Origin of the sequence: Bradyrhizobium sacchari, from assembly GCF_002068095.1 — a bacterium.
GTDB lineage: Bacteria > Pseudomonadota > Alphaproteobacteria > Rhizobiales > Xanthobacteraceae > Bradyrhizobium > Bradyrhizobium sacchari.
On sequence record NZ_LWIG01000007.1, the window covers coordinates 262596 to 320266 of the forward strand.

Annotated in this window: 44 protein-coding genes and 2 pseudogenes (2 of these 46 cut by a window edge); 21 read left to right on the forward strand and 25 right to left on the reverse strand. The window is 61.5% G+C overall.

Going from position 1 to position 57671, the window contains the following annotated elements; all coding sequences use genetic code 11:
• From A5906_RS07655 to A5906_RS07670, 4 genes are all read left to right on the forward strand, one after another.
• Positions 1-1281, forward strand: partial view of a TAXI family TRAP transporter solute-binding subunit gene (locus A5906_RS07655; protein ID WP_080134633.1) — the 3' portion only. It extends 165 nt beyond the left edge of the window; the window shows 1281 of its 1446 coding nt (coding positions 166-1446); the start codon falls outside the window, past its left edge; its stop codon occupies positions 1279-1281.
• A gap of 296 nt (positions 1282-1577) precedes the next feature.
• Positions 1578-1796: a hypothetical protein gene (locus A5906_RS07660; RefSeq protein ID WP_080134634.1), complete on the forward strand. Its 219-nt coding sequence runs from the start codon at positions 1578-1580 to the stop codon at positions 1794-1796.
• Between the two features lie 141 nt (positions 1797-1937).
• Positions 1938-3047, forward strand: coding sequence for a cyclic nucleotide-gated ion channel (locus tag A5906_RS07665; protein WP_080134635.1), 1110 nt, complete (start codon positions 1938-1940; stop codon positions 3045-3047).
• Positions 3048-3059: 12 nt separating this feature from the next.
• The gene (locus A5906_RS07670; RefSeq protein WP_080134636.1) at positions 3060-3845 is read left to right on the forward strand and encodes an enoyl-CoA hydratase/isomerase family protein; all 786 of its coding nucleotides are present in this window, start codon (positions 3060-3062) and stop codon (positions 3843-3845) included.
• 166 nt (positions 3846-4011) lie between these two features.
• Here A5906_RS07670 and A5906_RS07675 read toward each other — a convergent pair whose 3' ends face one another.
• Positions 4012-4656, reverse strand: coding sequence for a glutathione S-transferase family protein (locus tag A5906_RS07675; protein ID WP_080134637.1), 645 nt, complete (start codon positions 4654-4656; stop codon positions 4012-4014).
• 84 nt (positions 4657-4740) lie between these two features.
• Between A5906_RS07675 and A5906_RS07680 the strand changes: the two genes are divergently transcribed.
• Positions 4741-5721, forward strand: a complete 981-nt coding sequence (locus A5906_RS07680; protein ID WP_080134638.1) for a helix-turn-helix transcriptional regulator — start codon at positions 4741-4743, stop codon at positions 5719-5721.
• Between the two features lie 137 nt (positions 5722-5858).
• Positions 5859-6101 (forward strand): hypothetical protein, encoded by a 243-nt coding sequence (locus tag A5906_RS07685; protein WP_080135214.1) that lies wholly within the window; start codon positions 5859-5861, stop codon positions 6099-6101.
• Between the two features lie 67 nt (positions 6102-6168).
• On the opposite strand, the gene A5906_RS07690 is transcribed toward A5906_RS07685, so the two are convergent.
• From A5906_RS07690 to A5906_RS07700, 3 genes are all read right to left on the reverse strand, one after another.
• Complete coding sequence (locus A5906_RS07690; protein ID WP_080134639.1) at positions 6169-7116, reverse strand: fatty acid desaturase; 948 nt, start codon at positions 7114-7116, stop codon at positions 6169-6171.
• 16 nt (positions 7117-7132) lie between these two features.
• Entirely contained in the window at positions 7133-8146 is a 1014-nt protein-coding gene (locus A5906_RS07695) for an alpha/beta fold hydrolase (RefSeq protein ID WP_080134640.1), read from the reverse strand.
• Between the two features lie 159 nt (positions 8147-8305).
• A complete protein-coding gene (locus tag A5906_RS07700) occupies positions 8306-9109 on the reverse strand; it encodes an MBL fold metallo-hydrolase (RefSeq protein WP_080135215.1) in 804 nt (267 codons plus the stop codon).
• 156 nt (positions 9110-9265) lie between these two features.
• Between A5906_RS07700 and A5906_RS07705 the strand changes: the two genes are divergently transcribed.
• Positions 9266-10465 (forward strand): MFS transporter, encoded by a 1200-nt coding sequence (locus tag A5906_RS07705; protein WP_080135216.1) that lies wholly within the window; start codon positions 9266-9268, stop codon positions 10463-10465.
• A gap of 252 nt (positions 10466-10717) precedes the next feature.
• Here the strand turns inward: A5906_RS07705 and A5906_RS07710 are convergent, their stop codons facing one another.
• Positions 10718-12331 carry an acyl-CoA synthetase gene (locus A5906_RS07710; protein WP_080135217.1) on the reverse strand — a complete coding sequence of 538 codons (1614 nt, stop codon included), beginning with the start codon at positions 12329-12331 and terminating at the stop codon, positions 10718-10720.
• 209 nt (positions 12332-12540) lie between these two features.
• Here A5906_RS07710 and A5906_RS07715 point away from each other — a divergent pair, with 209 nt between their 5' ends.
• The 4 genes from A5906_RS07715 (at position 12541) to A5906_RS07730 (ending at position 18935) form a co-directional block, all read left to right on the forward strand.
• Positions 12541-13746 (forward strand): ABC transporter substrate-binding protein, encoded by a 1206-nt coding sequence (locus A5906_RS07715; RefSeq protein ID WP_080134641.1) that lies wholly within the window; start codon positions 12541-12543, stop codon positions 13744-13746.
• Positions 13747-13984: 238 nt separating this feature from the next.
• The gene (locus tag A5906_RS07720; RefSeq protein WP_080135218.1) at positions 13985-15052 is read left to right on the forward strand and encodes an HlyD family secretion protein; all 1068 of its coding nucleotides are present in this window, start codon (positions 13985-13987) and stop codon (positions 15050-15052) included.
• Positions 15049-17820, forward strand: a complete 2772-nt coding sequence (gene rbbA, locus A5906_RS07725) for a ribosome-associated ATPase/putative transporter RbbA (protein WP_080134642.1) — start codon at positions 15049-15051, stop codon at positions 17818-17820. Before A5906_RS07720 ends, rbbA begins: the two co-directional genes overlap by 4 nt.
• A gap of 2 nt (positions 17821-17822) precedes the next feature.
• Complete coding sequence (locus A5906_RS07730; RefSeq protein ID WP_080134643.1) at positions 17823-18935, forward strand: ABC transporter permease; 1113 nt, start codon at positions 17823-17825, stop codon at positions 18933-18935.
• A gap of 113 nt (positions 18936-19048) precedes the next feature.
• On the opposite strand, the gene A5906_RS07735 is transcribed toward A5906_RS07730, so the two are convergent.
• The 3 genes from A5906_RS07735 to A5906_RS07745 form a co-directional block, all read right to left on the reverse strand.
• Positions 19049-19537 (reverse strand): DUF2059 domain-containing protein, encoded by a 489-nt coding sequence (locus A5906_RS07735; protein WP_080134644.1) that lies wholly within the window; start codon positions 19535-19537, stop codon positions 19049-19051.
• 46 nt (positions 19538-19583) lie between these two features.
• Complete coding sequence (locus A5906_RS07740) at positions 19584-20795, reverse strand: OpgC domain-containing protein (RefSeq protein WP_080134645.1); 1212 nt, start codon at positions 20793-20795, stop codon at positions 19584-19586.
• 332 nt (positions 20796-21127) lie between these two features.
• Positions 21128-24181 carry an ATP-binding protein gene (locus tag A5906_RS07745; protein ID WP_080134646.1) on the reverse strand — a complete coding sequence of 1018 codons (3054 nt, stop codon included), beginning with the start codon at positions 24179-24181 and terminating at the stop codon, positions 21128-21130.
• Positions 24182-24428: 247 nt separating this feature from the next.
• Between A5906_RS07745 and A5906_RS07750 the strand changes: the two genes are divergently transcribed.
• Entirely contained in the window at positions 24429-24920 is a 492-nt protein-coding gene (locus A5906_RS07750) for a hypothetical protein (RefSeq protein WP_080134647.1), read from the forward strand.
• A gap of 141 nt (positions 24921-25061) precedes the next feature.
• On the opposite strand, the gene A5906_RS07755 is transcribed toward A5906_RS07750, so the two are convergent.
• A complete protein-coding gene (locus A5906_RS07755) occupies positions 25062-25943 on the reverse strand; it encodes a PhzF family phenazine biosynthesis protein (protein WP_080134648.1) in 882 nt (293 codons plus the stop codon).
• Positions 25944-26223: 280 nt separating this feature from the next.
• Between A5906_RS07755 and istA the strand changes: the two are divergent.
• Positions 26224-26930: pseudogene (istA, locus tag A5906_RS07760) on the forward strand (IS21 family transposase); the annotation flags it as partial.
• A 744-nt stretch (positions 26931-27674) separates the two neighbouring features.
• On the opposite strand, the gene A5906_RS07765 reads toward istA, so the two are convergent.
• From A5906_RS07765 to A5906_RS07810, 10 genes are all read right to left on the reverse strand, one after another.
• The gene (locus tag A5906_RS07765; protein WP_186465156.1) at positions 27675-29405 is read right to left on the reverse strand and encodes a dipeptide ABC transporter ATP-binding protein; all 1731 of its coding nucleotides are present in this window, start codon (positions 29403-29405) and stop codon (positions 27675-27677) included.
• Positions 29402-30283: an ABC transporter permease gene (locus A5906_RS07770; RefSeq protein ID WP_080134649.1), complete on the reverse strand. Its 882-nt coding sequence runs from the start codon at positions 30281-30283 to the stop codon at positions 29402-29404. The genes A5906_RS07765 and A5906_RS07770 overlap by 4 nt, the downstream gene beginning before the upstream one ends.
• The gene (locus tag A5906_RS07775) at positions 30280-31242 is read right to left on the reverse strand and encodes an ABC transporter permease (protein WP_080134650.1); all 963 of its coding nucleotides are present in this window, start codon (positions 31240-31242) and stop codon (positions 30280-30282) included. Before A5906_RS07775 ends, A5906_RS07770 begins: the two co-directional genes overlap by 4 nt.
• On the reverse strand, positions 31239-32927 hold the full coding sequence (locus A5906_RS07780; RefSeq protein WP_080134651.1) for an ABC transporter substrate-binding protein: 1689 nt from the start codon (positions 32925-32927) through the stop codon (positions 31239-31241). The genes A5906_RS07775 and A5906_RS07780 overlap by 4 nt, the downstream gene beginning before the upstream one ends.
• Positions 32928-32957: 30 nt before the next feature.
• The gene (locus tag A5906_RS07785; RefSeq protein ID WP_080134652.1) at positions 32958-34292 is read right to left on the reverse strand and encodes an NtaA/DmoA family FMN-dependent monooxygenase; all 1335 of its coding nucleotides are present in this window, start codon (positions 34290-34292) and stop codon (positions 32958-32960) included.
• Between the two features lie 1053 nt (positions 34293-35345).
• The gene (locus A5906_RS07790) at positions 35346-36815 is read right to left on the reverse strand and encodes a dsDNA nuclease domain-containing protein (protein WP_080134653.1); all 1470 of its coding nucleotides are present in this window, start codon (positions 36813-36815) and stop codon (positions 35346-35348) included.
• Positions 36816-36905: 90 nt separating this feature from the next.
• A complete protein-coding gene (locus A5906_RS07795; RefSeq protein ID WP_080134654.1) occupies positions 36906-37805 on the reverse strand; it encodes a CBASS oligonucleotide cyclase in 900 nt (299 codons plus the stop codon).
• Positions 37805-38311 carry an HORMA domain containing protein gene (locus tag A5906_RS07800; protein ID WP_080134655.1) on the reverse strand — a complete coding sequence of 169 codons (507 nt, stop codon included), beginning with the start codon at positions 38309-38311 and terminating at the stop codon, positions 37805-37807. Before A5906_RS07800 ends, A5906_RS07795 begins: the two co-directional genes overlap by 1 nt.
• Positions 38308-38790, reverse strand: a complete 483-nt coding sequence (locus A5906_RS07805; protein ID WP_080134656.1) for a hypothetical protein — start codon at positions 38788-38790, stop codon at positions 38308-38310. The genes A5906_RS07800 and A5906_RS07805 overlap by 4 nt, the downstream gene beginning before the upstream one ends.
• Before the next feature lie 3 nt (positions 38791-38793).
• A complete protein-coding gene (locus A5906_RS07810; protein ID WP_245326628.1) occupies positions 38794-39711 on the reverse strand; it encodes an AAA family ATPase in 918 nt (305 codons plus the stop codon).
• A 256-nt stretch (positions 39712-39967) separates the two neighbouring features.
• Here A5906_RS07810 and A5906_RS07815 point away from each other — a divergent pair, with 256 nt between their 5' ends.
• The gene (locus A5906_RS07815) at positions 39968-43111 is read left to right on the forward strand and encodes a tetratricopeptide repeat protein (protein ID WP_080134658.1); all 3144 of its coding nucleotides are present in this window, start codon (positions 39968-39970) and stop codon (positions 43109-43111) included.
• Positions 43112-43219: 108 nt separating this feature from the next.
• Here A5906_RS07815 and A5906_RS07820 read toward each other — a convergent pair whose 3' ends face one another.
• Complete coding sequence (locus A5906_RS07820) at positions 43220-47032, reverse strand: hypothetical protein (RefSeq protein ID WP_136615043.1); 3813 nt, start codon at positions 47030-47032, stop codon at positions 43220-43222.
• A 353-nt stretch (positions 47033-47385) separates the two neighbouring features.
• On the opposite strand from A5906_RS07820, the gene A5906_RS07825 reads away from it, so the two are divergent.
• Positions 47386-48399, forward strand: a complete 1014-nt coding sequence (locus A5906_RS07825) for a hypothetical protein (protein ID WP_136615044.1) — start codon at positions 47386-47388, stop codon at positions 48397-48399.
• A 233-nt stretch (positions 48400-48632) separates the two neighbouring features.
• Positions 48633-49433 carry a hypothetical protein gene (locus A5906_RS07830; RefSeq protein ID WP_080134661.1) on the forward strand — a complete coding sequence of 267 codons (801 nt, stop codon included), beginning with the start codon at positions 48633-48635 and terminating at the stop codon, positions 49431-49433.
• A gap of 17 nt (positions 49434-49450) precedes the next feature.
• On the opposite strand, the pseudogene A5906_RS07835 reads toward A5906_RS07830, so the two are convergent.
• The 3 genes and pseudogenes from A5906_RS07835 to A5906_RS07845 all read right to left on the reverse strand — a co-directional run.
• Positions 49451-49600, reverse strand: a pseudogene (locus A5906_RS07835) (thiaminase II/PqqC family protein); the annotation flags it as partial.
• Between the two features lie 205 nt (positions 49601-49805).
• Positions 49806-50930 carry a recombinase family protein gene (locus tag A5906_RS07840; protein WP_347337598.1) on the reverse strand — a complete coding sequence of 375 codons (1125 nt, stop codon included), beginning with the start codon at positions 50928-50930 and terminating at the stop codon, positions 49806-49808.
• Positions 50821-51441 (reverse strand): recombinase family protein, encoded by a 621-nt coding sequence (locus tag A5906_RS07845; protein WP_080134663.1) that lies wholly within the window; start codon positions 51439-51441, stop codon positions 50821-50823. Before A5906_RS07845 ends, A5906_RS07840 begins: the two co-directional genes overlap by 110 nt.
• Positions 51442-51548: 107 nt before the next feature.
• Between A5906_RS07845 and A5906_RS07850 the strand changes: the two genes are divergently transcribed.
• Positions 51549-51980 carry a hypothetical protein gene (locus A5906_RS07850; protein WP_136615045.1) on the forward strand — a complete coding sequence of 144 codons (432 nt, stop codon included), beginning with the start codon at positions 51549-51551 and terminating at the stop codon, positions 51978-51980.
• A 407-nt stretch (positions 51981-52387) separates the two neighbouring features.
• Here A5906_RS07850 and A5906_RS07855 read toward each other — a convergent pair whose 3' ends face one another.
• Complete coding sequence (locus A5906_RS07855) at positions 52388-53173, reverse strand: hypothetical protein (RefSeq protein ID WP_080134665.1); 786 nt, start codon at positions 53171-53173, stop codon at positions 52388-52390.
• Between the two features lie 296 nt (positions 53174-53469).
• On the opposite strand from A5906_RS07855, the gene A5906_RS07860 reads away from it, so the two are divergent.
• The 4 genes from A5906_RS07860 (at position 53470) to A5906_RS07880 (ending at position 57180) form a co-directional block, all read left to right on the forward strand.
• Positions 53470-54627, forward strand: coding sequence for an AlbA family DNA-binding domain-containing protein (locus tag A5906_RS07860; protein ID WP_080134666.1), 1158 nt, complete (start codon positions 53470-53472; stop codon positions 54625-54627).
• A gap of 526 nt (positions 54628-55153) precedes the next feature.
• Entirely contained in the window at positions 55154-56059 is a 906-nt protein-coding gene (locus A5906_RS07870) for a hypothetical protein (RefSeq protein WP_080134668.1), read from the forward strand.
• 48 nt (positions 56060-56107) lie between these two features.
• Positions 56108-56749 (forward strand): nucleotidyltransferase domain-containing protein, encoded by a 642-nt coding sequence (locus tag A5906_RS07875; protein WP_245326629.1) that lies wholly within the window; start codon positions 56108-56110, stop codon positions 56747-56749.
• Complete coding sequence (locus tag A5906_RS07880; RefSeq protein WP_080134670.1) at positions 56746-57180, forward strand: hypothetical protein; 435 nt, start codon at positions 56746-56748, stop codon at positions 57178-57180. The genes A5906_RS07875 and A5906_RS07880 overlap by 4 nt, the downstream gene beginning before the upstream one ends.
• 41 nt (positions 57181-57221) lie before the next feature.
• Here the strand turns inward: A5906_RS07880 and A5906_RS07885 are convergent, their stop codons facing one another.
• Positions 57222-57671, reverse strand: partial view of a TIR domain-containing protein gene (locus tag A5906_RS07885; protein ID WP_245326630.1) — the 3' portion only. It continues 6 nt past the right edge of the window; the window shows 450 of its 456 coding nt (coding positions 7-456); the start codon falls outside the window, past its right edge; its stop codon occupies positions 57222-57224.

Sequence of the window (57671 nt, forward strand, 5' to 3'; positions counted from 1 at the left end):
CTGACCTTTGCCGTCGGCACCCCCAACAGCGACGAGGCGCTGTTCGCCGCCAAGCTGGCGACGTTGTTGAAGAACAATGCCTCGCGCTTCCGGATCAGGATCGTCAACAATCCCGACAACGCCAAGGCGATCGCACAATTCGACCGCAAGCAGGCCGACCTCGCCGTCTTGCGGACCGACGCCAAGGTGCCGCTGCGGGCGCGCACGCTCGCGATCCTCGAGCACGACCTCGTGCTCCTGCTCGGTCCCGGCAACAAGAAGATCAAATCGCTCGCCGAGCTGAAGAAGAAGAAAGTCGCGGTCCTTGCCGAGAACGAATCCTCGCTCGCCTTCGTCCGCGGCATCCTCGACATTCCCGAGGGACCCGATGCCGCGAAGATCCAGATGGCGCCGCAGGGCACAACGCTCGACAAGCTGTTTGCGCCGGCAAACGGCTTCGGTGCGGTGATCGCCATCGTGCACGCCTCCAGAGCCGTGCGCGACAAGGCCTACGAGCAGGTCGCCAAGCGAGGCGGCTTCACGCTCAACGCGATCGACGAGGCCAAGGCGCTGGCCCGCAAATTCCCCGGCATTTCCGACGAGACGCTGACGGCCGGCATGCTGTCCGCCTCGCCTGAAGTTCCCGACGACGATCTCGAGACGATCGGGCTCGAATGGCTGCTGGTCGCGCAATCCAGGATGTCGGCGACCACGGCAGGCGAGCTGGCGCGTACCATCTACGAGAACAAGTCCGCGCTCGGACTCGACAACGGCTTCGCCAGCAGGATAGAGCCGGCCTCGGTCGAGAAGGACGCCTTCGTGATGGCGCATCAGGGCGCGGCCGACTACATCAACGACGACACCAAGTCGTTCATGGATAAGTACAGCGACATGATGTATCTGAGCGCCGCCGCGCTCAGCGTCATCGGCTCGATCTTCGCCGCGATCTACGCCAAGATCACGAGGATCGCACCGGAGAAGGCCAGTGAGCTCTCCACCGCCATCCTCGACATCGGCGAGCGCATCGAGCACGCCCACTCGCTCGACCAGCTCGAATGTCTCCAGGACGAGCTCGAAGGCATCTTGCGCGGAGCGGTCATTGGCCTCAGGGACGGCACGATCAGTACCGACGGGCTCGACACCTTCAAGCTCGGCTACGAATTCGTCCGCGACGAGATCGGCATGCGGCGCGACTATCTGAAACGTCATGCCGCCGAGATCGAAAAAGCAGCCCGCGAGGCCGGCCCTGCCCAGCACGACGACAGCAAAGTCGTGGTAGTGAAGACCGCGCAAAGCGCCTGATCCGCCCTCTCGTGTCCCGGACAAGCTGCAATGCCGAAGGCGTTGCAGCGCTGAGCCGGGACCAGGAAGCTGCAATGTGTGCTGCTGCGTGGGCCCCGGCTCTGCAGCGCATCACTGCGTGCTGCGCTGCGTCCGGGGCACGGGGCTGAAGTGGCAACATCAACTCGAGGAACGAGGGGCGCGCCGCCTACCGCCGAGTCCGGGATGGCGAACGCGGCCTCGCTTAACGGCCGGCTCCCTGGGAACCGTCCCCATCCGCAACCGTTGGTTTCCGGATACAACCGGAGAAACGCACCATGCGTATACTCCTGATGGTCTTCCTCCTGGGAATGCTGGCAGCAGTGGGCTATTTCGCTTATTCAGCGATGGCGGTCGAAGGCGACCCGCTTCCGACGGAAGGCTATGTAGCCCTGGTGCTGGGGGCCGGATTTTCCATCGTGGTCGGCCTCGGCCTGATGATCCTGCTGTTCTTCAGCAGCCGCCGCGGCTATGACGAGCCGCCCCATTTCCGATAGCGGCTCGGCACNCCGCCGGTCCCCATGATTCGACGACGCTGCAGTGCGCACAGCCGTCGTTGACGGCCCTGGCGCCGGCGGGCACTTTGGCGCCGCCGTCCCAGCCGGGACCGCAAAAGAAAGACCGAGCCGCCTTCCCGCATGTCCAAGCCGCTGATCTCCGCTCTGGCCCAGTTCGCGGCCGCCACGGCCGGCCGCAACATGACCAAGGCGGCCTATGTGGCGGTCGCCGTCGGCGTCCTCAGCATGATGCTGCTGACGGTGAACCCGGCCTATGAGGAGTCGCACCGCTGGGTCGATGCCCTGCTGTGGGTCTGCCTCCTCTACTTCGTATTCGAGTGGCTGGTCCGGCTGCGCCACATGGCACGAACGGGGCGTCTGGCGCTCTACATATCCTCCTCGGCCGGCATCGTCGACGCGGTCGGCGCATTGGCCGTACCAATCGCGCTGATTCTCGGCGTCGAGTCGAAGACGGCCTGGCTGCTCAGCGTGCTCTGGGTGCTGAAGGTGGTGCCGGGCATTCCGGGCCTGCGGCAGCTTCGCCGCGTGCTGGTGCTGGAATCGGGGCCGCTGGTCAGTGTTCTCGTGATCTTCCTGATGGTCGTCTTCCTCGCCTCTGTTGCCGAATACTTCCTGGAGCGGGATGTACAGCCTCAAACCTTCGGCAGCGTGCCGGCCGCGCTGTGGTGGGCGGTGGTGACGCTGACGACGACGGGCTATGGCGACGTCGTGCCGGTGACGCCGCTCGGGCGCATGGTGGCGGCGCTGGTCATGATCTCCGGCCTCGGCGTGTTCGGCCTCTGGACCGGTATTTTGGCGACCGGCTTTGCCGCGGAGACCCGGCGCGACAATTTCCTCAAGACCTGGGAATCCGTCAGCAAGGTGCCGTTCTTCGCCGCGCTGGGACCGGCGGCCATCGCCGACGTCACCCATATGCTGCGCACCATGGAGCTGCCGGCGCGCACCATGATCATCCGCAAGGGCGCACAGGGCGACTGCATGTACTTCATCGCCGCCGGCGAGGTCGAGGTCGACCTTCCGGGCAAGAAGGTGCAGCTCGGCGAAGGCGCCTTCTTCGGCGAGATGGCGCTGCTCGGCAACAATTTGCGCGGCGCCAACGTCTCGACCACGAAGGTGTCGCGGCTGCTGGTGCTCGACCTCGTCGATTTCCGCGTGCTGATGGCGCGGCATCCCGATCTCGCCGAGACCATCGACGCCGAGGCCAGGCGCCGGGCGCTCGAAAACAAGTAAATGGAGACAAGAATGTCGGATACAGCCGACGCGGCTTCCAGCCCCGTCCTCGAGATCAGTGGCGCACGCGCCACCATCCGCCTCAACCGGCCAAAACATCTCAACCGGCTCCAGGCCGAGGACCTCGACCATCTGGTCAAACTGTTCGATGCCGTCGAGGCCGATCCCGCCATCCGCGTGCTGGTGCTGACAGGCACGGGCCGCGCCTTCTCCGCCGGCTACGATCTCAATTCGGTCGCCGAGCGCGCGGCGAGCGCGAACGAGCAGCAGAGTGCGGGCTCCGCCTTCGAGGTGGTCGTCAACCGGCTGGAGGATCTGGGCGTGCCGACCATCTGCCGGCTCAACGGCGGCGTCTATGGCGGCTCGACCGACCTCGCGCTCGCCTGCGATTTCCGCATCGGCGTCGACACCTCCGAGATGTTCATGCCGGCGGCGCGGCTCGGGCTGCACTATTACCGGAGCGGCATCAAACGCTACGTGACGCGGCTCGGCGTCGACAACGCCAAGAAGCTATTCCTGACCGCTCAGAAGATCACCGCGCCGGAGATGCTGCGCATCGGCTATCTCACCGCCATGGTGCCGGAAGAGATGCTCGACGAGGAAGTCGACAGGCTCGCCGGAATCCTCGCCGGCAATGCGCCGCAGGCGATGCGCGGCATGAAGCGCGCCATCAACGAATTCGCCCGCGGTGAGCTCGACGATGCTGCCGCCGACCGGCGTCACCGCGACAGCATGCGCGGCGACGAGATCAAGGAAGGCATCAAGGCGTTCGCGGAGAAGCGGGCGCCGCGGTTTTGAGCCGGAGCGCGCTACACCCCCAGTGGGGTCCGGCGAACGCCGGGACCCATAGCCACAGGGAGTGGATACGGAGGAAAGCTGTGTAGCTCCGAGTCTTCGCGAAACTATTGCTGCGGCGTATGGGTCCCGGCCTTCGCCGGGACGACACCGTATGTGACGTGCGGGTTTACACGCCCACTGCCCTGGCATGCTGCGCGGCCATCTCCTCATCCGCCGCAGTGATGCGCTGGAATGCCGGGCGCGCGGTCATGCGCTCGGCATAGCGGACGAAGGCGTCCTTCTTCGGCACGATGCCGAACATCATGGTCCAGCTGAACGCGACGCCCCACAAAACATCCGCGGCCGTCATGCGCTCGCCGAGCAGATATGGCCCCTTCGACAGTTGCGCCTCGAGCGCCCCTAACATGGTATCGTAATCGGCATAGGGCGATTGCGTGATCGGGGCCGGCTCACGCTGCATGAACTTGTCGATCAAGGCCGGCTCGAAGGATGAGCCGTAATAGGCGATCCAGCGCAAATAAGGGCCGCGCAGCGGATCGTTCAGGGCGGGCGTCAGCCCGGCCTGCGGAAAGAGATCGGCGAGATAGATGGTGGCGGCGACCTGCTCGGTCACGAGCTCCCCGCGGTGACGGACCGCCGGCACCTTGCCAAGCGGGTTGATGGCGAGATAGTCGGGCTTGCGCTGCTCGCCGGCCTTCATGTTGAGGACGTGGAGATCGTAGGGCGCCCCCAACTCTTCCAGCAGCACCCGCGTGCCGGTGGCGCGCGTCTGGGGCGAATAATACAGCGTGATGCGGTTCGGATCGGTCATGGGGTCTCCTCGGTGCCGTCTGGCGAGACGAATCTTGTAGCGGCCCATACCTGACATCCTGTGTCAGGTATGGTTTAAGGGATCATGCGCGCAAGCCGGATGCTGTCGATCCTCACCACCCTCCAGGCTCGAGGGCAGGTCACCGCGCCCGAGCTCGCGGAGAGCTGCGAGGTGTCGGTGCGCACGATCTATCGCGACATCGACGCGCTCGCCGCCTCCGGCGTTCCTGTCTATGCCGATCGCGGCGCGGAGGGCGGCTATCGCCTGCTCGACGGCTACCGCGTCCGGCTGAACGGCCTGTCGCAGAACGAGGCGGAAGCTCTGTTCCTGGCGGGCCTCCCGGGACCTGCGGCGGCGCTCGGGCTGGATGCGGCGATGATCGCCGCGCAAAACAAGCTGATGGCCGCGCTGCCCGCCAATTTGCGCGAAGACGCCGGGCGGATGCAGGAGCGTTTTCACCTGGACGCGCCGGGCTGGTTCGGCGAGGCGGAAGAGCCGAAGCATCTGCGCACCATTGCGGGCGCGGTCCTGCGCGGCACGCTGATCAAGATCCGCTACCGGAGCTGGCGCGCGGAAAAACAGCGCCGTGTCGCGCCGCTCGGCCTCGTGCTGAAGGGCGGCAGCTGGTATCTCGCAGGTCAAGTGGAGGGCAGCGTGCGGACCTATCGCGTCGCCCGCGTGCTCGACTGCACCGCGCTCGACGATCGCTTCGAGCGTCCCGTCGATTTCGATCTCGCCGCCTATTGGCAGGCCGCGACACTTCGCCTCGAGGCCGAGATGCATCCCAATGTCGCGGTCGTGCGGCTGTCGCCGTTCGGCGTCAAGCTGCTCGACGCGTTGAGCCAGCCTTACGTCAAGGCGCGCACTGAGATCGAGGATGCCGCCGATGCGGATGGCTGGCGCATCGCGCGGGTGCCGACCGGCAAGACGTCCTGGCACGCCGCAGCCGAATTGCTGCGGCTCGGCCCTGAGGCCGAAGTGCTGGAGCCTGCGGATCTCCGCGAGAAGATGGCCGAGATGACCCAGGCCATGGCCACGCGCTATGGCGCGGCGCGGAAAGCCTGACCGCGGCGCACCTCGCCGCAGCCGACGAAACAATCCTGAAACACGATTCTCAAGGACCGCCGTGAACGCATTCTCGCTTCGAACCGACGGAGATGCAGGGACACAACAACGGCCCCGCGCCAAACTGGAGAATGAAGATGTTTCGTAAGCTTGCTCTTGGTCTGATCGCTGCCGGCTCGCTCGGCGCTGCCGCTCTCGCGCCCACCGCCGCTTCGGCTCACGGCTTCCATCACTGGGGTCATGGCTGGGGCCCGGGCTGGGGTTACGGCGGCATCTACGTCAACACCGGTGTCAGCAACTGCTACCAGGAGCGCGTCGTCCAGACCCGTCACGGCCTGCGCGTCCGCGTCGTGAACGTCTGCGCCTACGGGATCTACTGATATCCCCGCCTCACGACAAAGCTCCGGCCGCATCGCGGCCGGAGTTTTACGTTTGGCCAGCTACTCGTCAGCCGATTTGCCGCTGCCGGCGAAACCACGCCCAGGTCTCGCGCGTCGTTTGGATGTAGCCGCGCCCGCGATGGACGATCTCGCCGTCGACGATCTCGTTCAGCTTCGGCAGGGCGTGAAAGGGAATCGACGGATAGGCGTGATGCTCGACATGATAGGGCATGTTCCACGCGAACCATTTGACGATGGCGCCGGTATAGGTGGTGCGGGTGTTCTGAAAGGCGCTGCGGGTGCGATCACAGCCGGTGTGCTCGGCATAGAGATAGGGCCGCAGGAAGAACTGCCCGATGGCAAGCGGCGCGATCCAGACCCAGAGCAGCAGCGCCGACGAGAACCACAGCGAGAGCGCAAGCAGCAGGGCGTAGAGCGCGACATAGGCGCGCGCCTCAGCCACGATAATGGCTCGCTTGTTCTCGGGAATCCAGGGCACGACGACCTTGCCGGTGACGGCATGGCCGAGCATCAGCCGCAGGCGCCCGGCGACCTGGAGCAGGCCGCTATAGGCAATCGCGAGCTGGGTGTCCGAGGCCGGTTTCACGCCGACGATCAGCTCGGGATCCTTCTCCGGGTCCTGGGTGTAGCGGTGGTGGTCCCAGTGAAACAGGCAGTAATATTCGTGGGGCAATCCGATGATGAAGGCCGAGAGATAACCGACCGCAAGATTGAGGCCGCGGCTTTTGAACGCGGTCTTGTGCGCGGTCTCGTGCACCGCCATGAACAGGAAGGCGACGACATAGCCCTGCACCGCCATCAGCGGCAGCGCCCAAAGCACGCCGTAGCGTGAGGTCACCAACCAGATCAGCGCGCCGACCAGTGCGATGACGCCGTAATGGCCGAGGCTCTGCGCAGAGCCCCTGAGGTTCGAGCGCACCGACAACTCCCGCAGCATGGCCGGGCTCAATGGCTTCAGGCGATGGCCGGACTCTGAAAAGGTCGCTTCGGTCATGATCGAGACCCCTGCACTACTTGCTGAGAAGCTCCGCGATCTCGGCCTTGATGAAGGCCTGGTCGCGGGGATTGTTGACGGGGTTGCCAGCGCGATGGCCGTGCAGCGACGGGATCGGATGCAGCACCGCCGATTTTGCATTGACCAGCTTGCCGAGCTCGTCCTCGTTGTCGCGGACGTCGAAATAGCGATCGGTCGCGCCCGGCATCAGCAGCATGTGCGCATCTATCGCGGCCAGCGCGCGATCGAGATCGCCGCCGAAATCGGCACAGCGGCTGATGTCGCCGCGCTGCCAGATGCCGATCTGCGCCAGGAGATCATTGGCATCGCGCCGCGCGAAGGTCGCATCCCATGCGCGGACGAGATAATCCTCCAGCGACGTGAAGCCGCCCTCCCGCCAGAGCTCGTCGCGATAGAAGCCGTGCGACATCGCCCAGCCGGCATAGACCCGCCCCATCGCGCGGTAGCCGGCGACGGGCCTTTCGGTGAAGCGGCCATCGCGGAAGGCAGGATCGGTCGTGAGCGCCGCCTTCACGCTGTCCAGGAAGACGCGATTATAGGGCGCGCAGCGCGCGCTCCCGCAGACCACGGCAGCACGCTCGACCATGTCGGGATGCAGCGCTGCCCAGTGATAGGCCTGCATGCCGCCCATCGACCAGCCATAGACCAGCGCGAGCTTTGTGATGCCGAAGCGCTCGGTGAGAAGGCGGCGCTGAACGGCGATCGCATCGTGGTAAGTCAGCTCCGGGAACGGCGCGGCGGAATTCGACGGCGAGGACGACAGGCCGTTGCCGAACAGGTTCGGGATGACGATGAAATAGCGCGTGGGATCGAGCACGCCGTCGGGCCCGATCAGCCACTCGGTATCGAAGTGCTGTGCGCTGAACGAGGTCGGATAGAGAATGACGTTGTCCCTGGCCGGGCTCAGCGTGCCGTAGGTCTTGTAGGCAAGCTTCAATTTGGAGAAGACGGCGCCGGACTGGAGCGCGACGTCGTCCTCGAAAATCTCGTAGTCGCGCTCACCCACCATGCGTCAGCCCCTCACTCACGCGGCCCCACGAGCCGCCGCAGACACGGCGATGCACCGATCATGCCGGCCACAGACGCGCCATTGCGCCACGTTTAATAAGTGTACGTTTAGTACATTTATTCAACGCCTGCAAGATAGATCCGATCAGCGGGCCGGGTCTCAGGCGATGGCTGCGATATATCGCGCCACCGACGCTGCGAACGCGGCCTTGGCACCGCTGGCGATGTTGCGGCCCCACCAGGCGCCATAGATGCGATCGAAGGCGAGCGGCTCAACGGCGGCAGCGATCCGCCGCACCGCGGCTGCATTGAGCGGCATGTAGTTCGGATAGGAATACATGAAGCTGACAAAGCGGCGGTCCATCGTCACCTGCGCGATATCACCGGTGAGCAGCACGCCCTTGCCAGCCGCGCCGCGCGCCCAGTGCAGCATGGCGGCGCCTGCGAAATGGCCGCCGGTCCGCAGCAGCAGCACGTCGTCGGAGATGCGATGCTGATCGCCGGTCCAGTGCATGATCGACGGATGCGAACGCGTCACCCATTGGCCATCGTCTGCGTGCAGATAGACCGGCACACCGCCGAACGCCTCGCTCCAGTCGGCAAGCGCGCCATAATAATGCGGGTGCGAGATCGCGATCGCTTTCAATCCGCCGAGCACGCGCACATGCGCGATCGCCTCCGGCGTCGCCAGCGGCACGCAGTCCCACATCATGCATCCCTCGCTGAGCGGCACCAGCAGTGCGCGCTGGCCGATGGCAAAGCTCGGCTCGAGCCCGAGACCGGTGAGGCCGAGATCGTCGCGCCAAGTCACACGGTGACGTTCCGCCAGCGCCTCCCGCGTCAGGAAGGTCTGCCCCTCCCAGTTCACGAATTGCCGTTCGTCCTCGCAGATCGGACAGGAGGCCGGCGGCCGTCCGCTGTCCGGGAATTGCGCGCCGCAGGTTTCACAAGTCCAGAGAGGCATGACCAGCATCCGATAGCGGCCGCGACGCGGCCGCAGATGGGGAGGAACCAACGCTGTCAGCGCAGGTTAGGTTCTCATCAGCACCGGCACAATGGGCCAGCCATCTCCGTGTCACGCGAGACACACTCGACGGGCAGGAACATCTTCAGCGTCTCGATGACATCGCGTCCCTCACCATCCCGCATCTGGCCGCTGTTTGCAGTCAATTTCTTCATGGCCGACATGCAGTCCGGCATCGGCCCCTTCGTCGGCGTGTTCCTGCAGGAACGTGGCTGGGCGAGCGGGCTGATCGGCACCGCCATGACGATCGGCAACATCGCGGGCATGCTGATCACGACGCCGATCGGCGGCTTCATCGATGCGAGCCGCAACAAGCGCATGTGGGTCGTCATCCCCGGCATCTGCGTGGTCGCGGCATCCGCGATCATCCTGGTCTCGCAAAACTTCTGGGCCGTCACTTTCTCGCAAATCGCCCAATCGCTCGCGAGCGCCGCCATCGTGCCGGCAGTCACCGGAATCACGCTGGGCATTGCCAGGCAGAAGGGCTTCAACGCCTTGAACGGCCGCAATCAGGCCTTCAACCACGCCGGCAACATGGTCGGCGCGGCATTGTCGGGCTACCTCGGCTACAAATACGGTTACGTCGCCGTGTTCGTCCTGGCGGCGGTGTTCGGCGCCATCGCGATCGCCTGCGTGCTGATGATTCCGGCGAAATCGATCGACGATCGCGCAGCACGCGGCAGTCGCGAGGACGACAGCAAGGCTCCGCCGGACGGGATGTCCGTCCTCTTCAAGCACAAGCCGCTCCTGGTGCTGGCGTTGGCGCTCGCCCTGTTCCATCTCGGCAATGCGGCGATCGTGCCGCTCTACGGACTTGCGGCCGTAGCCGAGGGACAGGCCAACGGACCGAGCTTCGTCGCGACCACGGTCGTGATCGCGCAAGGTGTGATGATCGTGACTTCGCTGATCGCAATGCAGGTCGCAGGCAAGCGCAACTACTGGCCGGTGATCCTGATCTCCTTCATGTTCTTACCAATCCGCGGTGTGCTCGCCTTCTTCGTCACGGGATGGTGGGGCGTCGTGCCGATGCAGGTGCTCGACGGCATCGGCACCGGACTGCAAACGGTCGCCGTCCCCGGCATGATCGCGCGTTCGCTCAACGGCACCGGCCGCATCAATCTCGGCCAGGGTGCAGTGATCACGGTGCAGGGTATCGGTGCCAGCCTCAGCCCCGCGCTCGGCGGCTGGATCGCACAATGGATCGGCTACGGCCCGACCTTCCTGCTGCTCGGCGGCTTTGGCCTTGCTTCGATCGCGCTGTGGCTGGCGTTCGGGGTTGCGGTGAAGAAGTATTGAGACCAATCGTCGCGGTCGGGCATCCTGCCGGATTTCACGACGTCTCCTACTTCCATCGCGCGTTTCGCCGCCGTTTCGGAGCGACGCCCGACGGTGCCAGGAAGCTGGCCGGCGAAGCCGAATAAATCATGATCCGGAAAAGTGCGACGCGGTTTTCCGGAAAGATCATGCGACAACAACAACCTGAAGCGCGATGACGATTCATCCAATGTCATTGCGCTTGAGGCGGGACCTCCGCCGCGACGGCGCCGGCTATGTCCCAAAACTCTTCTGGACCGCCCTGTCGAGAGTCTCGCCGCCGACGAAGCGCTGGCGCAGCTCGCGCTTGAGCAGCTTGCCGCTCGGATTCTTCGGCAGGGCATCCACGAAGATCACGCGCTTGGGCACCTTGAAATGAGCCATCCGGCCGGCGCAATGTTTGATGACGGTTTCTTCGTCGAGCTTTTCCCCGGTCTTGACCACGACGATGGCGGTGACCGCCTCGATCCAGCGCGGATCAGGCAGGCCGACCACGGCGACCTCGGAGACCTCCGGAATACGATAGACCATCTCCTCGACCTCGCGGCTCGCGACATTCTCGCCGCCGGTCTTGATCATGTCCTTGACGCGATCGACCACGGTGATGTGGCCCTCGTCATCGATCGTCGCGAGATCGCCGGAATGAAACCAGCCGCCGCTGAACGCCGCAGCCGTCTTCACCGGGTCGTTGTAATAGCCGGAAAGCAGATGCGGCGAGCGATGCACGATCTCGCCGACTTCGCCGACCTTGACGTCTTCCATCGCCGTGTTGACGACGCGCGTCTCGACATTGAGCACCGGCTTGCCGGCCGAGCCGGCCTTGCGCAGCTGGTCCTCCGGCCGCAGTACGGTCGCGAGCGGCGCGATCTCGGTCTGGCCGTAGAAATTCCAGAATTTGACGGCGGGCAGGCGCCGCTGGAGTTCGAGCAGGACTTCCACCGGCATGATCGAGGCGCCGTAATAGCCCTTCTGCAAGGTCGACAGGTCGGTCTTGTCGAAGTTCGGCGAGCGCAGCATTGCGATCCAGATCGTCGGCGGCGCGAAGAAGGACGTGATCTTGTGCGCCTGGATCAGCGCCAGGATGTTGTCGGCGGTCGGCTTGCCCGTGATGACGCCGGAGGCGCCCAGATAGATCTGCGGGCCCAGGAACACGTCGAGCTGGGCGCAGTGATAGAGCGGCAGCGCGTGCAGGAACTTGTCCTCCACGCTCATGCCGCCGTCGATGACACAGCTGACATATTGCCACATCACGGCCTCGTGGGTCAGCATCGCGCCCTTGGGCAGCGACTCCGTGCCGCTGGTGTAGACGATCTGCGCGAGATCGCGGCTGTCCACCGACGCTTCCAGGAACGAGCCGTCGGGATCAAGAAGGTCGTCGAAGGTGATGAGGCCCGCAGGCGCGGATGCCGGGTCCTCGCCCGGCAGCCATATCATCTTCTCGACGGCGCAGTCCTTCGCGCTTGCCGCCTTCGCGGGCTCGACGAAATCGGGGCCGGCCGCGAGCAGCTTTGCGCCGGAACTCTTCAGGATGAAATTGACCTCGTCCGGATTGAGCATGAAGTTGATCGGCACCAGCACCGCGCCGATCCGCGCCACCGCGAAGCGCAACGCCGCGAAGGCGTGCGAGTTGCGCGAGAGCACGGCGAGGCGGTCGCCCTTCTTCACGCCGAGGCCCAGCAGGCCGCGGCCGAGCCGGTTGCAGACCGCATCCATCTCGGCAAAGGTCCAGCTGACATTGCCGCAACTCACCGCGCGCTTGTTCGGCTCGCGGCCTGCGGAGCGGCGCAAGAGATCGCCAATGGAGTGCTCGCGCGCTTTCGCGATTGTAGCTGCGGTGTCACTCGACATTTCCATTCCCCCAAAGATTTGCAATTCGCGCGTCGCTCGGCCTCGACCTTGGTGAGGGGCTTTGCATCCATGCGTTCGTATTTGCACGAAGGGTAGTCGGCGCTGCCGGCCGCGTCAAATCGGCTGCGCGCTGGCGTCATGACGCAAGAATTGCCGCTTCGCTGCGGCAAATTTGCGCCGGTGCACCAACAATAATAACGGGGGAAATCATGTATCGGATCGCGCGCGCTGCCTTTGCGGCCGGGCTGCTATCAGCGTTTTTCGTCGACCCTTCGTCCGCCCAGCAGGCCTCACTCAAGATCGGCGTGCTCTCCGACTTCTCCTCGGTCTATTCCGACATCGGCGGCATGGGGAATGTCGAGGCCACAAAAATGGCCATCGAGGATTTCGGCGGGCAGATGTTCGGCAAGCCGATCGACATGGTCTCGGCCGACGTGCTCAATAAGCCCGACATCGCCTCGACGATCGCCCGCAAATGGTGGGAGACCGAAGGCGTCGACATGATCATCGACCTGCCGACCTCGGCCACCGCGCTCGCGGTGATGGAGCTGTCGAAACAGTACGAGAAGATCATGATCGTGACGGACGCGGCGAGCTCCGACATCACCGGAAAGTCCTGCTCGCCCTACACCGCACACTGGACCTACGACACCTATGCCAACGCCCACACAGTGGGCAGCGCCATCGTCAAGAACGGCGGCGACACCTGGTTCTTCCTCACCGCCGATTACGTGTTCGGTCATTCGGTCGAGCGCGACACCGGCGACGTCGTGAAGGCCGCCGGCGGCAAGGTGGTCGGCAGCGTCAAGCATCCGCTCAACACGGCGGACTTCTCGTCCTTCCTGCTGCAGGCCCAGGCCTCCAAGGCCAAGATCATCGGCCTCGCCAATGGCGGCGGCGACACCATCAACGCGATCAAGCAGGCCGGCGAGTTCGGCATCGTCGCTGGCGGCCAGAACCTGGCCGCGATCGTGATGTTCATATCCGACGTGCACAGCCTGGGGCTGAAGCTCGCGCAGGGACTGATCATCACCGAGGCTTACTACTGGGACCTCAACGACAAGACCCGCGCCTTCGGCAAGCGCTTCCTCGAGCGCGTCAAGCGCATGCCGACGATGAACCAGGCCGCGACCTACAGCGCCACGCTGCATTACCTCAAGGCGGTGCAGGCGGCCGGCACCAGGGACACCAAGACGGTGATGGCCAAGATGCGCGAGCTGCCGGTGCAGGACGCCTTCACCGATAACGGCGTGCTGCGCGAAGACGGCCGCATGGTGCACAGCATGTTTCTGTTCCAGGTGAAGAAGCCCGAGGAATCGAAGGGGCCGTGGGATTACTACAAATTGCTCGCCGAGGTTCCTGCGGACCAGGCGTTCCGGCCGCTGAAGGACGGCGGCTGCCCGCTGGTGAAGTGAGCACGGATCAACGAGGACCCGCTCAACAAGGCTTGCCGTCCGCCTGATCGACCGAGGCGGACGGCGTCGTCGCGGCGAGCTGCCTAAGATAGAGACAGGCACACCTCGCGCCGCCGTCTGATCTGCATCAAGTTGCGATGCAAAAATCGCTGCAATGGTGAGACCGCTCGTTCGCGCAAATGGCGGCTGGGCACTCGTGTCTCAACATGTGGGCGCCGCCGCACGGCGTTATGAACAGATGAACTTCACTCCGGGGCGCATCGTCGCCGCGATCGCCGTCCTGCTCGCAGGCGGCGCCTATTACTACTGGCAGCACCGCGATTCCAACGCGCTTCCGGCGGGCTTCGCCCGCGGCAACGGTCGCATCGAAGCGGTCGAGATCGACATCGCCACCAAGACGCCGGGCCGGATTCGCGAGATTCTGGTCAACGAAGGCGACTTCGTACGCGCAGGCCAGGTTCTGGCGCGCATGGACACCGAGCAATTGCAGGCGCAGCGCCGCCAGGCCGAAGCGCAACTGCAGCGCGCGTCCATCAACGTCGAGACCGCCAAGAGCCTGGTGAACCAGCGCGAGGCCGAGCGCAGGGCTGCGGAAGCCGTGGTCGACCAGCGCAGCGCGCAACTCGATACGACAAGCCGCAAGCTCGATCGTTCCGAGCAATTGATCAGGACGAATGCCGTGTCGCAGCAGGTGCTGGACGACGACCGCTCCGCCAACGCCACGGCGAAAGCGGCGCTGGCCGCGGCCCAGGCGCAGGTCGCGGCCTCGGAGGCCGCGATCAGTTCCTCGCGCGCCATGGTGATCGATGCCGGCGCCTCGGTGGACGCCGCCAAGGCCGCGATCGAAAGCATCGCCGCCGATCTCAACGACAGCGTGCTGAAGGCGCCGCGCGAAGGCCGCGTGCAGTATCGCGTGTCGCAGCCGGGCGAGGTGCTCGCGGCCGGCGGCCGCGTCCTCAACATGGTCGATCTCGGCGACGTCTATATGACGTTCTTCCTGCCGACGGCGGATGCCGGCCGCGTCGCGATCGGCTCCGAGGTCCACCTCGTGCTCGACGCCATCCCGCAATATGTGATCCCGGCCAAGGCCACCTTCGTCGCCGACGTCGCGCAATTCACGCCCAAGACCGTCGAGACCGAGGAGGAGCGCCAGAAGCTGATGTTCCGCATCAAGGCGCATATCGCACCCGAACTCCTGCGCCAGCACATCGAGCAGGTGAAGACCGGCCTGCCCGGCATGGCCTATGTGCAGCTCGATCCGGCCGCGCAGTGGCCCGACAATCTCAAGACCAAGCTGACCCGATGAGCACGACTGCCGCAGCCGATGCACCGGGCCGGGCCGGCAGCGTGGTGCATCTGGAGGGCGTGGGCCTCAGCTACGGCAAGACCCGGGCGCTGGACGGCATCACCCTCGACCTGCCGTCCGGTTGCATGATCGGGTTGATCGGCCCCGACGGCGTCGGCAAGTCGAGCCTGCTCTCGCTGATCGCCGGCGCGCGCGCGATCCAGCAGGGGCGCATTCACGTGCTCAGCGGCGACATGGCGAGCTCGCGCCATCGCCGCAACGTGTGCCCCGACATCGCCTATATGCCACAGGGGCTCGGCAAGAACCTGTATCCGACGCTGTCGGTGTTCGAGAACATCGACTTCTTCGGCCGCCTGTTCGGACACGACAAGGCGGAACGAAGCCGGCGGATCGCCAGCCTCATGCGCGACACCGGGCTCACCCCTTTCGCCGACCGGCCGGCGGCTAAGCTGTCCGGCGGCATGAAGCAGAAGGTCGGCCTGTGCTGCGCTTTGATCCACGATCCCGAGCTCCTGATCCTGGACGAGCCGACCACCGGCGTCGATCCGTTGTCCCGCCGCCAGTTCTGGGAGCTGATCGCCTCGATCCGGAGGAGCCGGCCCGGCATGAGCGTGATCGTCTCCACCGCCTATATGGAAGAGGCCGCGCAATTCGATTTCCTCATTGCGATGAACGCCGGCCGCGTGCTGGCGACGGGGGCGCCAGCCGCCCTCCTGCAGCAGACCGGTGCCGCTACGCTCGACGACGCCTTCATCCGCCTCCTGCCCGAGGAAGACCGCAGCAGCCATACCGGCGTCGTGATCCCGCCGCGCAGCACGGACCATGACGAGATCGCGATCGAGGCCGACCACCTGACCCGGCGGTTCAACGACTTCATCGCCGTCGACGACGTCAGCTTCCGCATCAACAAGGGCGAGATCTTCGGCTTCCTCGGCTCGAACGGCTGCGGCAAGACCACAACCATGAAGATGCTCACGGGCCTGCTGCCGGTAAGCGAAGGCACTGCGCGGCTGTTCGGCAAGACGATCGATGCCGGCGACATGTCCGTGCGCCGCCGCATCGGCTACATGTCGCAGGGCTTCTCGCTCTATTCGGAGCTGACGGTCGCCCAGAATCTCGATCTGCATGCGCGGCTGTTCGAGCTGCCGGCGGAGACCATTGCCGGGCGTATCGACGAGATGATCGCCCGATTCGACCTTGCCGAGGTGGCCGATGCCCTGCCCGATGCGCTGCCGCTAGGCCTGCGGCAGCGGCTGTCGCTGGCGGTCGCGATGATCCACGCACCCGACATCCTCATCCTCGACGAGCCGACCTCGGGCGTCGATCCCGTCGCACGCGATCGCTTCTGGCAGATTCTCGCCGAGCTCTCGCGCAAGGACAACGTCACGATCTTCGTCTCGACCCATTTCATGAACGAGGCCGAGCGCTGCGACCGGATCTCGCTGATGCATGCGGGCAAGGTGCTGACGTCGGACACGCCTGCCGCCATCGTGGCCGCGCGCGGCGCCGCCACGCTCGAGCAGGCCTTCATCGCCTGCCTGGAAGAAGCAATCGCCGACACCTCGGATGCAGCCGGCCAACCTGCAGCCGCGGTGCCCGAACCGGCCGAGGCCACAGCGCCTCCGCGCAAGCGCAGCGGCACGTTCAATCCGACCCGCATGCTGGCCTATTCCAAGCGCGAGGCGCTCGAACTGCGGCGCGATCCGATCCGCGCCACGCTCGCGATCCTCGGCAGCGTGCTGCTGCTGTTCGTGCTCGGCTACGGCATCAGCATGGACGTCGAGAACCTGACCTTCGCCGTGCTCGACCGCGACGACACCGCCATCAGTCGCGACTACAGCCTCCAGATCGCGGGATCGCGCTACTTCACCCAGAAATCCCCGATCACCGATTATGCCGACCTCGACCGCCGCATGCGCGCCGGCGAGATCGGCCTTGCCATCGAATTGCCGCCCGGCTTCGGCCGCGACGTCAGCCGCGGCCGCCATGTCGAGATCGGCGCCTGGGTCGACGGCGCCAACCCGACGCGCGCCGAGACGCTGCGCTCCTACGCCCAGGCGATCCACGCCACCTGGCTCGCGCAGAAGGGCCGCGAGCTCTATGGCGAGGCGGCGATCGCCGGCTCCTACCAGCTCCAGCTGCGTTACCGCTACAATCCCGACGTCAGGAGCGTCGTCGCCATGGCGCCCGGAATCATCCCGCTGCTGCTGGTCATGATCCCGGCGGTGCTCGCCGCGCTCGCGGTGGTGCGCGAGAAGGAGCTCGGCTCGATCGTCAATTTCTACGTGACGCCGGTGACGCGGCTAGAATTCCTGCTCGGCACGCAACTGCCCTATGTCGTGCTCGCATTCGGAAACTTCCTCCTCCTTGTCGGCTTCGCGCTTCTCGTCTTCGGCGTGCCCTTCACCGGCAGCTTTCCGACCTATGCGCTCGCCGCCCTGCTCTACGTCACCGCCACGACCGGCATGGGGATGGTGATCTCGGCTTTCATGAACAGCCAGATCGCGGCACTGTTCGGCACGGTGCTGCTCACGCTGATCCCGGCCATCCAGTATTCCGGGCTGATCGATCCGGTGTCGTCGCTTCAGGGGTTAGGCGCGGCTATCGGGCGCCTCTATCCCACCACCTATTTCGTCACGATCTCGCGCGGCACCTTCTCCAAGGGCCTCGGTTTCGAGACGCTCCACAACGACCTGATGGCGCTCGCGATCACGATCCCGGTGCTGGTGACAGCCGGCGCCATGCTGCTGAAGAAACAGGCCCGCTGACCATGCGCATCGACAACGTGCTCCAGCTCGGCATCAAGGAATTGCGCGGCCTCGTGCGCGACCCGATGCTGCTCGTGCTGATCGTCTATTCCTTCACGATGGCGGTCTATGCCGGGGCAAGGGCGATGCCGGAGACGCTGAACCGCGCTGCGATCGCCATCGTGGACGAGGACCATTCGCCGGTCTCGTCCCGCATCGGGATGGCGTTCACGGCGCCCTATTTCTCCGAGCCACGCCTGATCTCGCAATACGAGATGGACCGGAGGATGGACGCCGGCCTCGACACTTTCGCGCTCGACATCCCGCCGGACTTCCAGCGCGACCTGCTGGCGCGGAAGTCGCCGGCGATCCAGCTCAACGTCGACGCAACGCGGATCTCGCAGGCCTTCAACGGCGGCGGCTATGTCGAGCAGATCGTCAACGCGGAGATCTCCGAGTTCCTGGCCCATACGCGCGAGGCGCAGGCCGCGCCGATCGAGCTGGCGCTGCGGGCGCGGTTCAACCCGGAACTGAAGAAATCCTGGTTCGGCGCCATCGACCACGTTATCACCTCGATCACCATGCTCTCGATCATCCTGACCGGCGCGGCCCTGATCCGCGAGCGCGAGCACGGCACGATCGAGCATCTCCTGGTGATGCCGGTCACGCCGCTGGAGATCATGGTCAGCAAGGTCTGGTCAATGGGCGCGGTGGTGCTGGTCGCCTCCGCCCTGTCGATCCTGTTCGTGGTCAAGGGATGGCTGGCGGTGACGATCGACGGATCGGTTGCGCTGTTTCTCCTCGGCGCGGCGCTGCAGCTGTTCGCCACCACCAGCATGGGCATCTTCCTCGCCACCATCGCCGGCTCGATGCCGCAATTCGGGTTGCTGCTGATCATGATCCTGCTGCCGCTGCAGACCCTGTCGGGCAGCATGACGCCGCGCGAGAGCATGCCGCAATTCGTCCAGGATATCATGCTGGCCGCGCCCAACACGCATTTCGTGATGCTGGCCCAGGCGATCCTGTTCCGCGGCGCAGGGCTCGAGGCAGTCTGGCCGCAACTCGGCGCGCTGACGCTGATCGGCGTCGTCTTCTTCCTGATCGCGCTGCGCCGGTTTCGCGCTTTTCTGGCCTGACGCGCGATGAGATTGGGACGAATCGTCGTCACGCTTTAGGTTGTCGTTTACGCATGATCTTTCCGGAAAACCGCTTCGCACTTTTCCGGATCATGCTTTAAGCGCGCGCTAGCTCAGAGCTTGTGCCCCTTCTGGCGCAGCGCCTCGATGAGGCGCTGCTTCAGTTCGTCGGCGGCCTTCTGGCTCACGTCCTGGCTGATCTGCGCGCTCGCCTGGGCCAGCGCGTCCGACTTCTCCAGGAACTTTTGGCCCGCCGGCGCTGCGTAGAAGGTGTCGATCTGGCGCAGCTCGTCCACCGTGAAAGTCTGGGCATAGAGCGCCGCGATCTGGTCGGTCATGGACGCAACGAACGGCGCATAGATCTCGGAGCCGGGTGCCGTGACCGCATCGTAGTCACGCTCGATCTCCGGCCTGTCCTGGGCGACCACGGGCCGCAGCTTGAGCAGGAGCTGCGGCAGCAATGCGCGGTACTGATCGGCGATCTTCAAGGTGACGACAAGCTTGCGCGCCGCGCTCATCGCCTCCGGCGACGGCGCCTGTGCCGATGCGCCGCAGACGAGAAGCAGGAGAGCGCCGGCGATCGTCAGCAAACGTCTGGACATTGAGCTCTCCGTTGGACCTCTCCGTGAGAGCGGTCGGTGCGAAGTTTCAGCGGCTCGCAGGGGCGACAGTGGCGGTTGCGGTGCTCTCGGCCGCCATCTCCGGCTCCTCGATCTCCGTCACCTTCACGAACAGATTCGGCACGCGCTCGGCCCGGCTGAGCAGCCAGGCGGCGCCGACCATGATGACGATGCCGACGATGGAGACGGCGAGCTGCTCCCAGATCCCCTTGCTGTACTGTGTCAGGATCCAGTGCGCCGAGAACGACAGGAACACGCCGAGGCAGAAGATCGGCAGCGAATGCTGGCCGCAGAGGATCACGGGGCGCAGCCAGGGTGCTTGCAGCGCCCGCCATTTGCGCGAGATGAAATGCGTCACCCAGATCGCCAGCGCCAGGAAGTGCGTGAAGCGCAGCATGTCGAGGTCGGTCTTGTCGATCGGGTAGATCAGCTTGATCATCCATTTCGGGACCAGGGCCTCGAGCGCATGGACGTGCCAGGTCATCACGATCAGCAGCGCGAACACCAGCCACGCCGCCGCGAGCGCCATCGCCGTCCTGGACCAGACCCATTTCGCGATCTTTTCGACCTGGCCTATGCCGCACCAGGCCGCGAACACGAACATCAACTGCCAGCAGAACGGGTTGAAGTACCAGTGGCTGCCGGGCGGATAGGACGCCACGTTCCAGTCGAACCAGCGCGACAGCATATAGAGCACGACAGAGCCGGCGAGCGTCAGGTTCGGCCGGCGCACCAGGCACCACACGATGAAGGGCGAGGCGAACACCAGCGTGATGTAGAGCGGCAGCACGTCGAGATTGACCGGCTTGTACTTCAGGACGATCGCCTGCCCGATCAACTCGTCCGGATGCGACAGGAAATTGAACACGTTGAACTCGTGCTCGTACATCGGATTGTCGAAGCGGCGCGCAGTGCGGGCGATCTGCGCGGTGAACAGGAGGAACAGCATGATGTGGGCGACATACATCTCGGCCGCTCGCCGCCACAGCCGCTTGAGCGCGGCGAGAAACCAGCCGCCCGCGACGATCGGTCCGTAGATCCAGCCGACCAGATAGCCGGAGATGAAGACGAAGAACTCGGCGGCGTCGCTGAAGCCGTAATTGCGCAGCGTCAGCCAGGCCACGACGTCGTGCGGGATGTGATCGAGGAAGATCATCCACAGCCCGATGCCGCGAAACAGATCGAGCCGCAGATCGCGCTCGATCGGTGCGAGGAGTGCAGACTGGTCTCGTGTGATCATGGCCCCCGCCTCTTCGGGTGGGCGTCGCGCCATGGCGGCGCCGGCAAAATGGAATGCTAAAAAATGCAAATCAAAAGGTCACCTGACCCTGTGGCCAGCTGCCCGCCCACGGTAGCCGACCCCTGTGTCCGCGCAAGGGACTTCGTCAGTGCGACGCGGCGACCACTGCCGAGCCGCACCCGATTCAAAAAACATCGAAAACAACCCCATGCACAGTAGAACGGCCGCGACAAACCCTTGATATCATTACGAAATAAAAGAGCCATCCTGGGCAGGAAAAACGGTGTGGCGGTACGATCGCACGCCAAAACCGTTGAACGCCAAAGATCAGGTCAGCTCGTCGCCCCTGGGGCGAGCATCTCGTTCAGCATCGCCTCGGCCTTCTGCTTGAGCGGCAGCGCGCCGTTGTCGGAGGCGATCGCGATCGCCGCGCGCAAGGCGGCCAGGACCGCGACCCTGTTCGCCTCGTCCGAGGCCGGGGTCACCATGGCCTCGCCGACCAGCGCCTCGGCCTCGAGGCCGGAAAAGCCCTGCTGGCGGGCGGTGTTGCGGGCCTCGCGCAACATGTTCTGCGCGGCCTGGACATCGCCGAGGCGGTGGGTGGCGAGCGCAAGATAGATCGAGCTGCGCAGCACCGCCGAGGTGTAGCCGACCGCCTTCGCCTCCTCGCGCGCCTCGGCCAGCATGCCGCGCGCCCGGTCGAACAATCCCTGCTCCAGATAGGCGATGCCGAGGTGGCAGGCGAGCACCGGCACGAACAGCCGGATGCCGTGCTTCTGCGCCAGCACGAAGCCGTCTTCGAGGATGGCAGCGGCCGCCGCCGGATCGCCCTGGCCGAGCTTCAGCCAGCCGCCGCTGTAGGCGGCACCGACCCGGTCGTAGGGACGCCCGGTCTCCTCGGCGATCGCGGCCGCTTCGCGCTCGAGCTGCTCGGCGGTATCGAGTTCGCCCATGACGGTGTGGGTGAAGCTCTTCATCATGCAGCAGAGGAGGAGCGTATGTTTCGGGGGTGTGCCAATGGGTGGGCTGGAATCCGGTCCCTTCAACTGAATTCGGACACGCGCGAAAGCTTGCTCGGCCGCCTGATAGCGCCCCGCGAGAAAATAGGCCTGCCCGAGGCCATATTCGGCGGCATTCAGCCAGCCGAGATTGCCCCACTTCTTTGCAAGGACGATCACATCCTCGCTGATCGCAACTGCCTCGGCAGGCGTGCCATAGAAGTTTTGGGCCGCAGCCGAGACTGTCATCGCAGCAACCTTACGCTCGATATCATCGATCGCGTCGGCGCGCCGCTCGGCTTCCTTTCCGTGATCCAGCCACTCGGATACCTGACCGGATGCCATGAATGCCAAACGCGCCTCCAGCCGGAGATCGATCGCATTTGCCTCCCGCGAACGAGTCAGGTCCGTCTTGTCGAGAGAATTCATCGCGATCACGAAATAATTGGCCGCATCGGCAAACGCCGAGCGCGCGAAACACTTTAGCGCGGCTCCTTTGCCGTGGAGAAACGCCTTCTGCCAATCCTTCGCCCGGGTCGCGTGATAGCAGAGCGTGTCTGGACCATCGGCCCATGCCTCATCGGTCTCGAGTGCCGCGAGAATACCTGCATGGATACTTTCGCGCACCTTTTCGATCATCGAATCGTAGGTCACCTGCCTGACCATCTCGTGCCGAAATTCGAGCGAGTCCTCGAGCTCGCTATCGATCCTGACGAGCAGCTCCGCCCGGTCGAGCGCCGTAAGGCAACCCTGAAAGACGTCTTCCGGTAAGGCCGCCACTTTCCGCAGCATGGCCTGGTTCGCCCGGGGTCCAAGCGCCGCGGCTATCTGGAGCAGCGATCGCTCCTGTCGTGACACGCGATCGAGCCGCGCCGCGATCACGCCCTGAATGCTGCTGGGAATGCCGAGCTCATCGATAGGACGGGCCAGAGAGAGGTCGCCCCACTGGCCGAGAAGCATACCGCTGTCCTTCAGACTGCGGCAGACCTCCTCGATGAACAACGGAACGTTGGCCGTGTGAGAGATGATCCGGTTCTTCAGGTCCGCGTTCGACGTCGCAGGTCCAAGCATCTCCGCGAGCATGGCGCGGCCCGAATCGTCGTCGAGGGGCCGGATCGCAACGATTTCGGCCTGACAGCGCGCGATCCACACTGGCATTCCATTCGGCCGGGTCGTCAGTAGCACGAGCAGATCAGGGCATTGCAGCCCAGAGAGGATGGCCACGACCGCATCGCTGGCCCGGTCGATCCAGTGCACATCCTCGATCAGCAGGACCGTACGCTGGCGACGGGCGACGGCCTCGACCAGCGCGCAGCTCGCATCTGAGATTGCGCGCCCGCGCGCGTGAGGCCCCAATTCGTCCCATTGAGGATCGGAAATCGGCAGGTCCAACACGGCATCAACGGCTCGTTGCTGTATCGCCGGCAACGCATCTCTGAGATCGTCCGCCCTTGCTGGATCTCGCGCAGCAGCGTCAAGGATTGACTGCAACACTCGCTTGAGGGCGCTGTAAGGGGCGCCCTGGAGATTCGGGCTACACTCCGCATCGATCAACCGCCAGCCGCTGGCGCGGAGGTCCTGCACAAACTCATGTGCCAGGCGGGACTTTCCAATCCCGGCATCGCCCATCAACAAAACCGTCTGACGATTTATGGCAACCCCTTCAGCAGCGCGCCGCAGCAGCACGCGCTCCGTCGCGCGATCGACAAACCGCGAGACGCTGCGTGCGCGGCGCACCCGCCAGCTTGAAAGATCACTGGCGCCCAGAAGCCGGTACACGGGAAGCGGTTCGTTGAATCCACGTAACGCCTTGCGACCGAGAAAGTCGAAACGGACGTGCCCTTCCGCAAGCTTCTGGCAGGCTTCCGACGCATAGATCTGATTGGCCTCGGCCGCCCCCTCCAACCTCGCGGCAAGATGCTGGGCAGCGCCACCGATCTCGTAAACCTTGGAGAACTCGCTCGCGACCATGTAGGCGACGACATGGCCAGAGTGGAGGCCGACCCGAACCTGCAGCCCGGCATCACCCAGGCCGACAACGCGCCGGACCAGCTCGATCGCCGCGTGGCAGGCGAGCGGAGCGTGATTGTCGTCGGCGATCGGAGCGCCGAATACGGCAGCCAGCCCGTCGCCCAGCTCCTTGCTGACGATACCGCCGAACTGGCGCACCGCGCCTCGCATGGCTGCGAGTGCAGGTTCAAGCCGCGAGACGGCCTCTTCGGGCTCCAGCTCCGCGACCAAGCCTGTCGAATCGATCACATCGGCGCGAAGAATGGTGACGAACCTGCGCTCGCTCTCTGGGTCTTCCCGCCGGTGGACCGCGGCACCGCATTTTGGGCACCGATCATCAGCTTGATCGATCGTCGACTTACACGTCAAACAGTGCATTCGAGCGCCTTCAATGTCTCGGGAAGATGGTTGGTCATCCCCGCGAGCGATGGATACCAAGATTACCAGTCGAGGACTTCTTAGCAATGAGCTCTGCTGCCTTGCTAGACGAAGCACAGCCGCCGATGGTACTTTCCGGAATCGATCAGTAACGAGGCATGAGTTTTTCGCTGCGCCAGAGCACCGCTGGGGCGGCTATTTTTGCAGAATTTTCCCGGGGCAGCGAAGTCATTACAGGAATGGGGCGATGGGCACCAAGACCTACAACGGCAAGCAGTTCAGAGACTTGATGAACAGCAACTACTACCCGCTGGCGAACATGAAGAAGAGCGTGGCGAAGCTCAAGGCATCGGACGACATCGATCTGCCGACCCTGGAATACGGCCAGTACCATCTGATTCTGACGCCGGCCTCGAAGTGGCCGGAGGGAAGCGCCAAGTACTGGCACAAGGAGAAGGGCCGGGCTCGTCTCGACCTCAGTACCCAGCCGAACACGGTCCCCCTCTCCAGGGATGAGCCGGGCGTGATCCCCCTGACGCGATGCGACCTGCTCGATGCGTGCGTGCGGAAGTGCTTCAATTCCGAGCCGCCGATCCCGATGAAGACCAACATCATCACCCACGCGGCCAGCGATGCCTTCGCCCACCGGCACGAGATCCGGCTGGAGTGGGAGTACAAGAAGGGCTCGGACAAGCCGACGCTGCTCCATCTGACGATGGTCTGCCCGCACAGGGGCTGATCAGAAACATTCTGACAATCATTGACGCCCGTGCACCAAAGACGCGCGGGCGTTTTGTTTTGCCCGCGCCGCGGCGTGGTCGCAGCTGTCGGGGCGCGCCGCCGCAGGTGACGTTTTCAACCGGCCACGGCCCTCGTCTGCTCAGAACTGCAAGACATGAGACTCTGCGCGCGCCACAGAGCCGCCGAGCAGGCAGCCAACGGGCCTGCTGCCAGCGAAGCCGAGGCGCACCCGGATCTCGGACAACGCCCCCATGGCCCGCCCCTGCATGATGGTGATCCTTTCGCTGTCGCGTTCGACCAGTCCGTTCCTGAGCAGTCCGAACGCGAGCGCCGCGGCGGCGATGCCGGTGGCGGCATCTTCCGGATAGCCCGACGATTTCGGAAACTGCCGCGCCTCGAAGCGCCGTTCGCCCTGATGGTCCACGGCGTAGGGATAAAGACCGGTGGACCCGATCCGTCCGCAACACGCTTCGATCCGCGCGGGGGCCGGCACCAGTCCGTTGAGCTCGCGGACGCCTTTCATCGGGATCAGCGTCTTCACGCGCGACGTGACGGCGTTCTGGATGGGCAGGTCGAGCAGATCGCGGCGCGACAGCTTGAGCACCGACAGAACGTCTTCCTCTTCGGCACGCGAGAGATCGACGACCTTGCCGACAGGCTGGCTGATCTCGACGGACGGCTCAGCCGAGCTGCCACGATCGACATAGCCTGTCACAGCGCCGCTGCGCGTCTCGATGCGGACCTGATCGCCGGACAACAAGCCCTTGGTCGCGAGCAGCCACAGCGCGCCGATCGTCGCGTGACCGCACATCTCCATCTCGTGGCGCGGCACCCAGAAGCGGAAGGCATAGTCGGTGTCAGGGCTCGCTGCCGGCAGGACGAAGCCCGATTCGTGACCGAAGTGTCGGGCCACCGACTGCATTGCCGTGTCCGCAAGGTTCGAGGCGTCCACGACGATCGGACACGGATTGCCGCCACGCCCCATATGCGTGAACACATTGACGAGCTCGACCTCGGTCATTGGATAGCTCACCTGACGATTGCCGCATCACTCTGAAAACAAAAACGGCCCGCATCAAGCGGGCCGTTTTCGTATCGGATCCGGTCAATCCGAATTTGGTTGCGGGGAGGCGCAACACCCGATTGTTGCGATTGGTAGAACAAGAAATTCCCTGGCCCGTGGCATGAACGATCCCGACCTGGGAGCCTAGTTTCTGTACGTCACGGAACACCCTCTAAGTTATTGATTTTTCTTGCCATCGCATATGATGCCGACACTGCTCACGACCCTTGAGGCGCTGGCGACGGTGCGGTTCGAAACACCGCCCGGCAAACAGCTGCAGATCGATTTTGGCGAGCGGCTGGTCGAGATCGGCGGCAGCAAGGTTCGTGCCTACCTGTTCGTCGCCACGTTGTGCTACTCGCGCCGGCACCATGTCAGGGCATTCCGCGACGAACGGCAAGAGAGCTGGTTCGATGGCTTGGAAAGCGCCTCGTGAAGTTTGGCGGCGTGCCCGAGGAAGTGCTGTTCGATAATGCGCGTGCGCTGGTCGTGGAACACAATGCCGCCACGCGCACCATCGTGTTCAATGACAAGCTGACCGCGTTTGCCAATCACTGGGGCTTCTGGCCACGGGCCTGCGCGCCATATCGGGCGCGCACCAAGGGCAAGACCGAGAATGGCGTCGGCTACGTCAAGCGGAACGCGGTCGCCGGCCGCAGCTTCCCGAGCTGGGAAGCCTTTGAGGCGCACCTTGAGGCTTGGACGCGGGAGATCGCCGACCTACGCCAGCATGGCACGACTGGCGAAGCACCGATGGAGCGCTTCAGGCGCGCTGAGGCGCATGCGCTGAATCCCATCGTCGGGAGGACGCTCTTCCAGGCCGCACGTGATCTGATCCGGCGCGTGCGGGCCGACTGCGCGGTCGAGATCGATGGCAACGCCTACTCTGTGCCATGGCGGCTGATCGGCGAGACGGTGAGAGCGACGATCGCCGATGGCCTGGTGCGCAAGGGCCGTACCTATCGGTATGCTTGGCGAGGTGGGCCACGGCCGCGAGGTGAACCTGGATCGCCGGAATTCATCGCTTCCTACAACGAAGCGGTGGAGCACCGGCGCACGCCTGACAAGGCCCGTTTTCGCTTCGTGGTCGGACTACAAAAGCCGCGAGTTCAAGAAGCTTTCGCCATCGACGCGAGAGGAAGGGGGAAAATGGCTCGACCGTATCCTCGATCATTTTGGCGACCTACGCATAGCTCAATTCGATCGACCGGAAAAAATCCGGCCGCTCATTCGCCGTTGGCATGACAAGTGGTCAGACACTCCGCGTACCGCCGACTATGGTCTGCAGGTGCTATCGCGAGTGCTCGCGCACGCCGTCGAAAGCATCAGTCTCCAATGATAACTATGATCCCGCGAGCTTGTTCGGTCTTGTCGATAGCTGAAAAGGCGGTTTCGATACGAAGAAGTTAAAGCTCTCGTCCGATTGGGTTAGTCTGTTCCAGCCTGAACAATTCAACGACCCGTCACTATGCGTCTGTGACGACAGGAGCAAAGAAAGCGCGGACTTCATTTTTGCGGATGCACCCAATCGTCGGGTCGTATTGGTGCATGCCAAACAGGGGACGGGTTTCCGCTAGCGCGGATGCATGCATGGGAGAGCCACGGCCCGACATAGCCGCCTTCGACAACGCTTGGCCCGCGCGCTCAGCCTCGCGCTGAGCTGATGAGGAAGCGGCTGCCTTGTGGGACTTACGCCGCCTGGAAGTGCAATTGTGGAACGGCCGCGACCAGCTTTCTCGTATAGGGTTGCCGAGGCCGTAAAAATACCTCGTCTGCTCCGCCGGCTTCAACTGCCTCGCCATGATTCATGACAAGAACACGGTCGCTCAGGTGGTGCACGACCCCGAGATCATGCGAGATGAATAGATAGCTGACGCGCAAATGAGACTTGAGGTCGCCAAGCAGATCGAGAATTTGCGCCTGAATGGATACATCAAGTGCCGCGACCGGCTCGTCACACACGATGATTCTGGGGCGCGGAGCAATCGCGCGGGCGATCGCAACCCGCTGGCGTTGACCTCCCGACAGTTCGAGTGGGCGCCTGGTCCTGAAGCTCGGCGACAGGCCCACAAGATCAAGCAGCTCGCTGACCTCGGATTGTCGACTGGTTCTGTCGAGGGGATCTCCCCGGCGTCTTGCCAAGGCATCATCAATGACGCGCTCGATGGTCCAGCGCGGATCGAATGAACTTAGAGGGTCCTGGTAGATTACTGAGATATCCGATCGCCGGTGGCGGCGCTCTTTCTCCGTCGCTGCAGTCCACGGCGCGCCTTGAAGCGTCACCTCTCCTTCATCAGGCATTTCGAGCGCGAGCGCCATGCGTGCGACAGTCGTCTTCCCAGACCCTGACTCTCCGACTATACCGAGCGTCTCGCCATGGCCGAGGCTGAACGAGACATCATTGACAACGGTACGTAGCTTGCCATCTGGTCCACGAAAGCGCTTGACGACCCGTTCCGCCTCAAGCAGCGGCCTACTACGCTGTGCGATATCCGATTGGGTCAGCTCTCTGACCTCTTCGCCTTCAGCCGAGATGAAGCGCGGCGCCTTAGAGGACGAAAGACGGCTCCCGCGCGACCGGACGGATGGGATCGCCTTCAGAAGGCCTCGGGTATAATCATGTCTCGGATCACCAAAAATCTGTTCTGCCGAGCCATGCTCGACGATTTCGCCGTGTCGCATCACGATGACTTCGTCGGCCATCTGCGACACGACGGCAAGATTGTGGCTGATGAGGATCATGGCCTTCCCCCGTTCACGGGTTTCGCTGAGCAGATCCAGGATCTGCGCCTGGATCGTGACGTCCAGCGCGGTCGTGGGCTCATCTGCGATCAAAAGAGCTGGATCAAGAGCGATTGCCGTCGCAATCAAGGCTCTTTGCCGCTGCCCCCCGGACAGCTCATGTGGAAGCTGCCGCGCCTTGACCGCCGGCTCGGGCACGCCCACGAGCTTCAGAAGGTCAACCACCCGTTCCGTCAAGTCTGCGCGTGTCCTGATTGCACGGTGAACAAGCAGTGTTTCACCGATCTCCTTGCCAACCGGTCTTAGCGGATCGAGCGACACCAGCGCGTCCTGTAACACGAAGCCGATGTGCTTGCCGCGCAAAGCTCTCCATTCTTCGTCCCCCAGGCGATCGATATTCTTTCCCTGAAAAGTCAGGAGGTCAGCTTGGACATGAGAACGCGCCCCGGTAAGACCAACCAACGTCCGAGCCGTAACGCTCTTGCCTGACCCCGATTCACCGACGATCGCGACGCACCGGCCTTCCTCAACCGTCAAGGAGACTCCCTTTACCACAGCTCGCCGCGAATGCGCCGGCCCGAAGGAAACGTTGAGGTTTTGTACCGTGAGCAACGGGGAGCTCACCGGGGGCAGTGTGGCATCTTGCCTGAAAGAGGCTGCGGGATAGGTCACGTTCATGGAAGCTCGATCCTTCTTTCCAGGCGTTGCTGCACGTACTGGCCGAGAACCGTCACTGAGAGCGCGAAGGCAGCGATGGCAATCCCGGGCATGACCTCGAGCCACCATGCATAGATCACGTAGTTGCGCCCAGCATTGAGCAATGCGCCCCATTCTGATGACGGGGGCGCTACTCCTAAGCCGAGAAACGAAAGGCCGGATGCCCAAATGATGGCTTGCCCGATACCCAGCGTGAACATTGTCGCAAGTGGGCTGATTGCGTTGGGCAAGATATGCTTGAACAGGATATCCTTGGGCAAATGGCCCAACGCCTTTGCCGCCTCAACATATCCGGTCGCTTTGACCCTCAGAACCTGCACCCTCACCATGCGTGCATATCCTGGCGATGTTCCAATGCCGACGGCGATAATCAGCGTCGAGACCGAGGTGCCCAACAACGAAACGAAGAGAAGCGCAAGGAACAGAGTGGGGAGAGCGAATAAGGCGTCGAACAGCCGGCTGAGCACATTATCGATCCAGCCCCCAGACAGGCCCGCCGTCACGCCGAGTATGAGCGCGATGGCGAGGCTCAGCGCAGTCGCACCCAGCCCAATTGAGAGAGACTGACCTGTCCCCGCCACGATACGGGAATAGAGATCCCGTCCGGACTGGTCTGTCCCCAGCCAGTGCGCCCTTGAGGGGGCCTTGAGAGGTGACATCAAGCCTAGCGCCAACGGGTCATGCGTCTGAAGCAGTTTCGGCGCCATCCCTGCGACGAGGAAGAAGGCGGTGAAGAAAGCCGCGACATAGACCGGAATCGGAAACCTACGGGCGCCCGTCAGCACTCTTGCAATTATGAACGCTTTTGCATGTCCGGCGGAGCTAGTGGCGAAACTCATGCCTCTTTCATCCTGGGATCGATGAGCCGCACCGTGAGATCCACGAACAAGCTGGTAGCGACAAACAGCGCAGCTGAAACCAGAATCACCCCTGAGACGACCGGGATATCGCGTGTGGACGTGGCCGTGACAAGGACGCCGCCCAGCCCCTGGCGGCCGAAAACCGCTTCGATCAATACCGCGCCGGACAGCAGCTTGCCTATGATCCAGCCAGAAAGGGTAATCCCGGGCAAGGCAGCATGGCGCAGAGCGTGGCGCAGGCGGACACTGAAATCTCCTGTGCCGCGCATTCTTGATGAAGTGATGAAAGGCTGATCAAGAACCCGCGTGAATTCACTCAGGACCGCTTGACCAAGGAAACCGTAGATTTCCAGGGCCAGTGCCATCGTCGGCAGAACGAGGCCCATGAGCGTGTTGCCGCCGACGACAGGAAACAAGCGAAGCTGGATCGCGAAAACGACCAGCAGGATTGTCCCCAGCCAATAGGGCGGGAGTGTTGCGAGGAAGGCTTGAAAGCCGCCTAGCGCCTTGGACCATATGTTGTCACGCCCGGCGAAAAGAACTGTAGTCGTGATGGTGATGATCCAAGCAGTCAACATCGCGGCAAAGGCGAGTGCAATCGTCGGTCCGATCTGGCGCGCAATCAGGTCCGTGACAGGTTGATATTGAACGTAAGACTGCCCAAGATCTCCGTGCATCACATCCCTTATATACTTTCCGTATTGCACGATGACGGGTTGATTGAAGCCATATCTGGCGTTGATGGCGAGCAGCTGGTCCCGAGGAATCTCTCCCACGTTTCCAGTATTTGCGTTGAAGATGATCTGGGCGCGTTCTCCGGGCATCAGAAACTGCACAAAGAAGGTGAATGTCGCGGCGGCCCAGACCACAATCAGGCCGGACAAGAGCCGCCGCGCCAGCCAAAAGCTTCGATTGCCTATCGTCTTCACCGCATTCATTTCTTGCCGGTGAAATATGCGTCCGAGAAAACGGGCTCGCCCACCGACCCGCTGTCGAGCCAGATGTCCTTCACATTATCGGCCAAAGCGAGGGTGACATCCAAAATCGTGTAACTCACGGACGGCGCGTTCTCGACGATCCGCCGTTCGGCCTGCTGATAAAGCGCGATGCGCTGCGCCTTGTCAGCGGCCTGTTCGGCCTTCTGGATGATGTCCCACAGCGGCACATCCTGATAGCGGGATGGATTGAAGGGATTGCGTACACCATTCAGGTCCGGCTTGTACGAAATCCGATAGATCTCGGCGCCGGGCGCAACCCAATACAGGGGAACGATCTCATAGTCATTTGGACCAAAATTCTTTCCCGCCCAGAAATCAGCCTGGTTGGTGGGCTGGAGGCGCACGTCGAACCCTGCAGCCTTTGCTTGCTGCTGGATGATCTGCAGGACCTGATCGCCATCCGGAGGCGAAAAGGCGTTGGTGTAGGTGATGCGTATGATCAGCGGCTTGCCGTTCTTAGCTCGGATGCCGTTTGCATCGCGCTCCGTCCAGCCGGCCTCATCGAGCAGCTTGTTCGCCTTCTCGATGTCATAGGAATAGGATTTTGAGAGGTCGCTGACATATTCCGGGGAACTTTGGCTCAAAGCGAAATTGCCCTCATAGGGCAGCGAGCCGAGAAAGGCCGCTTGCACGGCAGCACGCCGGTCGGAGGAATAAGCAAAAGCCTGCCTGACACGTACGTCGTCGAACGGCGGTCTCTCCGAGTACAACGCAAGCCGAAGCGGCGTTCCACCCGTCAGGTGACGCACGATCTTGAAGTGGGAATTAGCGTCCTGCCAGTTGACGGCCGGGATATGATAGACGACGTCGGATTCGCCGGTCAGAAGCGAGCCATAGCGTATCGTGGGGTCAGCGAGAAAACGCCACTCGATGCCCTCGACATAGGCTGGGCCTTGATGCTTGGCGGTGGCCGGCGCCGAATTATAGTTGGGGTTTCGACGAAATATGACGTTCTTGCCGCGATTCCATTTCTCCACGATGAACGGACCTGATCCCACCGGGCTTTCGCAGTTCACAGCCTTGCCGCTCTTCAGCGCTCTCGGCGACAGGATACCTTGCGATGACTGCGCAAAGACATTCAGCAGCGGCTCGAATGGCGTCTTCAAGGTGATCTTGAGCGTCAGCGGCCCGGTCACCGCCGCGGATTCGAAGACGCCCTTGAGATAAGGGCCGGCTGTGGGGTTCTCCAGCTCCGGATTGTCGCTCAGCCATCCATTGATGTTATCGACGACCGCCTGGGCGTCCAGAGTAGTCCCGTCCGTGAATTTGACGTCGGGCTTGATCTGGAAGGTGTAGGTTTTTCGGTCATCCGAAACGCTCCAGGCGGTCGCAAGCCAAGGCAGGATCCTTCCGTCTTCAGCCCTGGCGACCAGATTGTCGCTGAATTGACGCTGCAGGTACCATTGCTGCACCCAGCCACCATAGAGGCACGGCGGTTCCTGGAAGTGACCGTACCGGATGATCCCGCCCGATTGTGGCTTGCCAGCAGAAGCATCTTCCGCCTTCACGGCATCCGCTATGGTAAGGCCAGACATCGCGACGGCGATGATTGCGGCGTGAGACTTCAGACGACACTTCAGATCTTTGAGAAGAAACGCCGAACGAACGGCAGCCGGCTTAGACATGATAAGCTCCGAATGTGAAGGGAGAAGAACTCAGGCGGCGGAGACCTGCTCGGTGCGCTCGCCCGGCAGAGGAATGCCAAGATGCTCGCGCAGCGTTTCGCCGCGATAGTCCGAACGGAACAGGCCGCGCCGCTGCAGAATGGGAACAACATGATCGACGAACGCAGGCGTGCCGTCGGACAGAACATCCGGTATGACGTTGAACCCGTCCACCGCGCCAGAGCGGAACCACTCTTCGAAGGAAGCGGCAATCTGCTCCGGCGATCCGACCAGCACCCGGTGACCGTAAGCAGGCGCCTCGACGATGATCTGGCGGACGGTTTTGCCGGAGCGCACGAGCGCTTCCACAGTGCGATACTGGCCGATGGAAAAAGCCGCGTCCGCATGTCGCGGCAGTAAGTTGGGGTCGATTGGTTCGTCGATCTTCAGCCTTTCGGCAGGAATACCGAAACGACCGGACAGCGCATCAAGGGCAACGTCAAAGTTGATAAGGTCGTCAAGCTCTGCCTTGCGCTTGATGGCTTCCTCTTCCGTTCCGCCAACGAACGTGACGACGCCCGGCAGGACAAGGGGCGCCCTTCGTCCATGTTGAGAAGCAAACGACCTGAGGCGATCGGCCTCGCGCAAGGCGATTTCCAAATTGCCTGTCGATGAGAACACGGCATCGGCGCTTCGCGCCGCAAACTGAAGCCCTTGATCCGATCCGCCGGCTTGGAAAATAACCGGCCGCCCCTGTCTTGAGCCCGGATGTGTCAGGGGCCCACTGATGTCGAAGAACTCGCCGGCATGCCTCGTCGTCCGCAGCCTGCTCGGATCACCAAACCGCCCGGACGCTTGGTCCAGAATAAGGGCGCCTTCTCCCCAGCTATGCCAAAGGGTTCGCACGGCCTCCACGAATTCTTCAGCGCGGCGATAACGGTCATCACGGGATTGCTCGTGGCCGCCGAAGCTCCTCGTCGTATAGACATTGGATGTCGTAACTGCGTTCCAGGCCGCGCGGCCGCCACTGACAACGTCAAGCGACTGGAATCGGCGCGCGAGGTTATAAGGCTCGTTGTACGTGGTGGATGCCGAGCCGATCAGACCGACAAATCTTGTTTCTCGTGCGATGCTAGCAAGCGTAATCGTCGGCTCGATGCCATTGAGGGGCGGGCTTTTGTCGATTGCCGGATTGAGCGCTGGCGTGTCGGCGAGGAAAACCGCGTCGAGCTTTCCACGCTCGGCGAGCTTTGCGGCTCGCACGTAATGCTCAATATCGTAGAATGCTCCAGGAGGATTTCCGGGCCACCGCCACGCTGCTGCATGACCCCCAGCGCCATGCAGGTTCAGGCCAAGGTGAAGCTCACGTTCAAGCGGCGACGTCATACGATATATCCGCCACGGGTAATGGTAAGCCGGAAGCTCAAAAACGTCATCGCACTCTTCTCAATCTTCGGTAGCCATGAGCGCGTCATGGCGCTTCAACATTGTTGAGGAGCCGACCAGCGTCAACCACGCAGGAAAAATAAGAATGCCTGTTTCGCTTCGTGCCGCCGGATAATTGATTTTTGTTGGGGATGCATCACCGCGCGGAACGATAAACTCCGTAACTGAGAAGTCCCATCTTTCTGGTTTGCAGTCGCATAGGTGGAGCGACGCAGCCCAACCTGTGCCCCGCGCAAAACGATTGTACCTCAGGCGCATGCCTCCCGGAACTGAAGGGCGCGATCGTGTCGCAATCAAGCTTACGCGTTTTGATGTTCAGGACGGAAGCCGCTCAGAATTGCTGCTCGCCCTGGCCTGGCAAGATGATGGCGCCTCGGGCTGTGAAGTTTCTAGGTCGCCAAAAAACCGAGCCATCATCGGGGCAAAGAGTTGCAAGAGATCACCGATCGGCTGTCCGTATCGATCGGCTCTGCTCGTTAACGTTTTGGGCGTGCGCCGGGGCGCATCGCCTTGAGAGAAGTGGCACCCGCAGGAGCGTGAGCATAGCGACGCTTACGCGGGACCAAGTGGAGCGACGAGACCGGTTGATAGGGCCCCAAGTGGCGATGGCTTGGGTCTTGATCCGGTCGCACTCCTTCTTCCAAAAGAGGTCGCCGGCCCGCTGCGCCATGCGAACAAAGTGTGCTGTCGGCTCGCCTTCCATCAACCCATTGCGAAAGAACTGGCAGCCCCTATGGCGAAGTTGCCTGCTTGCATATTGCTGTACAATCGGCCGGTTCCATCGTCGGAGCCATCGTATCGACTGTAATACTGCTAAAACATAATCTGGTGATTGGGCTTTCTGAATGTCCGATCCGTCGAAATAGCCTTTTGGAAAAAATATAAAATCGGTAGCGAGAGATCTGAAGACTTCCCAGCCCTCTTCGAATGCCTTTGAAGCCTAATCAGTTCTGGTCGTTTTCCGGGGGGCATGGAAGGGACGCAATGAGCGGGTTAGGTTTTCAAAAGGCAGCTTGGAACGTAACTGGGGTCTTGGTACTCGAACAATTGGATCCTTCCGACCGAAGTAAGTTGCTGGCCGAGAAAGACCGAAAGTGCGAACGGCCCATAGAAGAACAGCCTGGTCGTGCGGAGCTGACGGACCTTCAGCAGCTTGCCAAGCTCTTCCCGGACGGCCATTGCCATAGCGACGGCGTCGCCATCGCCGCCGATGGACTGCGCTCCCTGGCTCGGCGGTGCCATGAATACGAACGCATTAGGCGCCTGACCGGTGGACTCAACGTACCGCATGACATCCGTGCGGCCATCGCCACGAATGTTCAAGCCAAGAACGAGATCGGCACCACTTGGGTCGGCCTCGGTGATTTCCGTCTGCAGGACGTAACCGGGCGTCGGCGTCGCGTCCGAGCGCCAAAAATCCTTTGCGGGCGGCTGCGGGATTTCGAACGCCCAGCTGCCCACCGCCGGGAAGGTTGCGCCGAGAGCGATGCCGGTTGAGAGGGCACATTTTCCGCGGAACCGTATGGTACGCACGGCGCCCGCTGCCATAATCTGTTTCCTCAAGGCATCGAGTTGCGGGACAAGTTCATTTGTCCAGGCATTGGGCGAAGGCACTTTGCGCGACCCGCGGTCAAAGAGAGGCGTCCAATCCAACTCGTAGTCCGCTGGCGGTGTGAATGCTTCCTTCGTCCAGTTGTGAACCCAGAGCGTAACGCTGGCTTCTGCGGACAAGTCAGTGAGAACCGCAGAACGCAACAAAGTCTCGAGCGACGACTTGTCCAGGACGACGCCTTTGCTGGCGCCAATCTTGCGCAGCAAAGCATCGTAAGCGGGCAGAACCATCGCTCGAATCTTACTTGCGAATTCAGGGTGGTCGAGGATCCTGCCGATGAAGTGATCAAGCGCCTTCTCATCGTGCGCCAGATAGCCATAGCCGACGTCGATGTAAACTTTCGCGTGGATGAAGGCGATGTCCTCGTCGCTCAGACCCACGTTCCGCATGCGCTCGTCGACGCCGTGCTGAGTCTGCGCGAGTGCCGAAGGCTCGTCGTCATAGAAAGGCTTGGCGTTCCGGAGGCGAGAAAGTCCCGTTTCAACAGGCCGCATCTGCGGCGAAAGACTTGGGCACGCCAGCCGGAATTCCTGATAGACGCCTGGCATATCCGCCTCAAAACCACGAAACGTCGCGATGACCTCCTTGAATTCGGCGGGCGCGACGTCGTGGTCCTTGGTCTGAATGTGCTTTCGGCGCGACTTTCCGTTTTCAAGATAACGGATGTCGATGTCGCCCGTACCTTCCGTGAAGAGCTGGTGAAAGGTGCCATCCTGTAGCCACATCGGCAGGTGGCACACCGTATAGCGGGTCTGGAAATCAAAGCCCTTACCAGCATTAATCCCGCCCATCGCCTCGGGCGAGAGGAGCGATCCCTTATCATCCGGCGATCCAGAGGTGGTTTTGCCCATTCGCCACTCCGCCTATTACTTGTCGCCGCGCAATCTCGATACCATCGCATCAGCCATTATTAACTCCGAGCCGATTGTGGTCATGCAATCTCACGAGATCGGGAACTTAGGACCAAACAATGCTCGCCAAGCCTTTAGCGAGTCGCCCTGGCGTCCTTTGCGACTCAGATCAATAGCAAATGCAGCATCCCGTTCGGCTGCACGCAGGAGCGTACGTGCGCGCTCCTTTCGGGCCTGGTCCATGCCGTCGCTAATCGGCGGCCCCAGCCCTGCCGGATCCGGCCATGTGTCGAAGATGCGGTCGGCGAGCGTCGCGAAGAAGCCTTGAATCTCGCGGTCGAAGCTCCCACCGAAACCGCCGTGAAGCACTTCGAGGGCCATCACCTCGATCAAGAAAGACGGCTTAACCGGCTTCTCCCCGTGCTTGGGGTTGTTGTTCCAATATTTTACCATGCGAACGAGGCCCTTCCACTCGCTGGAATAGGCTTGATGAGCCGCTGTGGCTTTTTCAGCATGGGTCTTTGGGTTGGTCTTGATCCACCTGCCGAGATCGTTATCCGGAATCTCGTAATCGCCACCGGCCTCAAAGGCGGGCACGGCGTCCACGCTCATAATCCGGTAGTCGGTGTTGTCCTCCGCGTCAACATGCACACCGAAGTCGACATTGATCGAACGGCCTTGCTTCTTTGCGGCTTTATCCCCGTATTTCTTGACAAGCGCGTCGTGGAAGTCGGCGAGCACGACTGAAGGCGACTTGGAACGATAGTCGTGCTTATTCGGGTTAAGCACAAAGAAAATGTCGACGTCCTTGAGCGGCTTAGTCTTGGTCCAGCGCGCGTAGGAACCCGTTAGGAAGTCGCTGCTGATGGAAAACTTCGTGTCCAGGTAGTTGCGGACTTCCTTTTCACGAGAGGACGCATTGTCCTGTTCGCGCTGGTTCAGCTCCAGCTTGCTCTTGAACTTGCGAAACGCTTCGTTGGTCGTGAGCATCAGGCCCTCCTCAAATACGACGTGCTGCCGCTAAGGCCGCTATGCTCGACGGTCGTCCCCACACTTTGGCGAATCATACCTTCGGTAGACCGCACGGTCCCCTTGCCCCAGCCGGCGATGTCGTGCCGGCCCGGCTTGTTTTGTAGCCATAGCTCGTACTTCGCTTCGCTCGGAGCCAGCCCAGCTTTGCGAATTGCGTATTTGAGTGCTTCCGTGTCAGTCCAGAAGCTCCCATCGCCGCCGGTCCAGCTATAGGAAATCTCGATCTTCCATTGGAACAGGAGTTGGCCATTCTTGGGGTTATAGATGTCAAGCATCACGCTTTGAAGATCACCCGACTGGAGCCAGCCATTGACCCCGCGCATATACAAGTCCCAGTCCTCAACAAAGGCGGCCGGATCGAGCCCGCTAAGGCGAATGATGTCTTTGAGGCTTTTCAGGATATTTTCGGCCACATAAGTGACCGAGTGCGTGTAGGAGTAAACGGATACGGCGACTGCGGTCATGATTCGAGCAATCCCTTGAGGTCAGGCACAAGCGAGACCTGTGCGGTCACCGCCGCCGGCTCGTCTTGGTCAGCGGCTACGCTGGCGTTGAGTTCACGCGCGGTGATACGCGAGCTATGCTTTTTGAGCGCGCGCTGCACCCAGTCGAGTTCGTCGGGATCGCACGGCAAGGAAACCGCCCAATCGCCCTTCAGGGCATCGTAGCCGAGCGCGGCTTCGTTCGCGTCCGAACCATCCACGGCATCATCATCGAAAAGGCAGTAAACGCGTGTGCGTGGCCCGTCGCAGGTCGCGACGATCGCGTGATCTTTCGGCGACCGATCCGAGATGATACTGGCAGCGATGCCCACAACATCCAGCAATTCCTTGCGTGCGGGGTGCGTGGCGCCAGGCGCCAACAGGTCGACGACCGCATGCCAGGTTTTGGTAGAATCGCGCGCCGGTGTGCTGACAAAGGTGCGGCGGGAAACGGTACTCATGGGTCAGCACTCCGCGGCCGCGCGGCTCGCCTTCGCGGCTTTGGCAGCCGCGAGGATTTGCGCGAGCGTCAGGTTCCCGGGCGCGGTAGCCGTTTCAAGGTTCGTGGCAATGGCGCTACCCACCATCTTGCGGATCGCCCGGCCATCCAGGCCGACGCATGCCGCTGCGCAGTCCGCAAATCCCGGCGCGTTCACCAGCTTGCCGATCGCGGGGTAAAAGGCGCCGAGGCCGATGAGGCAATCCTTCAGGATGTCGGCAGAGGCTTCCTTGTTTGGCAGCGGGATTTCGAGGATCAAGTCGCAGCGGGAGGTAAACGCGCTATCTACCGCACGCGGGAAGTTGCTCGTTGCGACAAACAGGAGGTTCGGATAGCGCTCGGCAAGCGCATCGAGTTGAACTAGCACCGCATCGGTGGCACGGTGCACGTCAACGGGGTTGGCATCCATGCTCAACTTGGCGCGATCGGCGGCCAGGGTCTCGACTTCATCCAGGAGCACAACAACAGGCCCGCCGGCAGCAGCTTCGGCGATGGCTTGCGCGAACAACTCGGTCACGGCCCGCTGGCTCTTCCCCAGCGATGAGCTCGCGAGCTGGTGCGGCTCGACCTCCATCAGCCGGAATTTGTCGTTGGGGAACGCTTTGGCCACCCGATGCGCAAGGCCGCGCGCCAGCGAGGTCTTGCCCGTGCCGGGCGGCCCCACCAACAGAATCACCCCATGCAGCGGGAGCACGTTGCGGCTGACTTTGCTCCGCATCGAGAAATTCAGGACGGCCTGAGCCAACAGCTTCTGCTTGACCGCCGGATCAAGGATGATCGAGGTCCAAAGCGCGCCGAGGCCGTCGTCTGGGAGAGGAAGTATGCGCTGGATACCCTTGGGCAGCTCGATTTCAGCGGCGAGAATTTTCAACTGGGCCGTCACATTTGCCTCCGGTTGCGGTTGCGGGTTCTCGCAAGCGAGAGGGCCCAGTTGGGAGTCGCCAACCCGTCGAGGGTCAGCCCAAGGCTCGTATTGACGCATAATTCGAACAACCCGCTCCCAACAAATCTGCTGGGAACCATAAATCGCGAGTTCTCGATTCGCAAGGCTTGCCAACAGATTTGCTGGCATGTATTCTCCGTGCAGTGTGCACCGAACCGTGGGAGCGCATAAAATGCCCGCCAGTTCAGTCACTTAGATGCCATCGACGTACAGATTCAATCCCGGCTTCCAATCGGACGACGAGTCCGTTCAGAACTTCATTGTACGCAAGGCAGACCTCGCTCAAGTCCTCGGGCCGCTTCGGGAAGGCGCGACAATCCCGCCTCGCGTGTTGATCGTGGCGCCGCGCGGCGCCGGCAAAACCACCCTGTGCCGCCGCGTGTTGGCAGAAGTAAATCGCGATCCGGCTCTTCGCGCGCGCTGGCATCCAGTCTTCTTTGGCGAAGAGAGCTACGCCATTACAACACCGGGTGAGTTCTTTCTCGAATGCCTTTTTCACCTTCAGGATCGATCGGATGATCGGACCATAAAGGATGCCTACGAGCAGGCTCTGTCTCCCCAAAGCGAGAAGGATCTGATCGATATTGCACTAAAGACATTGCGTGCTTTTTCTAAGCGCGTTGGAAAGCGCCTTTTGATCATCGTCGAAAACTTCCAAACTATCCTTGATGATCAAATTGGCTCCGGCGCGAAAGATTTGCTGAAACGTCTCTCCGACGCAGATTGTTTTGGTGTTCTCGCAACTTCGGTTTCCCAACTTGTTACGGAAGAAAACGTCGCCCTACCGAGAGATTTCCTGCGACTGGATTTGAAGCCTCTCTCGCGCGAAGAGTGCCGCGCGCTTTGGAATGCACTTACTCGGCAAGACATAAAAACAGAGCGCATTCGCCCGCTGGAAATCCTAACTGGCGGCAGCCCGCGCCTGCTTCACATTCTTGCGGAATTTATGCGATCGCCTTCGCTTCATAATTTGATGGAGAACTTAAATTTCCTTATCGACCAGAATACCGAATATTTCAAAAGCCAGCTTGATAGCCTCCCTCCAACCGAGCGAAAGATTTTTGCGGCGCTATTAGAAGCGTGGGACCCAGCCACTGCAAAACAAGTTTCTGATGCCGCTCGCGTGACGACGAATACGGCATCGGCGATGCTCTCACGTCTGACAGAGCGTGGCGCCGTCATTAAGAGCCCTGGATACGGCAAAACGGCGCTCTATTCAGCCTCCGAGCGTCTCTTCAACATCTATTACCTCATGCGGCGTCGAAGCCACCCCTCCAGCCGCGTGCGTGCGCTCGTGTCATTTATGACGGATTACTACGATCGAGATGAGCTCATCGACACGGCCACTACCCTCGCCCGCGAAGCTTGTTCGGTTGGTCCTGACAGCCGAATGGACTACCACGCTTTTTATGATGCCATCCTTGCACGCGCACCGGTTTTAGTCCGCACGAGTATTCTAGAGCGAACGCCTCCCGACTTTCTAACTTCTTTTACGGCACATCAAAAAGCGACGGCGGAAAGCGCCCGGGCGAATGCAGCGTTGCCCGCAACTGAATCCAGGGGCGTCGACAACGCCCTGCAGGCACTCTTAGGCAGAGCTCAACAATTCACGGATGACGGCGACCTTGAGAGGGCAATTGAGCTTTACTCCGAAGCCACTCAACTCCGTCCAGAGGCTGTTGCGCCCTGGATGAAGCTTGCTGTTCTCTACATAAGCGAAGATCGAGCAGAGGAAGCGATTAAAGCATCTCAGGAGGTCATCCGGCTGCGCCCCAAGAATCCGTGGGGGCCCACGATCAAAGGCATGGCTCACGTTATCGCCGGCGAGACGGATTTGGCTGAAGCTTCTTTTGCGATGGCTCTCGATATTGAACCTGAGTATGGCATGGCCATTGCGGAGCTCGCCGCAATTAAAGAAAAAAAGGGCCAGCGCCAATTAGCGCTTCAACTTTATGAAAAGGCCGCCACGCTCGATGCGCTGACAGACACTACTCGCGCCGGTTATGCACGTGTCTTGCAGGAGGAGAATCGCGCCAGGGAAGCCGAAGAATTATTGCGCGCGGCTATCGACGAGGACGAGGAATTCGTAAGCCGACGGGCGCTCGTCGAACTGCTGAGCGATAGTGGCCGGCAGCAGGAAGGTTTCGACGTGCTTCGTCGCGTCGCCATGCGGTCGCAGGATTGGCGCCATTGGGCTGATCTCGGTTCCTTCCTCCTTGCGCGGGATAGCCGCGACGAGGATGCTGCCGAGGCGCTCGCGAAATCCATCGCGTTCGGTGCAGAAGATCCTATGGTCTTCGTTAGTTACGCTCGTGCACTGCAGCGGAGCGGCGAACCGCCCGGACGCATCATTGAGGTAGCCAAGGACCTTGTGGAGCGGCTCCACGACGATCGCGATGCGTGGACAAGTGCGGGCTTTCTTGCAAGCGCGGCTGGTGACAAGACGCTCGCGGAAGCCTACGCGCGTAAGGCAATCAATATTGTTGACGATGCTCACGGCTGGCTCACATTAGCCGTACTCCTCCAGGAACAGCCCAAGCGTTCCTCTGAAGCCGAAGAGGCCTTCCGCAGGGCCGTCGTGCTTGCTCAAAAAGATCGCTTCTGTTCGCCCGTACGTCTCCTTGCCGAATTTCTCGTCCACCGGGGCGAAGAAACTGCTGCCCAAGAGGAAATTTCGAAGTGGTTTGCTGGCGATACACGCTGCTACTGCTGTTCCGTGCTTGAGGGCGACATCGCGGCACGAAGTGGCAACTCGGACAGCGCGAGACGCGCCTATCGAAGCGCACTCGAACAGCGAGAGGATGGGATTCACGCGCTTACCGGTCTGTCGCGCTTCGTAGATCGGGAAGAGGGTGAAGACCTTATCGCTCGCGCGATGGCATCTGATCCGTCCGATCACCGTTGCTTGCTAGCGCGCGCGCGCCTACGGCAGGATGACCTAGAGAGTCAGATTGAAGACGCGTCGGAAGCAATACGTTTGTCATCGTCCTACGCAGAGGCTCACCTTTTTCTAGCCCGGACATTGCTCAGCCATAACGAGGCAAATCGAGCCCAGATGCACTTGGAACTTGCTTTGAAAGAGCTGCCTAAGCAGCGCGAGCTTACCCCCATGTTCGTAGACGCGGCCATGGCTGTGGCCGAGGCTGGTCACGGGGATCGCGTAAGAAGCATTCTTGAGAATGACGAGTTTGGGTCAACCATGGAACCTTTGATTGTCGCGTTGCGGATCAGGCGCGGTGATACTCCCATTGTGGCCAAGGAAGTGATGGAAGTCGCCATGGACATCGCGAACAATGCGCCAGCATCGAAACGTATAGCGGCCAAGCTCAATCCCAATTGAAACTCGTGACTGAGCACACAGCCGTGCCCAAAGCAATTCTATCGGGCACGCGCCGTTCGGGCGTCGAATTCGTGAAAACAGTTCCGACGACGTTCGATCGCCCGACTGTCACTGCTCCCTTGTGCGCAGAGGATCGCCGTACACGCTCATGGCCATGCAATCACGAAGCTCCGAGCTGAACGCGTCCCGGACGCGAGCATTGGCATCGAACGCAGCATCGATCACCGGCACACCCGCGTCCCAGGCCTTGAGGAAGGTTGGGAGCCAGTAGGACGGGATTCGGGAATCGATCGGCCACGGTGAGGCGATGACGGTCGTGCACCCATTGCCGAGGGCTTGCCGCGCGAGACCTAGCGTCGTGTTGGCCATCGGATGCGGATCGAGCCTGCCACCGCTGCATATGAATAGAACGGCAACACCGACGTTTTTCAACGCGGAGCCAAGGTCTGCCCCCGCCATCCTTAGCTCGGCATCGTCTCGGACCACTTGAAAATACCGGTTGCCGGGCACCAATCCGCCGTGGGCGGTGACAATGACCAATTCGGCTCCTTCAAGATTGGACGGCACGACCGAGGCCGTGTCGAGGCTTACGCCATGAGCGGCGAGCGGCTCGGACACACGATCCACGACGGTCTGAAGTGTCTGTCCACCTTCATCAGAAGCCTCCTTCGGAATCCACGCAATCGCCCGCCGATCGGTCGATTTACGATGTCTCGCCGCACTCAGCCAGGGAAGCGAGGGAGCTGCGGCTAGCTTGCACGTTTGGCCCGCAAACCCGCCCCCGAGACGTATGAGGTTTGGCGGCCAATGCTGAATGTTCGCGGCCGTCACCAGGATCGCTCGCGGGGGTAGCGCTTCGACACCGAGGCCTTCGGTGCTGGTGTGAAACAGGTTGAGCGCATCTTCGTCAACGCCATACCGAAAAGGAAACTCCCTCGACCAGCGCCTGAGGCGCTCCTCCGAGAACACCTCAGCGCTTTCCTTCAAAGTTGGACCGAGCTTTCCGTTCTCGGCGACACAGCGAACGAGGTGTCCTTCGGCATCGACCCCCATCAATACGACAGGCAGTTGCATCGATCGCGACAATTCGACGGCACGTTCGCCGGAGGACTCGATGGTCGGAGGTATCCAGCCCTGATCGGGCGCCACGCCAAGCGATGGGATCGCGTGGTCCGCCAGGATGTCGATGGCGAAAGCGGCAATATCTAAATTCGTTTGCGCTTCCGCGCTACCGAGCAACCGCCGCGCGAGCACGGAGATTTGCCGGACATCGTAGCCGACGTCGTTCGCATCTCTCGCTTGTTCTATCTGCTTCAGGACTTCGAGGACCTGTGCCGTGGTTGGGTGTGGCAGCCGGCTGGCCGCGATGATCCCTCGCAGAGGCGCATGTGCTTCGTCGAGAAGACGTTCGAAGGCTTCGATCGCCGCGGGAGGCGGCGTGACGCCCGCAAGTTCGGCTGCCCGGAGAGCTTCCGCCATGCTCGCGGCGGCAGGAGCAGGCTCATCTCCCTGCGTCAGTACCGTGCGGGCGTTCTGGATAAAGTCGGGGATCAGCGCTTCCAGCCGTTCGCGCGCGTCCGCGGGATCCTGGCGGGCCTGGATAAACCGGGCCTGCAATTCAAGTGTCTGAATCCGGTGAACGTATTGATCACGTGCACCGAAGCTTTGAAGAGCCTTCCGCGCCGCATCAAGAAATGACAGTCCGGCATCAATCATGCGAAGATCGCGCATGAGCCGATAGAGCAACACGCTTTCGTAGAAGACCTGATCCGGCAGAGCGCTGTTGTCCGCTGCGAGGCAGCAAAGGGCGCCGACCATGCCGTCGATTGTATTGCCGGTCCGCTGGTAGACGTCGCCATAACAGAGCCAGGCGAGACGCGAACGCGCTTTAGACTCGCCTGCGACCTGAAGCGCATGTTCCGCGTAATCCCGGGCCGCCTGGAAACGGCTCGCCAAGGCCAATCGTACCGCCAGCACGCGCACCAGCGACAAATCCGCATCCGGCACTGAACCATGTCGAGCGACTGCCATGCCTATCGCAAGGATGTTTCTGACGTTCTCGATATCGGCGGGCGTGTCGAGCGGTTCGTAATGCTCCAACAGCTTCCGTATGCCAGCGACGAGCTTGTCCGCGTCTTGCGTCAAAAGCTCCTTGGGGATGTCGATCCGGCCGACAAACACGGGGCTCGCGGACTGAAGCCAAGGCAAAGCCACCCGCAAAAAGGCAGCGATGTCGTCCGCAGGCGGCGCCGTCGTCCATGCATCGAGCGCTTCGATCTCGCGCAGGGCAAGGGGCGCGCTGGCGAGCTTCAAGGCCGTATCGACCAGGAGAGCTATCCCGAACAATCCCATCGACTCGGCTGATAGCGCATCGACCAGACGCACACGCACCCGGGCGTCAGCAGGATGGCTTGTGAGGTATCGAAGGCCAAGCAAGACAGCCGCTTGCAAAAGCTGAGGCTCGATGTCGGCTGCCTTGTCACCTCCAAGAACAGCTCCCTCCAGTGCCTTGAGCATGGCAGTGACCATGCTCGCCGTCACATCGGTCTCCGCATCCTCCGTTATGACCGAAAGCGCCTCAGCATAGCGTTGCGCGCGAATGGCCTCCCTCGCAATGAATACCCTGGCACGGACCGTCTGCCGCGGATGAGCAGCGATCACCGCTCTTGTCAGGACCTGATAGTCCAATTCGGAAGAGGCGAGGCCTGCGGCCAACGTTTCGTAGAAGCCCGCCATCCGGCGGTCGTCCTCAACTGGCGAAGTTACCAGGAGCCGGGCCAGCTGAATGAATTCGCCGGCCTCGAGCATCGCGTCGCCACGATGGTGCATGAGCGCCAGGGAGGTCGGGTGTCTCTCCTGAAGAATTTCCTCGCATTTTTGGATCGTCCCCGGCTCGCCAATGCGTTTAGAGAGCGTCAGCGCAGCTTCGATGGACTCCAGCGGCAATCGATCGAAGGCGATCTTCTGCACCAAGTTGCGGGCGATGTCCGTCGCACCGGCTTCCGCGGCCATTTCGGCCACCTGCAGGGCAGGCACGGGCGCAAGATTTTCGATCAATCCCAGTTCGGCTCGAAGCGCTTGCTCCACCATGGGCTGCAGGCCCGCCTTGTGCATCATCTGCACTTTGAGAAGGGGTTTTATTCCGTCCAGCGAGCTTGGAAGCGTATCGATCTCGGCGAGGATCGGTCCGATGACGCCGCGCGCGATCGCTGTGGACCATTTTGCCAGATGCTGCGCGAGGATTGCATCCGGGGCGTCCGGATCGCCACCGGCGAGCACAGCCATTCCGTCAATCGCAAGAAGCCGCTCCTGGTTCGCCTCCTTGAGCGGCCAGTCCTTGTTCGCATCAACGGCAACGTAGCTCGTCGAGGCTCTTGCAGCCAAGACGGCCCCCTCGCACAACGCCGCAAAATGCGGGACCCAGGAATCTTCAACCATTCCAAGAACGGGCCGGGCTCCATAAGGGCCAGGCTCCACGCCGCGATAAAGAGCTCCCTGATCTACAACGACAGCGGCATGCTGCTTGGCAGCTTCAACGATCGAACAAACGGACGCTACCTGAAGGTCTGGCGAGACGGCGATGTTGATGCGGCGCGACAGGACGTCGAGTTCTGCGGTCTCCAGCGCCGTGCCCCGGGATCGAACCACCGCCTCGCCAAGATGGTGAAACAAGGCACTCTTCCGCTCCTCAGGGCCGGCGCTTCCAGGCGGCTGAACGACGATGATCTCGGAAAAGACAGGCTGGCCGTCCTCAGTGTACGAAGATGCGAGGATGGCCAAAATCTCGGCGATGCGAGTGGACGGATTCCCGCCGGCCACCACGAACATGTCGCCGGCTCCCCAGGCGAGCCCATTTTTCCCATACCATTCATGGAAATCGACACCCGAAGATCCGTCGATCGATGATTTCATCTCACTCAAGCCGTTCACCCTTCCCGTCGTCCTGAACATTACTCTCGTCGGCAGTCAGGTGGTGATGCAGCCTGACTCAAGCAACGCACCGCCCATATCTAGCAGGATGGCAGCGATGTCCATCGAGGCGTGGGAGGGTTGAACCAAGAGGATCGGTGAAGCGTGGCTTGTGCATGAGCTCGATTGCCCGAGTTGAGGGAGTAGCCGGATGCAAGCATAGGTGATTACAATAGCAAGCGACTGCTCTTTCGTGGAAGAATCCGACAGCGCCCGCTTGTGGTTGGAACATATCCGTCGGCGCAAGCGAGGTGTGGCTGCCTTATAGTGAGGGCCTGGAAACGGGCGAGGGATTAGTTGAGACAATGCGCTTTGCAACACTGATCGTCGAACAGCTTGATCGAGCAGTGACCGAGATTGCGGTCGATCATCCGCTGAACGCACGCATTGCGCTCATTCTCATCGATAACGCAGCTGAGCTAATCATCCATCGGCGATGCGAGCATCTCGTGCGGGCAGATCAGAGACGTGGCGCTCCAACATTGAGTGCCGCAAAGCGCCGATCCATCCTTGGGCATTATTTTGCGGAGAAGATCAAGTTTCTCGAAAAAGCCTCTGCCCTGTCGGCTGAGGAGCGGCATTTCATTGGCGAACTGCACAACCATCGCAACACGCTGTATCATGTGGGCTTGGAGAATGATGATATCATACGCGCCTTGGCTACGGCCTATTTCCAGTTAACCTGCGACTTGTTGGTCCGGCTTGACAACAGGACCCTCGGTTGGCCCAAAAACTTGGTCATCGCCGCTTCACTTCATCAGTATTTCCCCGAGGCGGCCAAGGGGCTCCGCTTCCCCGGCTTCGATACGGGGCATGTTGCGAAAGAGCTTATCGACCGTGTCCCAACGGATGCACCGGCGCTTCCGGCGGCGCTCAGCCAACACAGCATGGCCGCTGTCGATCGATTGGAAGCCATGTTTGAAAGCATCAAGCTCGGTCTCGATCGAAAGAACGATCCGGATGATACGTTCCGGCAGCTTCAACACGATATGGACTTCCAGGTCATCGTGCGGGAGCGGATGCGCCAGGCTAACAGGGAGGATGATTTTGTTCCGTTCGGCCATCCCGCGTTGCGGGAGCTTGCCGCAAAGCTCATGCCGGACTGGAAGCCCCGTTATCGTTCGCGGCCCTTCGCCAAATGGCGGACCAAGGCCAAGGCCATCGCAAGTTGTGCTGATGCGCTCTCGGCCGTCCGTAAGTTCACAGATTTGCGTGGCGAGATGTCATATCTGACCGAGGCGGTAGACGACGCTCATGAGACCTTCTGGGGCTGGGTTCAGCAGCAGGAAGACGCGGCCCAGGACGCGCGGGGGCGCTAGTCCGCCAATGGGCGTAGAGGAGCGGAGTCATTTCTGCGGTCGGGAATACTGCCAACGGTCCATTTGAAAGATGCCGGCGACTCAGCAATAGTGGATGCAGCAAGGGTTCGGGCACCTTCGACCTGTCGCCGGGTCAAACGCTCTCAAATGTCAATTTGCACACATCCTGCATCTCACCTTCGTGGGCTGCTGCGTAATCGGCGAACAGCATGGCCCCTAAGAGGAGGATGCACATGTTCGTGCTTCGCATATCTGTCACCTTGCCTGTCATTGACCGGATCAAGATTTTGCTCACGCAAAGCCTTCCGGACGTCAAATCATCACACCGTGTGGAAGCGCTCGGGCGCGGTCTTGGTTTTCGCACCTATGCGGCGCTGCGCACTGCCGTTCAAGAATCCACGCCGCCGCTTGCCACTGTGACCGGAAGCCATTTTTCGGATTATCTCAAGGAGCATGGCTTCGAGGTGGACCCGGCACCTCTCTACCGGGCGGCCGCCGAGGTGGCCATTCAGGCCGTGCTCTATGCGATGCCGAGATTGCATATCCACGGCATTGGTTTCGGGCGGCCGCAGCGCAATCCCGATGGTTCACGGCAAACGCCGCAGGAGCAATACGCGGAATTTCAGGAGCGCCGAGAGGAGTGTCTCGGTAAGCACGCTGCCGAAGCTTTCCTTCGGTCTCTGGCATTGCTGGAGCGGGTCACGGTAACCAAGACGATCCGATCTGGCGCAGGCAGTTATCGCCTGAAACACATCGCCGAGAATTACGTTTGCACTTATCCCGAAGGAGGAAAGCTCGGACCGGCTTACGTGCCGAATGGCATGCTGATTGCGGCCGCAGTGCATATGGGCTTTGCATACAAGACTTATGTGGACGATTTTGGCTACGACACGTTGAATGCGAGCTTCAACATGTCAAAAGCAGTTGTCGATGATCTTGACGCCGAGATACGCCCTCATACCGGCTTTGCATCGGATCGGGCGCGTCGGAGGTCGGCCGCTGCTTCACCCATGGCGGCGCGTTCGAGCGACTAGTAGACCGAAAGCGCCTAGGCGCGAGCAAATTCGATGAGGAACAGGTAGTCCTGACGAAACGCCGCTTCGGGCGGCGAGCCGTCTGCCAATCCTTTCGTGAAGGGATGCTCGGTGTAGGCCCGCCACTCAGCGGATGCTTCTGTCTCTAGACGCTCGAAGAAACTCACCATCTTTTTTCACTTGGCTTGGATTTTAGGGGCTTCTCCTGACGTCGGCCGCCGGGACTGACGTGCGTTCTCACGCTATCAACAACAGAAGGACATGTCCTAAGTCCAGGTTTCGACTGCAGCCGGACCGCACCAGTTTCGCACCAGAAACAACCCGCACGAACTGCGACAAACACGGTCGAATTTGGCCAAAAACACAGCAAAATCAATGAAGCCAGCCATTATCCCGCCGCTCATAACGGTCTGGTTGCAGGTTCGAGTCCTGCCGGGCCCACCAATTTAGATGACCCCCCTCGGATTGAGGGCTACTCTCGCCTCCGGGCGAGGCGCCCGGTCGGCTCATTTCCGCAATCATATCAAACGGTTTGCGGAAGTTACCGGTAAGCTCTCCATCACGCCAAGTGGAGTTCGATAGTACGAAATTCAGAAGCTCGCGCTTCTGATTTAGGGATCGCTTCGCGAATGCTTGCGGCAACTCCTTCGCCATGGTGAGAAGAGCGATGCCTTCCTGCATGTAAGAAGTCTCGGCATCCTTGTGTGCCGCGATCTCGCGAAGGCAGCGATCCTGCTCTTTGCGCCAGTCGCGGGAGATATCATCATACGTTACGCCATCAATGCGCCCGTCCAGCTTGTCCACGTACATGGTGCGGAGCCGATGGGTAAGCCGGTCGTATTCGGCCTGCAAGCGGTGCACGGCGGCGTCGTGCTCCTTGCGTTCGCCCTCCGCGCTACCGTGCAGGGCATCAACGATCCACTGATAGATTTCCTCGGTTATGCGCAGCCGATCGATCAACGCCGTAAACTTCGCGTCAATCATCTCCTCGCGCACGTATGGCTCGGGACATTTTCCCTTGTAACCGGTGCAGTGGTAATAAACGTACTTCGCTTTCTTGATCTCGCCGACCATGGCGCACCCGCAATGACCGCAGGTGATGAGGCCAGACAACGGGAAGCCGCGGGGGCCCTTCCGAAGCTTGCGGGTGCCTCTATCCTCTAGCCGGAGCTGCACGCGCTCCCAGAGGTTGTATGAAATGATCGGCTCGTGGCGTCCCTTGATTACGATATCGTGCCATTCATACTCGCCCGTGTAGAGGCGGTTGCGCAGGATCGCGTGAATCTGCGCGGTACCTACGGGGCCTCCCGAGACGCGCGACACCAGGCCTTCGCGGCGGGCCAATTCGGTAAGCTGGTGAAGGGAATGGTTGCCGGTAGCGTACCATTCAAAGAGCTTCTTGACGATGGGGGCGCGCTCGGGGGTCGAGAGCGATAATCTTCTTGCCCTCGCTGTTGCGCGTGTTGAGGTAGCCCGCGGGCGCGCTGGTGGGCCAATAGCCTTGCCGCGCCTTCTCCGCCATGCCTTTGCGCGCTTCTTCTGAGAGATTGTCGATGTAGTTCTTGGCCATCACGACCTTGATGGCGTGCACGAATTTCTCGGAGGACTTGGATTCGTCGGAGATAACCGCGCCTTCCTTCACGAGGTGCAGCTCAATGTCCAACTCGTCGAGCGTGACCCAATCGCGAAAGTTGCGGTAAAGGCGGTCGGTTTTCTCGACAAGGATCGCCTGTTCAAGGCGCTGCTCGTCCCAAGCGGGATTGTTCCCAAAGAGCAGGTTCGCCAGCTCGATCATATCTTTGGTGCGGGGGACACTCTCGTCATTCAACCAGCTGCGGAGGGTCCGGTCGGTGATTTCAAGGCGCTCACAGACATTTTCAGGGAGCCAGATGCGCCCCGCCTTTGCATTGGGGTCGCCCGTAGGCCGGGTGCCGTACTCATACAGATGCCAACGGAGCAGCTTTCCAAAGCTCCAATCGGCTCGGCTGGGCATGTCCTCGCTAGCCATTTCCTGAAGTTTCCGGTCGTTTCTGCCTGTTTCCGCTCGTTGTATCCAACTTTCCAGCGATTAGGCGTCCGATCGGCGTGCAAATCAACCGCAAGGAGATGCACGCCATGACAACCGTTCGTACCAATCCTCGCCCGCCGGGCGGGCCTGCATCGGGTGCCGATGCCTGCTTTGCCGCCATGCAGCGGCACAGCGGGTCCAAGCCGGTGCCCGCACCCGCCGTCCAAGCCCCACCCGCCAAATTTCCCCCCGGTGACGTGCTCTACGGCGCGCGCGCCATCGCGCTTTGGCTTTTCCCCGATGAAGACCCGGATCAGACGCGGCGGCGCGTCTACCATCTATGGGCTTACTACGATCAGGAGAACGAAGAAAAGAAGGACAAGAAGAACGCGACGGAGCCGGAGGCGAGCGAAGACCCTGCTGCCGCGAAACGGTCAGAAGCACGGAAACAGGAAAGGGAGTTCGCCGGGTTCTTCAAGCTGAAGGGTGCGCTCTGCCTATCGAAGTCCAAATGGCTGGCCTTCCATGGGCTGGCCTAGGTTGGCTTCAAATGAACGAAAGCCCTACGAAGCTTTGCCGGGCGAGGCCGGGTTGGCGAAGCGGAACGCCGGAGGGGCCGAGCGTCGTCTCGGCCCGATTGGCGGGTGTTGCGAAGGGCTTGGCGCCGTTCGGCGAGGATTGCGATGCGTCGCTGGTCGATCGCGGCGTCGCGCTCATTCAGGAGCGCCGCGATGGCCGCCGCCGGATCACCTCGATGACAGAGTACGGCGGCGGCAATCCGCNCCGCACCGCATAGTGCTGGCGGAGCCGAGCCACATCGGTCCAAAGCAACGCGGCAAACGCCTCCATGATTTGCGCGCGTGCGGTCGCCTCAGCGAATGCGCGCCGGATCGGGCGGAGCCGGAAGATCCCGGATTTGAAGGTGCTCCCTCCAGCAAATCCGCGTTTAGTCCCGATCGCCTCGCGATCGGCTCCTGTTCCAAGATGCGCGAATGGCCCGCATGTAGCCATCTTCGTTCTTCGCGACGGCCTGGTCCGTCATTTCGCGCGCCGTTTCAAGGCGCTCCTGTTCGACACGGGTGGCTGTCCGGTCCGGAGCAGGCTTTTCTCTCGGCTCCGCACGATCGGTGGTGGGACGCTTCTCCACCACGGCAGGCGGGGTGCGGGAGCTGGCCAGGTTAGGTTCGGCAACACTGGCAGCACGTTGGAATTCTGCTTGGTCGAGCGCTGCCCGATCCGGAGTAGGCTTCCAGCGCGCTTTGCCGTCATCCTTGGTTGGCTCCTCCCGGTCGATAGAGGCGGGAGCTGGATAGATGACATCGAAGATGGCGTAGGTTCGCAGGCCTTGCTCCTGCCGGCGTCCAAGCTCGGCGCGGTCAAATTGTTGCTGGCGCAGCATTGCTTCCGCCTGCCGGTCCCTTTGTTCTCGCAAAACCTCGCTGGCTTCCTCTCGGCGCTTATCCAAAGCTTCGCGCTGGGCGTCGAGAAGCGCTTTCTTCGTGGCGGCGAGGCCGGTCGGATCGCCGCCTTGGCGTTTGGCGGCGTAGTAGGTGCTCCACTGAGCGCGGAATTCTTTTCGCACTTCGCGGAGCGCTTCGTTGCGCACAGCGCGGTACGCGTCCCTGCCGCCAGCATAGAAGTCGACGCGTTGCTGCTTTTGATACGCCTTGAGAGCTTCCCATTCACGCCCGTTCATCGTCTTCTGATCGTGCCGCTCGAAATAGTCCGGCACCTTTCCAAGGCGCTCGGCCTCGTCGCGCTCGAACGCGCGCTCGGACGCCTTAATCAGACCAGACTTGCTACTTGACGTTCCAACCCCGGTTAGAGAGGACCGGTTAACAAGGCACCCGCGCGATGGGCAGTGATAGCGACGCCGGAATGCAATGGAGGCGGGCCCCTTGCGCGAGTGCCTCCGGCGAGCGACACCGTGGAGCAACGAGAAACGCCTTGTCGGCGTCGGCCTAGGTCTCCTAGTTTAATCGGCGATGGATCGCTTGCTTTGCCGCGGGCGTAAAAAAGGATTTCGCAATGGCACTTATTTCGTACAAGACGCTCGATGACGTGCGCGCGATTGTCGCCAACCAAATCCCGGAGGGTTTGAATCTCGAGTACAAGAGCTCGTCAATCCTGATCAATCGTGACGCCAATGCGCTATGCAAGACCGTCTCCGCCTTTGCGAACTCGGCGGGTGGCACGTTCATCATCGGCATCGAGATGGATAAGCTGGCTCCCGTGCGCCTGGATGATGGAACGCCGGGCCCCTCGAAACGCGACTGGATATTTCAGGTCATCAATGGCGGCACGTTCCCGGCCATTGAAGCCATCGAGGTCCGGGAATTTGCGACGCCGACGGGCATGATCTTTGTCATCGACGTGCCACCGAGCGCTCAAGCTCCGCACCAAAGCAAGGACAACAAGTACTACAAACGGCGCGACTCCCTCAGCGAGGTAATGGAGCACTATGAAATCGAGGATATCCGCAACAGGCCGAAGCGGGCGCTGGCACCGCTGCGCGCGGAGTTGCACACACAAAATATCTTGTCCTATCTACGCTTGACCAACACGCATGAAACCGACGCGATTAGCGATCTGCGCTGCGAAATCGACGCGAATTTTGACTTGGGGCGCGACAGCCTATCCATGCTGACAGAGCGTGGTTTGCGCGCGTTGTTGCCGAAGCACGAACTTCACTTTTTGCTTGGATCGGTGGTTGATTTTTTGCAAACGCCCGAGCCGGCCATCACCTTCCGGTTTCGCTTTCACGATGGGCCTTTGACCAGTGCGGTCACGTTTCATATGGCCGACCTGAACAGAACGGCGATCATGACATCACCGCTCGAACGCGCCCTGGAGAAGCTGGGGGAAAAAATCGACAAGGCGTCAGGCCATCTGGAGCATCTTCGCCGCAGCGCCGAGACGATGACAAACATGATCGATGGGACGGGCCTTCGCTTGTCGCAGCGCACCTTGAACACTCTTCGGAACATGCCGCAGCTATTTGATCCTCGGGAATTCGACGCGGATGGCTATCGCATCATTGCCGATATTCCCATCGACGATGCCCATCAACTAAGTCGGCTGTTGCACTATTTCCCCGATGAGCAGGCAAAAGAGGAATACGGAAAGATCGCACCCGACGTGCGAGAGCGCTTTGAGAAGTATTTCAAAGTCTCATTTGACGAGTAGCTCTCGCTGGGCCGCATGGGCGGGCTAGTCCGTCTCGTATCGATAACACGGCGGCACGCCGTTCACCAGATTGCACACGACGCGGTAGAGTTCGTAGGTGCCGACCTTGGCAAAGCGTTCATCGACGGGCTCCGCCCAGAAGCGGGCCGCCGGGTAGCCTTGGTCATGCCAGTATTGCTGGAGCGCCTTGCGAGCGCCATGGCTCCTTCCCGGTTTAAAGTGTCCACCGGCCCGGCATCGCCTGACGCTTCATCGGCAGGGGACACGCCGGAAAGCAGGCACGCGTACGGAGCGATGGGGTTCTTCATGCAAATCCTCCACGGGGGTTGGTATAATTTCCGCTTCAGATAAGCCGCATGCGCGCGCACTCCTTCAACTTCAAACTTGCTGCAAAGCAATATCAATGACGAAACGAGCGCGAGAATGCACGTTGTAGCGGCGAGCCGCGAGCGGTCTTGCGTCTTCGAGCAGGAGTGCTCCAATGGAATCAGGTTGCATACGGCGGTATTCCGTGCGGAGGGAAGCAATGGACGCGAGGCTGGGGTGGATGGACGCGAAAGCGAAGACGTTCATTGAGCGGCAATTCGCGCATGCCCCGCTGCTTCAAAAAGAGATTATGGATCTTTGGTCCACATTCCGCGATCTGGGATTGCCCAACCGCGATTTTCTCGCCGAATTCACGAATGGAAAGAAGCCGAGCCTCGCGCAACGCACGTGGGAAATGATGCTTGCACGGCATCTGGCGGAAGTAGGGCACGAGGTGACGTGCCCCAACGGCGGTCCCGACTTTCGGTTCAGCCTCGATGGCGTGACGGTTTGGGTCGAAGCAGTCTCGCCCGAGCCCAAGGGACTACCTGCGGATTGGCTTGATCCCGATTTTCAAGGTGTGCAGGATTTCCCACATGAAGCGATCTTGTTGCGGTGGACGACCGCGATTGACGCGAAGTGGAAGAAGCTCGCCGAATATCGCTCGAAGGGCGTCGTCGCACCGAACGACGCCTATGTCGTGGCCGTCAGCGGCAATCAGCTCGGCCTTATCCCCGTGGATCGAGGGATTTCCCAAATGCCCTTTGGGGTCGAGGCGACGTTTCCCGTCGGCCCGCTGGCCTATCGGATCGATCCCGAGACCCACAAGATCGGCGACGGATTTATCTGGGAGCGCTTTCACATCGTGAACGCCAACCGGGCAAAAGTGCCGACGACCTCGTTCCTCGATCCGGCTTATGCCGGAATAAGCGCGCTAATCGGGTGCGGCGCGCAGCGTCCGGGCAAGGCCTCCGTCGCGATGCATGTCGTTCACAATCCTCTCGCCGAAACCAAGCTGCCTCTTGGATCATTGGGGGCGGGGGACGACGAGTGGTGGCCTTCCCCGGTGGCCGACAAGGAAGGAGAATTCGACCTGCACCGACCGAAGCCTGACGGGCAAGCCTGATCCGTCGAGACGTAACTAATTGATAGATATTGATTAACTTGAACGTCCTTGATTGAACCCAAATTGGGGTATATCATACCCAATATGGGAACGATTGCTGATCAAACCAGCCTATCGAACGCGCTGTTTTCAAACGTGCAGCAGCGGGTGCTTGGCCTCATCTTCGGCCAGCCGGAGCGGAGCTTTTACACCTCGGAAATTGTGCGAACGATCAACTCCGGGACCGGGGCGGTTGAGCGCGAACTGCAACGGCTGCAAGGCAGCGGCCTCGTCTCGGTTCAATGGATCGGCAATCAGAAGCATTACCGCGCAAATCCAGACTCTCCGATATTCAACGAGCTGCAAAGCCTTGTCCTGAAGACGGTGGGAGTGGCGGGACCGTTGGCGGAAGCCCTGCGGCCACATGCTGAAAAGATGCAAGCGGCGTTCGTGTTCGGATCGGTCGCGAAAGGCTCGGACACGGCGGCGAGCGACATTGATCTCTTGGTGATCGGTGACGATCTCGATTACAGTGACCTCTACACGGCGTTGCAAGGTGCCGAAAGCAAGCTGCATCGAAAGGTCAATCCTCTGTTCCTGACCCGCGAGGATTGGCGGCGCAAGGTTTCGCGCAAGGATTCGTTCGTTCAAAGAATTAGCACGCAACCGAAGATTTTCATTGTGGGGTCGGAAAGGGCCCTTCATTCATGAGCAAGGTTGAACTCGACAATCTCGTGAAGATCAGGAAGCTCAAGGAAGAGCCGCCTTCAAAGCCCGAGTACGACGGCATGCTGGCCGCGGCCAAAACGCGGCTACGCGACGCGCAAAACGAAGACCTCGATTCCGATAGTCAGTTCGACCTGGCCTATGGCGCGGCCCATAGGCTCGCGGCGGCTTCATTGCGCCGGGAAGGCTATCGCTCGGAAGACCGTATCACGGTGTTTCAAACGCTGGTCCACACCGTCGGCACGGACAAGGCGGACATCCAGATTTTCATCAGGGCTCACAACGAGCGCAATCTGGCGGAATACGAAGGCCGCACCGAAATCGACGCGCAACTATTGGCCGACCTGATCCGCTGCACTAAGAAGCTGGAAGCGGATGTCGCCAAGCTCGCACCGCCGCCGGAAGCCAAGAATTAGTTTCTGCCATGGGGGCTCTACCAGTCGCGATAACTTGCAAGCTATCGTCCGGCAGCGGCTGCAGCGGCTTCGATCCAGCCCGCGACGTTATTGTAGCCGTCATCGCGAATCCAATCATATGAACGGTAGATGCTGCTGAATGGCACATCTCGCCCATCGCGCTTTACCGTCCAATAATCCAGTGGGTTCCGCCCTTGTACATCTACCCCGTTCTGCGGGTCTTTCACGCCATGGATGTCGATGGCGATGATCCCCTTCTTTAGCTCGTAGCTACGCTTGATCTCGTGTCGGACCCATTCGCGCTCATAAGTCTCAGCACCGTAGAGCACGACAGTCACCGACGTGTATTTCATCTGCTCTTCAATCCACTTCTCAATGCCTCCGGCGCGCTTCTTCGCTTCCTCAAACTCGGCTTTGTCGTAAAAGGGCTGCGCCTCGCCCTTCGCGCACGACCCAGGAATTGCGCACCTGAACGATGCGCCGAACGTCCC

Bases quoted from the DNA above. Each gene is read 5' to 3' on its own strand.
- A5906_RS07755 (WP_080134648.1), bottom strand. From the start codon at position 25,943: ATGACCGAGGTCGAGCTCGTCAATGTGTTCACGCATATGGGGCGTGGC.
- A5906_RS07660 (WP_080134634.1), top strand. From the start codon at position 1,578: ATGCGTATACTCCTGATGGTCTTCCTCCTGGGAATGCTGGCAGCAGTG.
- A5906_RS07715 (WP_080134641.1), top strand. From the start codon at position 12,541: ATGTATCGGATCGCGCGCGCTGCCTTTGCGGCCGGGCTGCTATCAGCG.
- A5906_RS07770 (WP_080134649.1), bottom strand. From the start codon at position 30,283: ATGAGTTTCGCCACTAGCTCCGCCGGACATGCAAAAGCGTTCATAATT.
- A5906_RS07880 (WP_080134670.1), top strand. From the start codon at position 56,746: ATGAGCAAGGTTGAACTCGACAATCTCGTGAAGATCAGGAAGCTCAAG.
- A5906_RS07830 (WP_080134661.1), top strand. From the start codon at position 48,633: ATGTTCGTGCTTCGCATATCTGTCACCTTGCCTGTCATTGACCGGATC.
- A5906_RS07685 (WP_080135214.1), top strand. From the start codon at position 5,859: ATGTTTCGTAAGCTTGCTCTTGGTCTGATCGCTGCCGGCTCGCTCGGC.
- A5906_RS07850 (WP_136615045.1), top strand. From the start codon at position 51,549: ATGACAACCGTTCGTACCAATCCTCGCCCGCCGGGCGGGCCTGCATCG.
- A5906_RS07700 (WP_080135215.1), bottom strand. From the start codon at position 9,109: ATGCCTCTCTGGACTTGTGAAACCTGCGGCGCGCAATTCCCGGACAGC.
- A5906_RS07765 (WP_186465156.1), bottom strand. From the start codon at position 29,405: ATGAACGTGACCTATCCCGCAGCCTCTTTCAGGCAAGATGCCACACTG.
- A5906_RS07740 (WP_080134645.1), bottom strand. From the start codon at position 20,795: ATGATCACACGAGACCAGTCTGCACTCCTCGCACCGATCGAGCGCGAT.
- A5906_RS07780 (WP_080134651.1), bottom strand. From the start codon at position 32,927: ATGTCTAAGCCGGCTGCCGTTCGTTCGGCGTTTCTTCTCAAAGATCTG.
- A5906_RS07790 (WP_080134653.1), bottom strand. From the start codon at position 36,815: ATGGGCAAAACCACCTCTGGATCGCCGGATGATAAGGGATCGCTCCTC.
- A5906_RS07680 (WP_080134638.1), top strand. From the start codon at position 4,741: ATGCGCGCAAGCCGGATGCTGTCGATCCTCACCACCCTCCAGGCTCGA.
- A5906_RS07730 (WP_080134643.1), top strand. From the start codon at position 17,823: ATGCGCATCGACAACGTGCTCCAGCTCGGCATCAAGGAATTGCGCGGC.
- A5906_RS07870 (WP_080134668.1), top strand. From the start codon at position 55,154: ATGGACGCGAGGCTGGGGTGGATGGACGCGAAAGCGAAGACGTTCATT.
- A5906_RS07695 (WP_080134640.1), bottom strand. From the start codon at position 8,146: ATGGTGGGTGAGCGCGACTACGAGATTTTCGAGGACGACGTCGCGCTC.
- A5906_RS07745 (WP_080134646.1), bottom strand. From the start codon at position 24,181: ATGCACTGTTTGACGTGTAAGTCGACGATCGATCAAGCTGATGATCGG.
- A5906_RS07825 (WP_136615044.1), top strand. From the start codon at position 47,386: ATGCGCTTTGCAACACTGATCGTCGAACAGCTTGATCGAGCAGTGACC.
- A5906_RS07775 (WP_080134650.1), bottom strand. From the start codon at position 31,242: ATGAATGCGGTGAAGACGATAGGCAATCGAAGCTTTTGGCTGGCGCGG.
- A5906_RS07710 (WP_080135217.1), bottom strand. From the start codon at position 12,331: ATGTCGAGTGACACCGCAGCTACAATCGCGAAAGCGCGCGAGCACTCC.
- A5906_RS07805 (WP_080134656.1), bottom strand. From the start codon at position 38,790: ATGAGTACCGTTTCCCGCCGCACCTTTGTCAGCACACCGGCGCGCGAT.
- rbbA (WP_080134642.1), top strand. From the start codon at position 15,049: ATGAGCACGACTGCCGCAGCCGATGCACCGGGCCGGGCCGGCAGCGTG.
- A5906_RS07675 (WP_080134637.1), bottom strand. From the start codon at position 4,656: ATGACCGATCCGAACCGCATCACGCTGTATTATTCGCCCCAGACGCGC.
- A5906_RS07800 (WP_080134655.1), bottom strand. From the start codon at position 38,311: ATGACCGCAGTCGCCGTATCCGTTTACTCCTACACGCACTCGGTCACT.
- A5906_RS07735 (WP_080134644.1), bottom strand. From the start codon at position 19,537: ATGTCCAGACGTTTGCTGACGATCGCCGGCGCTCTCCTGCTTCTCGTC.
- A5906_RS07785 (WP_080134652.1), bottom strand. From the start codon at position 34,292: ATGACGTCGCCGCTTGAACGTGAGCTTCACCTTGGCCTGAACCTGCAT.
- A5906_RS07705 (WP_080135216.1), top strand. From the start codon at position 9,266: ATGACATCGCGTCCCTCACCATCCCGCATCTGGCCGCTGTTTGCAGTC.
- A5906_RS07670 (WP_080134636.1), top strand. From the start codon at position 3,060: ATGTCGGATACAGCCGACGCGGCTTCCAGCCCCGTCCTCGAGATCAGT.
- A5906_RS07720 (WP_080135218.1), top strand. From the start codon at position 13,985: ATGAACTTCACTCCGGGGCGCATCGTCGCCGCGATCGCCGTCCTGCTC.
- A5906_RS07815 (WP_080134658.1), top strand. From the start codon at position 39,968: ATGCCATCGACGTACAGATTCAATCCCGGCTTCCAATCGGACGACGAG.
- A5906_RS07690 (WP_080134639.1), bottom strand. From the start codon at position 7,116: ATGACCGAAGCGACCTTTTCAGAGTCCGGCCATCGCCTGAAGCCATTG.
- A5906_RS07750 (WP_080134647.1), top strand. From the start codon at position 24,429: ATGGGCACCAAGACCTACAACGGCAAGCAGTTCAGAGACTTGATGAAC.
- A5906_RS07860 (WP_080134666.1), top strand. From the start codon at position 53,470: ATGGCACTTATTTCGTACAAGACGCTCGATGACGTGCGCGCGATTGTC.
- A5906_RS07795 (WP_080134654.1), bottom strand. From the start codon at position 37,805: ATGCTCACGACCAACGAAGCGTTTCGCAAGTTCAAGAGCAAGCTGGAG.
- A5906_RS07665 (WP_080134635.1), top strand. From the start codon at position 1,938: ATGTCCAAGCCGCTGATCTCCGCTCTGGCCCAGTTCGCGGCCGCCACG.
- A5906_RS07845 (WP_080134663.1), bottom strand. From the start codon at position 51,441: ATGGCTAGCGAGGACATGCCCAGCCGAGCCGATTGGAGCTTTGGAAAG.